Annotated in this window: 59 protein-coding genes, 1 pseudogene and 1 riboswitch (1 of these 61 running past the window's edge); of the genes and pseudogenes, 8 read left to right on the forward strand and 52 right to left on the reverse strand. The window is 69.7% G+C overall.

Translation table 11 applies throughout. The features are described 5' to 3' along the window. Positions 1-148: 148 nt before the first annotated feature. Both ACLQ2S_RS00975 and ACLQ2S_RS00980 read right to left on the reverse strand, forming a co-directional pair. Entirely contained in the window at positions 149-1,009 is an 861-nt protein-coding gene (locus ACLQ2S_RS00975; protein ID WP_155214572.1) for an ABC transporter permease, read from the reverse strand. A gap of 97 nt (positions 1,010-1,106) precedes the next feature. Continuing rightward, positions 1,107-2,132, reverse strand: a complete 1,026-nt coding sequence (locus tag ACLQ2S_RS00980; RefSeq protein WP_155214571.1) for an ABC transporter substrate-binding protein — start codon at positions 2,130-2,132, stop codon at positions 1,107-1,109. Positions 2,133-2,400: 268 nt separating this feature from the next. On the opposite strand from ACLQ2S_RS00980, the gene ACLQ2S_RS00985 reads away from it, so the two are divergent. From ACLQ2S_RS00985 to ACLQ2S_RS01000, 4 genes are all read left to right on the forward strand, one after another. Next, on the forward strand, positions 2,401-3,186 hold the full coding sequence (locus ACLQ2S_RS00985) for an ABC transporter ATP-binding protein (protein WP_155214570.1): 786 nt from the start codon (positions 2,401-2,403) through the stop codon (positions 3,184-3,186). A 2-nt stretch (positions 3,187-3,188) separates the two neighbouring features. After that, positions 3,189-4,139, forward strand: a complete 951-nt coding sequence (locus tag ACLQ2S_RS00990) for an LLM class F420-dependent oxidoreductase (RefSeq protein ID WP_155214569.1) — start codon at positions 3,189-3,191, stop codon at positions 4,137-4,139. Continuing rightward, positions 4,136-4,465, forward strand: coding sequence for a cupin (locus ACLQ2S_RS00995; RefSeq protein WP_155214568.1), 330 nt, complete (start codon positions 4,136-4,138; stop codon positions 4,463-4,465). The genes ACLQ2S_RS00990 and ACLQ2S_RS00995 overlap by 4 nt, the downstream gene beginning before the upstream one ends. Positions 4,466-4,543: 78 nt before the next feature. Further along, the gene (locus tag ACLQ2S_RS01000) at positions 4,544-6,883 is read left to right on the forward strand and encodes a hypothetical protein (protein WP_425700926.1); all 2,340 of its coding nucleotides are present in this window, start codon (positions 4,544-4,546) and stop codon (positions 6,881-6,883) included. Between the two features lie 86 nt (positions 6,884-6,969). On the opposite strand, the gene thiC is transcribed toward ACLQ2S_RS01000, so the two are convergent. The 7 genes from thiC to thiE form a co-directional block, all read right to left on the reverse strand. After that, entirely contained in the window at positions 6,970-8,562 is a 1,593-nt protein-coding gene (gene thiC, locus ACLQ2S_RS01005; RefSeq protein WP_425700927.1) for a phosphomethylpyrimidine synthase ThiC, read from the reverse strand. 14 nt (positions 8,563-8,576) lie between these two features. After that, positions 8,577-9,365, reverse strand: a complete 789-nt coding sequence (gene thiD, locus ACLQ2S_RS01010; protein WP_155214565.1) for a bifunctional hydroxymethylpyrimidine kinase/phosphomethylpyrimidine kinase — start codon at positions 9,363-9,365, stop codon at positions 8,577-8,579. Between the two features lies 1 nt (position 9,366). Continuing rightward, positions 9,367-10,131 carry a thiamine phosphate synthase gene (locus tag ACLQ2S_RS01015; protein WP_425700928.1) on the reverse strand — a complete coding sequence of 255 codons (765 nt, stop codon included), beginning with the start codon at positions 10,129-10,131 and terminating at the stop codon, positions 9,367-9,369. A gap of 17 nt (positions 10,132-10,148) precedes the next feature. Beyond that, a complete protein-coding gene (locus ACLQ2S_RS01020) occupies positions 10,149-10,934 on the reverse strand; it encodes a thiazole synthase (RefSeq protein ID WP_425700929.1) in 786 nt (261 codons plus the stop codon). A 5-nt stretch (positions 10,935-10,939) separates the two neighbouring features. After that, a complete protein-coding gene (gene thiS / locus ACLQ2S_RS01025; protein WP_309222497.1) occupies positions 10,940-11,140 on the reverse strand; it encodes a sulfur carrier protein ThiS in 201 nt (66 codons plus the stop codon). Continuing rightward, the gene (gene thiO / locus ACLQ2S_RS01030; protein ID WP_425700930.1) at positions 11,131-12,306 is read right to left on the reverse strand and encodes a glycine oxidase ThiO; all 1,176 of its coding nucleotides are present in this window, start codon (positions 12,304-12,306) and stop codon (positions 11,131-11,133) included. The genes thiS and thiO overlap by 10 nt, the downstream gene beginning before the upstream one ends. Further along, positions 12,300-12,926, reverse strand: coding sequence for a thiamine phosphate synthase (gene thiE, locus ACLQ2S_RS01035; RefSeq protein WP_425700931.1), 627 nt, complete (start codon positions 12,924-12,926; stop codon positions 12,300-12,302). The genes thiO and thiE overlap by 7 nt, the downstream gene beginning before the upstream one ends. After that, positions 12,921-13,030, reverse strand: a riboswitch (TPP riboswitch). Its footprint overlaps the gene before it by 6 nt. Before the next feature lie 419 nt (positions 13,031-13,449). Between thiE and ACLQ2S_RS01040 the strand changes: the two genes are divergently transcribed. The 3 genes from ACLQ2S_RS01040 to ACLQ2S_RS01050 all read left to right on the forward strand — a co-directional run bounded on the left by ACLQ2S_RS01040 (position 13,450) and on the right by ACLQ2S_RS01050 (position 24,834). Further along, positions 13,450-18,102 carry a ThuA domain-containing protein gene (locus tag ACLQ2S_RS01040; RefSeq protein ID WP_425700932.1) on the forward strand — a complete coding sequence of 1,551 codons (4,653 nt, stop codon included), beginning with the start codon at positions 13,450-13,452 and terminating at the stop codon, positions 18,100-18,102. 289 nt (positions 18,103-18,391) lie between these two features. Continuing rightward, complete coding sequence (locus ACLQ2S_RS01045) at positions 18,392-24,226, forward strand: ThuA domain-containing protein (RefSeq protein WP_309222494.1); 5,835 nt, start codon at positions 18,392-18,394, stop codon at positions 24,224-24,226. 62 nt (positions 24,227-24,288) lie between these two features. Continuing rightward, positions 24,289-24,834: a hypothetical protein gene (locus tag ACLQ2S_RS01050; RefSeq protein ID WP_309222493.1), complete on the forward strand. Its 546-nt coding sequence runs from the start codon at positions 24,289-24,291 to the stop codon at positions 24,832-24,834. 62 nt (positions 24,835-24,896) lie between these two features. Here the strand turns inward: ACLQ2S_RS01050 and ACLQ2S_RS01055 are convergent, their stop codons facing one another. From ACLQ2S_RS01055 to ACLQ2S_RS01065, 3 genes are all read right to left on the reverse strand, one after another. Next, positions 24,897-25,850, reverse strand: a complete 954-nt coding sequence (locus ACLQ2S_RS01055) for an aldo/keto reductase (RefSeq protein WP_155214872.1) — start codon at positions 25,848-25,850, stop codon at positions 24,897-24,899. 73 nt (positions 25,851-25,923) lie between these two features. After that, a complete protein-coding gene (locus tag ACLQ2S_RS01060; RefSeq protein WP_425700933.1) occupies positions 25,924-27,603 on the reverse strand; it encodes an ABC-F family ATP-binding cassette domain-containing protein in 1,680 nt (559 codons plus the stop codon). A 48-nt stretch (positions 27,604-27,651) separates the two neighbouring features. Beyond that, positions 27,652-28,257, reverse strand: coding sequence for a class I SAM-dependent methyltransferase (locus ACLQ2S_RS01065; RefSeq protein WP_309222491.1), 606 nt, complete (start codon positions 28,255-28,257; stop codon positions 27,652-27,654). Between the two features lie 127 nt (positions 28,258-28,384). On the opposite strand from ACLQ2S_RS01065, the gene ACLQ2S_RS01070 reads away from it, so the two are divergent. Further along, positions 28,385-29,488, forward strand: a complete 1,104-nt coding sequence (locus ACLQ2S_RS01070; RefSeq protein ID WP_196222417.1) for a hypothetical protein — start codon at positions 28,385-28,387, stop codon at positions 29,486-29,488. A 9-nt stretch (positions 29,489-29,497) separates the two neighbouring features. Here the strand turns inward: ACLQ2S_RS01070 and truA are convergent, their stop codons facing one another. From truA to ACLQ2S_RS01270, 40 genes and pseudogenes are all read right to left on the reverse strand, one after another. Further along, entirely contained in the window at positions 29,498-30,322 is an 825-nt protein-coding gene (gene truA / locus ACLQ2S_RS01075) for a tRNA pseudouridine(38-40) synthase TruA (RefSeq protein WP_309222490.1), read from the reverse strand. A 119-nt stretch (positions 30,323-30,441) separates the two neighbouring features. Next, positions 30,442-30,996 (reverse strand): 50S ribosomal protein L17, encoded by a 555-nt coding sequence (gene rplQ, locus ACLQ2S_RS01080; RefSeq protein WP_155214560.1) that lies wholly within the window; start codon positions 30,994-30,996, stop codon positions 30,442-30,444. Between the two features lie 34 nt (positions 30,997-31,030). After that, positions 31,031-32,053, reverse strand: a complete 1,023-nt coding sequence (locus tag ACLQ2S_RS01085; RefSeq protein WP_155214559.1) for a DNA-directed RNA polymerase subunit alpha — start codon at positions 32,051-32,053, stop codon at positions 31,031-31,033. 98 nt (positions 32,054-32,151) lie between these two features. Further along, complete coding sequence (gene rpsD, locus ACLQ2S_RS01090; protein WP_155214558.1) at positions 32,152-32,778, reverse strand: 30S ribosomal protein S4; 627 nt, start codon at positions 32,776-32,778, stop codon at positions 32,152-32,154. A gap of 13 nt (positions 32,779-32,791) precedes the next feature. Beyond that, positions 32,792-33,199 (reverse strand): 30S ribosomal protein S11, encoded by a 408-nt coding sequence (gene rpsK, locus ACLQ2S_RS01095; RefSeq protein ID WP_013288613.1) that lies wholly within the window; start codon positions 33,197-33,199, stop codon positions 32,792-32,794. 132 nt (positions 33,200-33,331) lie between these two features. Continuing rightward, entirely contained in the window at positions 33,332-33,712 is a 381-nt protein-coding gene (gene rpsM / locus ACLQ2S_RS01100) for a 30S ribosomal protein S13 (protein ID WP_093403631.1), read from the reverse strand. A gap of 215 nt (positions 33,713-33,927) precedes the next feature. Beyond that, positions 33,928-34,041, reverse strand: a complete 114-nt coding sequence (gene rpmJ / locus ACLQ2S_RS01105; protein WP_203997444.1) for a 50S ribosomal protein L36 — start codon at positions 34,039-34,041, stop codon at positions 33,928-33,930. Positions 34,042-34,131: 90 nt separating this feature from the next. Then, complete coding sequence (infA, locus tag ACLQ2S_RS01110) at positions 34,132-34,353, reverse strand: translation initiation factor IF-1 (protein ID WP_007073013.1); 222 nt, start codon at positions 34,351-34,353, stop codon at positions 34,132-34,134. Positions 34,354-34,760: 407 nt separating this feature from the next. Next, positions 34,761-35,327: pseudogene (locus tag ACLQ2S_RS01115) on the reverse strand (DUF1707 SHOCT-like domain-containing protein); the annotation flags it as partial. 60 nt (positions 35,328-35,387) lie between these two features. Further along, entirely contained in the window at positions 35,388-36,239 is an 852-nt protein-coding gene (gene map, locus ACLQ2S_RS01120; RefSeq protein ID WP_425700934.1) for a type I methionyl aminopeptidase, read from the reverse strand. Positions 36,240-36,327: 88 nt separating this feature from the next. Further along, entirely contained in the window at positions 36,328-36,981 is a 654-nt protein-coding gene (locus tag ACLQ2S_RS01125; protein ID WP_155214555.1) for an adenylate kinase, read from the reverse strand. Next, on the reverse strand, positions 36,982-38,304 hold the full coding sequence (gene secY / locus ACLQ2S_RS01130) for a preprotein translocase subunit SecY (RefSeq protein WP_425700935.1): 1,323 nt from the start codon (positions 38,302-38,304) through the stop codon (positions 36,982-36,984). It abuts the gene before it with no gap. A gap of 231 nt (positions 38,305-38,535) precedes the next feature. Beyond that, positions 38,536-38,979 (reverse strand): 50S ribosomal protein L15, encoded by a 444-nt coding sequence (rplO, locus tag ACLQ2S_RS01135; RefSeq protein WP_425700936.1) that lies wholly within the window; start codon positions 38,977-38,979, stop codon positions 38,536-38,538. Then, positions 38,979-39,161 carry a 50S ribosomal protein L30 gene (gene rpmD / locus ACLQ2S_RS01140; protein WP_018784560.1) on the reverse strand — a complete coding sequence of 61 codons (183 nt, stop codon included), beginning with the start codon at positions 39,159-39,161 and terminating at the stop codon, positions 38,979-38,981. The genes rplO and rpmD overlap by 1 nt, the downstream gene beginning before the upstream one ends. Further along, positions 39,161-39,775: a 30S ribosomal protein S5 gene (rpsE, locus tag ACLQ2S_RS01145; RefSeq protein ID WP_155214552.1), complete on the reverse strand. Its 615-nt coding sequence runs from the start codon at positions 39,773-39,775 to the stop codon at positions 39,161-39,163. The genes rpmD and rpsE overlap by 1 nt, the downstream gene beginning before the upstream one ends. Before the next feature lie 34 nt (positions 39,776-39,809). Next, positions 39,810-40,199 (reverse strand): 50S ribosomal protein L18, encoded by a 390-nt coding sequence (gene rplR / locus ACLQ2S_RS01150; RefSeq protein WP_281572198.1) that lies wholly within the window; start codon positions 40,197-40,199, stop codon positions 39,810-39,812. A gap of 67 nt (positions 40,200-40,266) precedes the next feature. Continuing rightward, positions 40,267-40,809 carry a 50S ribosomal protein L6 gene (gene rplF / locus ACLQ2S_RS01155; protein ID WP_155214551.1) on the reverse strand — a complete coding sequence of 181 codons (543 nt, stop codon included), beginning with the start codon at positions 40,807-40,809 and terminating at the stop codon, positions 40,267-40,269. 16 nt (positions 40,810-40,825) lie between these two features. Continuing rightward, entirely contained in the window at positions 40,826-41,233 is a 408-nt protein-coding gene (gene rpsH / locus ACLQ2S_RS01160) for a 30S ribosomal protein S8 (RefSeq protein ID WP_018784557.1), read from the reverse strand. A 96-nt stretch (positions 41,234-41,329) separates the two neighbouring features. Then, the gene (locus ACLQ2S_RS01165; RefSeq protein ID WP_007073023.1) at positions 41,330-41,515 is read right to left on the reverse strand and encodes a type Z 30S ribosomal protein S14; all 186 of its coding nucleotides are present in this window, start codon (positions 41,513-41,515) and stop codon (positions 41,330-41,332) included. Between the two features lies 1 nt (position 41,516). After that, on the reverse strand, positions 41,517-42,086 hold the full coding sequence (gene rplE / locus ACLQ2S_RS01170) for a 50S ribosomal protein L5 (RefSeq protein WP_155214550.1): 570 nt from the start codon (positions 42,084-42,086) through the stop codon (positions 41,517-41,519). After that, complete coding sequence (gene rplX / locus ACLQ2S_RS01175) at positions 42,086-42,406, reverse strand: 50S ribosomal protein L24 (protein WP_170863408.1); 321 nt, start codon at positions 42,404-42,406, stop codon at positions 42,086-42,088. The genes rplE and rplX overlap by 1 nt, the downstream gene beginning before the upstream one ends. Next, positions 42,403-42,771 carry a 50S ribosomal protein L14 gene (gene rplN / locus ACLQ2S_RS01180; RefSeq protein ID WP_015619002.1) on the reverse strand — a complete coding sequence of 123 codons (369 nt, stop codon included), beginning with the start codon at positions 42,769-42,771 and terminating at the stop codon, positions 42,403-42,405. Before rplN ends, rplX begins: the two co-directional genes overlap by 4 nt. Before the next feature lie 95 nt (positions 42,772-42,866). Beyond that, positions 42,867-43,145 carry a 30S ribosomal protein S17 gene (rpsQ, locus tag ACLQ2S_RS01185; RefSeq protein WP_155214549.1) on the reverse strand — a complete coding sequence of 93 codons (279 nt, stop codon included), beginning with the start codon at positions 43,143-43,145 and terminating at the stop codon, positions 42,867-42,869. Next, positions 43,142-43,378 carry a 50S ribosomal protein L29 gene (gene rpmC, locus ACLQ2S_RS01190; protein WP_076466662.1) on the reverse strand — a complete coding sequence of 79 codons (237 nt, stop codon included), beginning with the start codon at positions 43,376-43,378 and terminating at the stop codon, positions 43,142-43,144. Before rpmC ends, rpsQ begins: the two co-directional genes overlap by 4 nt. After that, the gene (gene rplP, locus ACLQ2S_RS01195; RefSeq protein WP_007465292.1) at positions 43,378-43,803 is read right to left on the reverse strand and encodes a 50S ribosomal protein L16; all 426 of its coding nucleotides are present in this window, start codon (positions 43,801-43,803) and stop codon (positions 43,378-43,380) included. The genes rpmC and rplP overlap by 1 nt, the downstream gene beginning before the upstream one ends. A gap of 3 nt (positions 43,804-43,806) precedes the next feature. After that, entirely contained in the window at positions 43,807-44,673 is an 867-nt protein-coding gene (gene rpsC / locus ACLQ2S_RS01200) for a 30S ribosomal protein S3 (protein WP_155214548.1), read from the reverse strand. Continuing rightward, positions 44,673-45,128 (reverse strand): 50S ribosomal protein L22, encoded by a 456-nt coding sequence (gene rplV / locus ACLQ2S_RS01205; RefSeq protein WP_155214547.1) that lies wholly within the window; start codon positions 45,126-45,128, stop codon positions 44,673-44,675. Before rplV ends, rpsC begins: the two co-directional genes overlap by 1 nt. A 40-nt stretch (positions 45,129-45,168) precedes the next feature. Further along, the gene (gene rpsS / locus ACLQ2S_RS01210) at positions 45,169-45,450 is read right to left on the reverse strand and encodes a 30S ribosomal protein S19 (RefSeq protein WP_120330655.1); all 282 of its coding nucleotides are present in this window, start codon (positions 45,448-45,450) and stop codon (positions 45,169-45,171) included. 12 nt (positions 45,451-45,462) lie between these two features. Then, a complete protein-coding gene (rplB, locus tag ACLQ2S_RS01215; RefSeq protein ID WP_155214546.1) occupies positions 45,463-46,302 on the reverse strand; it encodes a 50S ribosomal protein L2 in 840 nt (279 codons plus the stop codon). A gap of 12 nt (positions 46,303-46,314) precedes the next feature. Beyond that, positions 46,315-46,617 (reverse strand): 50S ribosomal protein L23, encoded by a 303-nt coding sequence (gene rplW, locus ACLQ2S_RS01220; RefSeq protein ID WP_309222489.1) that lies wholly within the window; start codon positions 46,615-46,617, stop codon positions 46,315-46,317. After that, positions 46,614-47,264 carry a 50S ribosomal protein L4 gene (gene rplD / locus ACLQ2S_RS01225; protein ID WP_309222488.1) on the reverse strand — a complete coding sequence of 217 codons (651 nt, stop codon included), beginning with the start codon at positions 47,262-47,264 and terminating at the stop codon, positions 46,614-46,616. Before rplD ends, rplW begins: the two co-directional genes overlap by 4 nt. After that, complete coding sequence (gene rplC, locus ACLQ2S_RS01230) at positions 47,261-47,926, reverse strand: 50S ribosomal protein L3 (protein WP_155214545.1); 666 nt, start codon at positions 47,924-47,926, stop codon at positions 47,261-47,263. Before rplC ends, rplD begins: the two co-directional genes overlap by 4 nt. Positions 47,927-47,937: 11 nt before the next feature. Further along, positions 47,938-48,246: a 30S ribosomal protein S10 gene (gene rpsJ / locus ACLQ2S_RS01235; protein WP_007073037.1), complete on the reverse strand. Its 309-nt coding sequence runs from the start codon at positions 48,244-48,246 to the stop codon at positions 47,938-47,940. A gap of 349 nt (positions 48,247-48,595) precedes the next feature. After that, positions 48,596-49,789 carry an elongation factor Tu gene (tuf, locus tag ACLQ2S_RS01240; protein WP_309222487.1) on the reverse strand — a complete coding sequence of 398 codons (1,194 nt, stop codon included), beginning with the start codon at positions 49,787-49,789 and terminating at the stop codon, positions 48,596-48,598. 222 nt (positions 49,790-50,011) lie between these two features. Further along, positions 50,012-52,108: an elongation factor G gene (gene fusA / locus ACLQ2S_RS01245; protein WP_309222486.1), complete on the reverse strand. Its 2,097-nt coding sequence runs from the start codon at positions 52,106-52,108 to the stop codon at positions 50,012-50,014. 74 nt (positions 52,109-52,182) lie between these two features. Beyond that, positions 52,183-52,653, reverse strand: a complete 471-nt coding sequence (gene rpsG / locus ACLQ2S_RS01250; protein WP_155214544.1) for a 30S ribosomal protein S7 — start codon at positions 52,651-52,653, stop codon at positions 52,183-52,185. Between the two features lies 1 nt (position 52,654). Next, positions 52,655-53,029: a 30S ribosomal protein S12 gene (rpsL, locus tag ACLQ2S_RS01255; protein ID WP_013735958.1), complete on the reverse strand. Its 375-nt coding sequence runs from the start codon at positions 53,027-53,029 to the stop codon at positions 52,655-52,657. A 532-nt stretch (positions 53,030-53,561) separates the two neighbouring features. Then, positions 53,562-53,933, reverse strand: coding sequence for a hypothetical protein (locus tag ACLQ2S_RS01260; RefSeq protein ID WP_425700937.1), 372 nt, complete (start codon positions 53,931-53,933; stop codon positions 53,562-53,564). Positions 53,934-54,388: 455 nt separating this feature from the next. Next, positions 54,389-54,754 carry a hypothetical protein gene (locus ACLQ2S_RS01265; RefSeq protein WP_155214543.1) on the reverse strand — a complete coding sequence of 122 codons (366 nt, stop codon included), beginning with the start codon at positions 54,752-54,754 and terminating at the stop codon, positions 54,389-54,391. Positions 54,755-54,887: 133 nt separating this feature from the next. Next, positions 54,888-56,133: the end of a DNA-directed RNA polymerase subunit beta' gene (locus tag ACLQ2S_RS01270; protein WP_309222587.1), read on the reverse strand. The gene runs 2,642 nt beyond the window's last position; the window shows 1,246 of its 3,888 coding nt (coding positions 2,643-3,888); the start codon falls outside the window, past its right edge; it ends in the stop codon at positions 54,888-54,890.

Raw genomic sequence — 56,133 nt, forward strand, 5'->3', positions numbered from 1 at the left:
GCCGGGGTGGGGGGGTTGGGGCCCCCCCCGCCCCGGGGGGGGGGAAACCGCCGCCCGCCGCGGCGGGGGTGGGGGCCCCACCACACCTGCGAGCAGGGGGCGGGACGACCGACTCCAGCCGGGGGTGATCTCTTGGCGGCTGGTGTGGTCAGCGGGTGGAGGTGGTCTCCCGCAGCCAGGGCAGGCTGCGCCGCTCAAGCAGGACCAGCGCGGTGTAGAGCAGGATGCTGACCAGGGCGACGAGGATGATCGCGGCCCAGGCGGTGGCGGTGTCGCCGATACCGGCGTACTGCTGGATCACGTAGCCGAGGCCGCCCTCACCGGCCTGGAACTCGCCGATGACCGCACCGATCGCGGCCAGCGGCATGGCAACCTTCAGACCCACGAAGATCTGCGGCAGCGCGGCCGGGAAACGGACCTTGCGGAACGCCTGCCAGCGGGAGGCGTTCCAGGAACGCACCAGCTCGGCCAGCTCGGCCGGAGTGGTGGTCAACCCGGTGGCGGTGGACAGCACGATCGGGAAGAAGCAGAGCAGGAAGACCATGGTGAGGATCGGCTTCTGACCCCAGCCGAGCGCCACCACCAGCAGCGGGCCCAGGGTGATCTTCGGTACCGCGTTGACCGCGACCAGCAGCGGGGTGAACATCCGCTCGACCGCCCGGGACGCGGCCAGCGCCAGACCGATCAGCACCCCGGCCACCGCGGAGAGCGCGAAACCGATCAGGATCTCGCCGGTAGTGGCGGCGGTGTGCTCCAGCAGTCTGATCGGGCGGTCGGAGAACGCCGCGAGCACGTCACCGGGCGGCGGCAGGGCGGCCGGGTGGACCAGCTCCATCCTGGCCACCAGCCACCACAGCCCGAGCGCGACCAGTAGCCCGGCAGTCGGCAGCAGCGCGGCGGTCGTACCCGAGCGCAGGTCACCCGCTCGCCACCGTCGGCCACGTACTGCGGCCGGCGGTCGCTCGGGTGCGAGCGTCGCCTCCGGCGGCCGTGGGCGGACGTCGGTCATCGGATCCTCCTGCGATTCAGTGCCTTGGTGGGCGGGGAGCGGAGCACGCCGCACCGCACGATGCGGTGCGGCGTGCTCCGTGCGACAGCGAACGACCTCAGGCCTTCGGCGCGAGGTCGAAGTCGATGATCTGCTCGGGGGTGAGGTCCGACTTGAGGGCGCCGGCACCGCGCAGGATCGCGATGCTCTTGGCCACCCGGCCGCTGTCCAGCGTGCCCAGCGCGGTGCCCGAGTTGTTGGACCGGACGTACCCGGCCATCAGCTGCAGCTCGGCGGCAGCCGCCGCGGGCACGACCGCCTCGGCGTTCTTGGCCAGGATCTCGGCGGCCTCGTCGGGGTTGGCCAGTGCGTACTCCAGACCCTTGAGCAGGGCCTCGGTGAACCGCTTGACCTGCTCCGGCTTCTCGCTGGCGTACTGCTTCGAGGTGATCAGCACGTTGCCGTAGAGGTCCTGCATCACGTTGCTGTAGGGCAGCAGGACGGCCTTCTTCTTGGTCACCGTCTCGATGGTGGGCTGGCCGACGACGAACTGACCGATGCCGTCCACCGAACCGGAGGCCAGCGTGCCCATCAAGGACTGCGCCTCGCCGTTGACCCACTTCACCTTGGTGTAGTCGATGCCGGCCATCCGGGCGTACGTCGGGAAGAGGTTGCGGACCACCGAGCCGGGGGTGTCCGCGAGGGTCTTGCCCTCCAGGTCCTTCGGCGTGGTGATGCCGGTGCCGTCCACGGTGGCGATGGCCGCCATGGTGCGCTGCTGGATAGCGGCGACCGCGACGAAGTCCTTGGCGTCACCGTTGCCGAGCTGGAGCAGCCCACCGGTCAGGTCGATCGGGCCGAACTGCGCCTGACCACCGACGATCGTCTGGATCACAGCGCCGGTACCCTGCCCCGGCTTGATCTCTACGTCGAAACCGGCGTCCTTGAAGTAGCCCTTCTCCTTGGCCACCCACGCGTACGAGTCGCGTCCGAAGTTACCGAACGACGTGAGGTACGTCACTTGCTCAAGGGACGAGCCGACGCTGTCGCCGTCGCTGTCGTCGGAGCCGCTGCTGCACGCGGAGACCAGGGCCAGGGCGGTGGCCATCGTGGCCGCGGCGACCGTACGGGTCAGCCTTCTCATCAGTGCACCTTGTCCTTTCCAACCGGGGCGTCGGGCCGCCGGAAGGGAGTTGTCGGGGCGGCACCGGCAGCCGGATGGAAGCCGACACCGCGTATCGAGGGGGGACTCTCGCGGGCACAGCGTACGAGAACCCCACCTTTGCGACGCCAGGCGTTCCGGGTTGCGGAACGGATACAAAGTGATGTCCACCCCGGACGGTGCGTTTTCAGACCGCGCCCGCTAACCTTTGCCGGTTCCTGATTTTCCACTCAGGGGAGGCACGTCGGCGATGATCCGACTCTCCAAGGTGTCTCGCACCTTCGACGGCCGTGCCGGCCGGGTCGAGGCGCTGCGGGGCATTGATCTCGACGTCGCCGAGGGTGAGTTCGTCGCGGTTCTCGGCCGCTCCGGCTGCGGTAAGTCCACCCTGCTACGGCTGATCTCCGGTCTGATCCCGGTGACCTCCGGCGAGGTCACCGTCGCCGGCAAGCCGGTCACCGGGCCACGCCGGGACATCGCCATGCTGTTCCAGCGGCCGGCCCTGCTCCCCTGGCGTACCGTCCTGGACAATGTCCTGCTACCGGTGGAGATCTTCGGCTGGAAGCGCGCCGCGCATCGCGGCCGGGCCCGGGATCTGCTCGACCTGGCCGGGCTGTCCGGCTTCGAGAAGCGGCTGCCGCACGAGCTTTCCGGTGGCATGCAGCAGCGGGTCTCGTTGTGCCGGTCGCTGATCGGCGACCCCCGGGTCATGCTGATGGACGAACCCTTCTCGGCGCTCGACGCGCTCACCCGGGAGGAACTCTCCGGCGAACTCCAGCGGGTCCACATGCGCAACGGCGCGACGGTCGTCTTCGTCACCCACTCCATCGACGAGGCGGTGCTGCTCGCCGACCGGGTGATGGTGCTCAGTCCGCGACCCGGCCGGGTCCGGAAGGTCGTCGAGGTGACCATTCCCCGCCCCCGCACCCTGGGCCGCAACGCCCACCTGGCGGAGGTCGCCCAGGTCAGTGCGGACCTGCACGAACTGCTGATGGAACGCGACGAACCGGCTGGAGCCGGCACGAAAGGACACTGAGCATGCGGGTGGCTGTCTTCACGGAGCCGCACCGGGGTGCCACCTACGACGACCAGCTCCGCTTCGCCCAGCTCGCCGAGCAGGGCGGCTTCGACGCCTTCCTCCGGGCCGACCACTACCAGGCCATGGGGGACGACCCGGCCCCACCCGGACCGACCGACGCCTGGCTGACCCTGGCAGCGCTCGCCCGGGAGACCAGCCGGATCCGGTTGGGCACGCTGGTCACCTCGGCGACGTTCCGGCTTCCCGGCCCACTGGCGGTGATGGTGGCCCAGGTCGACCAGATGAGCGGTGGCCGGGTGGAACTGGGCATCGGTGCCGGCTGGTACGCCCGGGAACACGTCTCGTACGGCATCCCGTTCCCCGGAATCAGTGAACGCTTCGACCGCCTCACCGAACAACTCGATGTGATCACCGGTCTGTGGCGCACCCCGCCTGGCGGGACCTTCACCTACGCCGGTGACCACTACCAGCTCACCGACTGTCCGGCCCTACCCAGACCGGTGCAGACCCCGGGCCCTCCGGTGATCATCGGCGGTCGGGGACCGAAGCGCACCCCGGAACTCGCCGCCCGGTACGCCGACGAGTTCAACGTTCCCTTCACCAGCGTCGCGCAGACCCGCGAGGCGTACGAGCGGGTGCGGGACGCCTGTGAGCGGGTCGGCCGATCCGCCGACGGACGCCCCCCGTTGACGCTCTCCGCCGGCATCGTGGTCGCCATCGGACGCACCGACAGCGAGGCCCAGCGGCGGGCAGCACCGCTGCACGTCAAGAGTGCCCTGCCACCCGAGGACTCGGTGATCGGCTCGGCGCAGCAACTGGTCGACCGGATCGGTGAGTTCGCGGCGATCGGCGCCGACCGGGTGCATCTGCGACTGATCGAGCTGGCCGACCTGGACCACCTGGAGCTGATCGCCAGCGAGGTGCTTCCCCAACTGGATGGAAACCGATGACCGCCACACCGCCCGACCGTCCCACCCTCGACCACGAACCCGCCCTCGGCCCGGTGGGGCAGGAGATCGTCCTGGAGAACGACCGGGTCCGGGTCTGGCACATCCGGCTGGAGCCGGGTGAGAGCCAGCCGCTGCACCGTCACGATCACCCCTATCTCGTGGTGGCCGTCCAGGGCGCGAAGAACGTCATCCAGACCGTCGACGGCGTACGCATCGATGCCGACGAGCCGACCGGTGGCGTGGTCTACCGCGATCCGGGTGCGGTGCACATGCTCACCAACGTCGGCGACACGACATACCTGGCCCGGCTGGTCGAGCTCAAGTAGACCCGCCGCGACCAGGTCGTACGTTCGGTCACGGCGTGCCGGTGGCGATCGGTGGCGACGGACCGTAACGTGCCCGTCATGGCCCATCGGACATCGAGCCGACTACTGTTCACCGCGTTCGGCCTCAGCCTGCTGGCCGGCGCCGGTCAACTCGGCCTCGCCTTCGGCTTCGGCATCGTCCGGCTCACCGGCACCTTCACCGGCGCGAGCATCAACCAGTGGCCGGCGCAGCTCGTCTGGGCCGGCTGGTTCGCCACGAACGCCGCCGTGATCGGTGCCGTGCTGACCGAGCGACTGGCCCGTCACGGTGGGCAACTGACCGGCACCACCCGGCAGGTGGCCGTCGCCGCCGGCTCCGCCCTGGGTGCCACGGTCGTGGCACCGCTGTGCATGCAACCCGCCCGCAGCGCGGAACTCATCTCGGTCGACCCGGTGTGGGCCGTGGCCATCTGTGCCGGCCTCGGCGCGGTGGTCGGTGCCGGTGCCGCGCTGGCCGTGCTGGTCCGGCCGCCGATGGCCTGGAACATGGCAGCGGTGGCCGCCGTGGTCTGGCTGCTCGCCCTCTGCTCGGTGCTGCCGTCGCTCGGCGCGAGCGGACCGCTGACCCCGGTACGCCTCGGCGTGTTGGAGCCCGCCTGGCTCGCCGCCGACACCGCGCAGCGACTGGCGCTGTTGATCCTGCCGCTGGTGACCCTGCTGGCCGGTGCGGCGACTGCGGCGGTGGCCCGGTGGCGTGGACATCCCCCGTTGGTCAGCGGCCCCAGCGGGGTCGCCGGACCGGTGCTGGTGGCGTTCGCCTACCTGGCCGCCGGCCCGGGTGACTCAGGCGACCGGTACCAGTTGACGCCCTACTACGGGGCACTGATCGCGGTGCTGGTCGGTGCGCTCGGTTCGGCCGCCGTGGCGCTACTGCCCGCGACGGTCACCGCCCGGTTCGGCCACCGGGTCACACCCACCAGCAGTACGGCCATCGAACCGACCGCCATCCTCCAACCGCTGCCGACCAGCCCCGCGCTGCCCTCCTCGGCCAGTGCCGCGACCGATGACTCCGGCACCCCGGCCGACGCCTCCGTGTCCCCTGCGGGCTCGACCGGCGCGTCGGTCTCCCCGGCGGGCGCGATCGTCAGCGGCACCGCGATCGGCCGCACGACCGGCGAGACCCGCACCGCCGACGGTCCGCAGGCCGTCCCCTCGGACGGTTCACCGCCGCACTGGCACTGGCCGATCGCGTCCACTGCCCCGTCCGCCACCACCACGCCGACCACGACGACCACTGCCGCCACCATCACGCCGACCACGGCGACCACTGCCGCCTCGACCGGGCCGTCCACCAGCGACGCGGACACCCACAGCCCGGCGGCGGTGACCGCAGCGCCGCAGGCGGCAGCGGCGGCCGACACCGCCGACGTCGAGCGCCCGCGAGAGGTCGACGTACCCTTCGTCGACACCGAAGCCACCGGCGACGAGCCGACCGACGGTACCGACACCGAACGCGACCAGGCTGGAACCCGTGCCCAGCACGACCAGGCTGACGACCGCACCGAGCACGGCCAGACCAACGACCACGCGCAGCACGGTCAGGCGGACAGCCGCGCCGAGCGCGGCCGGACCGACGACGGTGCCGAGCGGGCGGGCGACCTCGCGGCGCGAACCGACGCGCACGACGCGCAGGGGCCGGCCGGGTCGACGGTCGGCGGGCAGTCGGCGGCGGAGACCGACGGGCAACCCGGTCCGGCCATCGATCCGACGCCGGTTGGTGACGGCAGCGACCTCCCCCGGCCCACCCCCGCCACGATGGAGTCCGGCACCCCCGCCGGCCGGACCCCGACGCCTCGACGCGCCCGCAAGCCTCGGACACCGGATCCGTCTGCGGTCCCGCCACCCGCCGCACCGCCGATCGGCGAGCCAACGGACGAGGCCGACCGCGAGACGGCGAAGCCGGTCGTACCCGAGGTGACGCCGCGGCCCCGGCAACGGTTCGTACTGCCGGATCTCGGTCGGGCGAAGCCCCGTCCCGAAGCACCGACGTCTGAGCCCGTCGCAGCGACGTCTGAGCCGGGCGCACCGGTCCCGCTCGGTATCTCAGCGGCGCTCCCGGAGACCCCCGAGGTCTCCATCGAGCCTGCGGCCACCGCCCGGGACCTCACCGCCGCCTTCACGAAGCCTCCCGCCGTCCGGGCCGAGGACGTCCAGCCGGACGGTGAACCGGAGAAGGGCCGACGCGGGCTGTTCCGGCGGGGCCGACCGCGCTCCGGAGAGCACGCCGCGACCGAGGACGACGAACCACTACCGGCCCAGGACGAGGAGTACGTCGACTGGGTCGCCGGCCTGAGCCGACCGCTGGACGACGACGAACCCACGCCGCCGAAGGGGCCGCGCCGGTCACTGCGGTCGACCGGGCGGCACCACCGGCGCTGAGACCCGTACGCCCCCGCCGATCTCACCTTCGGGCACGTTGATGATCACGGCAGGGGTGCCGGGGCGTCGGCAGGCCGCCCGACCGGTCAGGCCAGCGGCAGGTAGACCCGCCCGCCGGCGGCGACGAACTCGTCGGACTTGTCCTTCATGCCCCGGGCGGCGTACTCCTTGAGATCCTGGGTGATCTTCATGGAGCAGAACTTCGGCCCACACATCGAGCAGAAGTGCGCGGTCTTCGCCGGCTCGGCGGGCAGCGTAGCGTCGTGGTAGGACCGCGCGGTCTCCGGGTCGAGCGAGAGGTTGAACTGGTCCTCCCACCGGAACTCGAACCGCGCCTTGGAGAGCGCGTCGTCCCAGGCCTGCGCCCCCGGGTGCCCCTTCGCCAGGTCGGCCGCGTGCGCCGCGATCTTGTACGCGATCACACCGGCCTTCACGTCGTCCCGGTCCGGCAGCCCGAGGTGCTCCTTCGGGGTGACGTAACAGAGCATCGCCGTGCCGAACATGCCGATCATCGCGGCTCCGATGGCCGAGGTGATGTGGTCGTACGCGGGCGCGATATCGGTGGCCAGCGGGCCGAGCGTGTAGAAGGGGGCCTCGTGGCACCACTCCTGCTGGAGATCGACGTTCTCCTTGATCTTGTGCATCGGCACATGCCCGGGGCCCTCGATCATCACCTGCACGTCGTACTCCCAGGCGATCTTCGTCAGCTCGCCGAGGGTCCGCAGTTCCGCGAACTGCGCCTCGTCGTTGGCGTCTGCGATCGAGCCGGGACGCAGACCATCGCCGAGGGAGAACGTCACGTCGTAGCGGGCCAGGATCTCGCACAGCTCCCGGAAGTTGGTGTAGAGGAAGTTCTCCTCGTGATGCGCCAGGCACCAGGCGGCCATGATCGAGCCGCCCCGCGACACGATGCCGGTCACCCGGTCCACCGCCAACGGCACGTACGGCAGCAGCACACCGGCGTGCACCGTCATGTAGTCGACGCCCTGCTCGGCCTGTTCGACGACGGTGTCCCGGAACACCTCCCAGCTCAACTTCACCGGGTCACCGCCGACCTTCTCCAGCGCCTGGTAGATCGGCACCGTGCCGATCGGCACCGGGGAGTTACGCACGATCGCCTCGCGCGTCTCGTGGATCCGCTTGCCGGTGGACAGGTCCATCACGGTGTCCGCGCCCCACCGGGTGGCCCAGGTCAGCTTCTCCACCTCCTCGGCCACCGAGGAGGTCACCGCCGAGGTGCCGATGTTCGCGTTCACCTTGACCAGGAACGCCTTGCCGATGATCGCCGGCTCGCACTCCGGGTGGTTGACGTTGAGCGGCAACACGGCCCGCCCGGCGGCGATCTCGTCCCGGACGAACTCCGGGGCCATCCCCTCCCGGATCGCCACGAACTCCATCTCCGGCGTGACCACACCCGCTCGCGCGTACGCGAGCTGCGTCGGCCGCTTACCGTCCGATCCCGCCAGCGGCGTACCGGCACCGCGCGCCGGAGCCACGTCGCCCCGCTCGGCGATCCACGGCCCCCGCAACGGCGGCAGCCCGACCTGCGGGTCAGAGCCCGGACCGGAGGTGTCGTAGAGCCGTACCGGTGGGTTGTCCCCGGTCAGTTCCACCTCCGCGAACGGCACCTGGATGTCCGGTCGGGATCCCTCGACGTACACCTTGCGACGTGCCTGCATGACAGCCTCCCTGATCAGGCGGACCAGCCGAAGTGGTCCATCGGTCCGCGTCCCGCGCCCAGCTCCCAGTCCCGCGCGCCGGTCAGCGCCCGGGTCACGTACTTCTTCGCGGCCTCGACGGCCACCGGCACCGGATCGCCCAACGCCAGCCGCACCGTCACCGCCGCCGAGAACGAACAGCCGGTGCCGTGCGTGTGCCGGGTCGGCACCCGCGGGGCCCGCAGCACCGTCGTCCCGTCGGGGCCGTGCAGCACATCCACCGCCTCCGGACCCGCGTCCACGTCGCCGCCGGTGACGATCACCCATTCCGGTCCCCCGGCCGCCAGGGCCCGCGCCGCCGTGGTCATCTCATCCACGTCGGTCACCGGGGCCCCGGTGAGGGCTGCGGCCTCCGCGCTGTTCGGTGTCGCCACCCGGGCGTACGGCAGCAGCCGCTCCACCGCCTCCACCACGCCGAGCCGGTGCCCGCTGGTCGCCACCAGCACCGGGTCGACGACCAGTTGCGGCAGCCGACCGGCCGCCGCCGCGTCGGCGATCGCGCCCGCCACGGCCGGAGTACCCAGCATCCCGGTCTTGACCGCCTGCACCGCGAAGTCCGACAACACACTGTCGAGCTGATCGGAGACCATCTGCGGCGGCAGCGGCAGCACCGCGTCCACGCCCCGGGTGTTCTGCGCGGTGACCGCCGTGAGCACGCTCGTGCCGTACGCGCCGAGCGCCGCGAAGACCTTCAGGTCGGCCTGGATGCCAGCGCCAGCACCGGAGTCGGAACCGGCGACGGTGAGCACGGTGGTGGGGGTCATGTCACGTCCTTGCAGCGGGTTGTGGTTGCGGTGTTGGGCACAGCCACGTCCGGGTCGGGTGCCGACCGGACGTGTCGGGTGGGGACGTCAGGGGGGCGTGGTGGGGTGGGCCGCCTGCGGTGGTGTGGAAGGCGGCGGTCAGGGTGGTGGCTGTTTGGTGGGGGTCTTCGGCGCGCATGATGGTGCCGAGGACGGCCACTCCGGCGGCTCCGGCCTGGACGCAGGCGCGTACCTGGTCGGGGGTTTCGATGCCGCCGAGAGCCAGGGCCGGCACCGGGCTTTGCGCGATCAGCTCGGCCAGCCCTCCGGGGAGCAGCGGCGGGCCGTAGCCCGGCTTGGTCCGGGTGGGAAAGACCGGCGAGAGGGTGACGTAGTCCTCGGTGGTGAGGCGACCCAGCTCCGCCGCGTCATGGCAGGAGCGGCCGACCAGGTCGGCGGCGGGCGGCGGGTACGGTCCGGCGGCCGGCAGGTGCAGGGCGACCGGCGGGCGGTCCGCCCCGCCGGGATCGGCGTCCAGCAGCGGGTCCGGGCCGGCGACGATCAGGGTTCCACCAGCCTCGTCCAGGATCGACCGCAGCTCGGCGGCGAGGGCCAGGCGCTCGACGCGCGGCAGATCCTTCTCCCGCAGCACCACCCAGCGCACTCCCCCGGCCACGGCCGCCGCCACCACTCGACGCAGCCCGCCCCTTGCCACCCGCCGGTCCGTCAGCACGACGACACCGGAGATCGGCGGGATCCTGCGGGACAGTTCGGCGCCAAGCGCCACGGGATCGGTCCGCGCGGTCACAGGTCGGGACGGCCTTCGTCGGGAGTGGAGGCGAGGGCGTGGAAGCGGCGGGGAATGCGACCGGCGGCGTGGGCGAGGCGGCCGGCGGCGATCGCGTACCGCATCGCGGTGGCCATTGCCACCGGGTCGGCCGCCCGGGTCACCGCGCTGGCCAGCAGCACCGCGTCGCAGCCCAGCTCCATGGCGAGCGCAGCGTCGGAGGCGGTGCCGATACCCGCGTCCAGGATCACCGGCACGGCGACGTCCTGCCGGATGAGCCGGATGTGGTGCGGATTGTTGATCCCCAGGCCGGAGCCGATCGGCGCACCGGCCGGCATCACCGCCGCGCAACCGACGTCGGCCAGACGGCGGGCCAGCACCGGATCGTCGGAGGTGTACGGCAGTACGGTGAACCCTTCGTCGACCAGTTCCTCGGCGGCGCGCAGCAGTTCCACCCCGTCGGGCAGCAGCGTCCGCTCGTCGCCGATCACCTCCAGCTTGATCCAGTCGGTCTCGAACGCGTCCCGGGCCAGCCGGGCCACCTTCACCGCCTCACTCGCCGTGTAGCAGCCAGCGGTGTTGGGCAGCAGCCGTACGCCGCATCGATCGAGCAGGTCCAGCAGGCCGCCCGAGCCACCCGGCACACTTTCCACCCGGCGCAGCGCCAGGGTGACCAGTTCGGTGCCCGAGGCCCGGATCGCCTGCTCCAGCACGTGCAGGTTGGCCGCACCACCGGTGCCGAGGATCAGTCGGGAGTCGAACCGCACACCGCCCAGCTCGAAGCCGGTCGCCTCGTTGTCCATCCGGCTCACCCGCCCTGGGCGGCGCTGAGCACCTCGACCCGGTCCCCGCCCCGCAGCACCGTCGCCGGCCAGCCCGCGCGCGGCACCACCTCGCCGTTGACCGCCACCGCCACACCGCGCTGCTGGCCGGTGACGTCTCGGACCAGGTCGGCCACCGTCAAGCCGTCCGGCAGGCTACGCCCGGCACCGTTAACCGTCAGTTCCACGTGTCAACCTCCGTCACTGGCTGGAAGGTGCTGCTGGTAGCGGTCACGCCCACGCCGCCCGGCAGGTCGTCGAACCGGTCCGGCCGGAAGGGCGCGAGCAGTGGCTCCGGCCCGCCACCTCCGGTGACCAGATCGGTGATCAGATCCGCGGTGACCGGGGTGAGCACGATCCCGTGCCGGTGGTGACCGGCGGCGACCAGCACGCCCGGGTGCCCCGGCAACGGGCCCAGGATCGGGGCGTTGTCCGGGGTGCCCGGACGCAGCCCCGCCGTCGTCTCCACCAGGTCGTACTCGGCGATCTCGGGCAGCAGATCCACCGCAGCCCGGAGCAGCCGCAACACCGCCCCGGCGGAAACCTCCAGGTCGGAGCGTTCCTCGACGGTCGCACCGACGACCACCTCGCCGCCCTCGCGCGGCACCAGGTAGACGTGCTCGCCATCGGCGTACCCCCGGATCACGTGCCGGAAGCCCGGCGGCGCGCCGTCGGGCGCGCGCAGCCGCAGCACCTGCCCCTTCACCGGGCGGACCGGCAGGCCGGTCAACGCCGCCGCACCGCAACCCGCGGCGACCACCGTCACTCCGGCCGTGATCTCCGACAGCCGGCGCACCGGCTCGGCGACCAGCACCGCTCCCGCCCGCTCCGCCGCCAGCCGCAGCGCCGGCACCAGCCGACGCGGATCGACCTGGTGGTCGGTGGCGGCGAGCGCGCCGCCGCGCACCCGGGGCGCCAGCGCGGGCTCGCGTTCGCGCAGCTGCGACGGGCGCAGCGGCGTCACCGGCAACCCCAGGCCCTGCTGGTACGCCCAGAGTCGGCGCGCCTCCGCGAGGTCGTCGGCGGTGAGCCCGACCATCAGCGTGCCCTCGGTCCGGTAGCCGATGTCGACGCCGGTCGCCTCGGTCAGTTCGGCGGCGAACCCGGGCCAGCGGCTGGCCGACTCGGTGAGCAGGCCGGTCAGCTCCCGCTCACCGAAGTACGCCTCGGCGACCGGCGCCAGCATTCCGGCGGCCACCTGCGAGGCACCCGATCCGGGTGCCGGGTCGTGCACGACCACCCGCAGCCCACGGGTGGCGCATCGCCAGGCGATGGCCCACCCGATCGGTCCGCCCCCGACGACTGCCACATCGGGTTGTGTCGGGCCGGTGTCGACGGACTCCCCGGTCACCATGTCAGCGCCCGGACCAGCTCGACGGCGGCGCGGGCGGGGTCGGCGGCTTGCGAGAGCGCACCGACCACCGCCACCCCGTACGCGCCGGCAGCCCGCAACTCGGCCACGTGCGCCGCCGTCACCCCACCGATGGCGATCACCGGGACGTCGACCGCCTCGACCACCGCCCGCACACCTGCCACGCCGATGGGCGGTGGCAGTCCGTCCTTTGTGGCGGTGGCCCGACACGGGCCCACGCCCAGGTAGCTCGCCCCGGCGGTGACCGCCGCGAGCGCGGTTGCCGGCTCCCGCGCGGTGGCGCCGAGCACGGCAGCCGGGCCGAGCACCTCGCGGGCCGCCGCCACGGGCAGGTCGTCGGCGCCGACGTGACCGCCGGCAGCCCCGGTGGCCAGCGCCATGTGCAGCCGGTCGTTGACCAGGCAGGGCACCTCGTACGGCGTGCAGAGAGCCAGCACCTGCCGGGTCAGCTCGTACGCCTGCCGGTCGGTCGCGGTGTCCTCGACGCGGACCTGCACCACGAGGTGGTCATGGGCCACCGGCAGCACGGCGCGGAGCACGGCGAGCGGATCGCGCCCGGGTCGGGTGTCGGTGATCAGATGCAGTCGTCCCAGGGACGGCACGGCAACACTCCTCCCTGCGCCGGCATTACCCGGATCAGGTTCGACGGTCGGGGGCTCACAACCCCCCTCTCAGCCCGGTGCACCGGGCTCCCGTGGGTTCGTTGGGTGTCACCGTACGACGTTTCACCGGCTCAGCCAAGCCCGTCCCACGCCGCGGCCTGGGCCGGAGCTGCACGTTCCGTGCTGGCGCACCGCGAGCCGATGGACGGGCGCAGCGCGAGTCGATGGACAGGACAGCGCTATCCCGGCGGACCGACGAACCGCGATCCGGTACGCCGAATTTCGGGCGGACCGGAGATCCGAGTAGCCCCGATATGCAGTGACTCGCACCGATAAGCAATGCGACCGTTACCAAACCGTTACGAGCATTCGCCTTGCCCGAAACTAATTCACGAACGCAAATAGAGTGATCGGTAGGGCTTGTCGCCACCCAGACCTCACTCGACAGGTATGGGCGCTCGGACCGACGCGGAGTGACCACCCCCGTCCACTCCGACCCGTCCCACCGACAGAGGAGATCTTCGTGCCCCGACCCAGTCAGGGGCGAGCAACGCTCGCCCCGTTGACCGTGGCGCTACTCGCCCTCGTACTCGTCCTGGCCGCCGCACCGGCCCCGATCGCCGCCGCCCCGAACGCCAACCCGGTCGCCGCGGCCGAGCCGTACTCCGTCCTGGTCTTCTCCAAGACCGCCGGATTCCGGCACGACTCGATCCCCGCCGGCATCACCGCGATCCAGCAGCTCGGCGCGGCGAACGGATTCAGCGTCACCACCACCGAGGACGGTGGCGCGTTCACCGACGCCAACCTCGCCCAGTTCAAGGCGGTCATCTGGTTGTCGACCACCGGTGACGTGCTCAACTCCAGCCAGCAGGCGGCCTTCGAACGCTACATCCGCGCCGGTGGCGGATACGTCGGCATCCACGCCGCGTCCGACACCGAGTACGACTGGGCCTGGTACGGCCAACTGGTCGGCGCCTACTTCAACAGCCACCCGGCCAACCAGACGGCGACCGTGAAGGTCGAGGACTACTCGCACGAGTCCACCCGGCACCTGCCGGAGCGGTGGTCCCGGTTCGACGAGTGGTACAACTTCCGCACCAACCCCCGCGCCCGCCAGGTGCAGGTGCTCGCCTCGCTCGACGAGCGCAGCTACAGCCCGGGCAGCGGCGCGATGGGGCACGACCACCCGATCGTCTGGTGCCAGAACTTCGACGGCGGTCGGTCCTGGTACACCGGCGGCGGCCACACCCAGGAGTCGTTCAGCAACGCCGAGTTCCGGCAACACCTGCTCGGCGGCATCCAGACCGCGGCCGGGGTGGTGCACGCCGACTGCGGCGCCGGCCGGGCCGCCAGCTTCGAGAAGGTGACGCTGGACAGCAACACCAGCAACCCGATGGAGCTGGACATCGCACCCGACGGTCGGGTCTTCTACATCGAACGCGACGGCCGGGTCCAGATCATCAAGCCGGACACCGGCCAGACCGTCACCGCGCTGCGGCTGAGCGTCTTCGCGGGTAACGAGGACGGTCTGCTGGGCATCCGGCTCGACCCGAACTTCGCCAGCAACGGATGGGTCTGGCTCTACTACGCGCCGAGCGCGGGCGGTTCCCGTAACTACCTGTCCCGGTTCACCGCCACCGGTGACACGATCAACCCGTCCAGCGAGCGGGTCGTGCTGGAGGTGCCCACGCAGCGCAACACCTGCTGCCACATGGGCGGGACGATGACCTTCGACTCGGCCGGCAACCTCTACCTGGCCACCGGAGACAACACCAGCCCGTTCGAGTCCGGTGGCTACACCCCGATCGACGAGCGCTCCGGCCGCGCCGACTACGACGCGCAGCGCACCGCCGCCAACACCAACGACCTGCGCGGAAAGGTCCTCCGCATCCGGCCGCAGGCCGACGGCACGTACACCATTCCGGCCGGGAACCTCTTCCCGCCGGGAACCGCGCGCACCCGGCCGGAGATCTACGCCATGGGCCTGCGCAACCCGTTCCGGATCGGCATCGACCCGGTCACCGACGTGCTCTACGTCGCCGACTACGGGCCGGACGCCACCACCGCGAACTCCAACCGGGGCCCGGAGGGCCTGGTCGAGTGGAACATCGTCGACAAGCCCGGCAACTTCGGCTGGCCGTACTGCCACGGCAACAACCAGGCGTACAACGACTACCAGTTCCCGTCCGGCCCGAGCGGGGCTAAGTTCAACTGCTCCGCGCCGGTGAACAACTCCCCCAACAACACCGGTCTGACCAACCTGCCGGCGGCCATCCCGGCCACGGTCGACTACGGCTACAGCGGCAACAGCCGCTTCCCGGAGATCGGCGGCGGCGGAGCACCGATGGCCGGCCCCGTCTACCGGTACGACCCGAACATCTCCTCCAGCCGCCAGTGGCCTGCGTACTTCGACGGCAAGTCGATCTTCGGCGAGTGGAACCAGTCGCGGATGTACACCATGCAGGTCAGCAAGGACGGCAAGACGCTCGTCGACATCAACCGGATCCTCGACCAGATGAGCTTCGTCCGGCCGATGGACTTCGAGTTCGGCCCCGACGGCGCGCTGTACCTGATCGAGTGGGGCAGCGGCTTCGGCGGCAACAACGACAACTCCGGCGTCTACCGGATCGACTACACCGCCGGTGCCCGAGCGCCGATCGCGGTCGCCTCGGCGAACCCGAACTCCGGGGCTCCGCCGCTGACGGTCAGCTTCTCCAGCGCCGGCTCGCGCGACCCCGACGGCGGCACGCTCAGCTACGCCTGGACGTTCGGTGACGGCGGCACCTCCACCCAGGCCAACCCGACCCACACGTACACCCGGTCCGGCAGCTACACGGCGCAGTTGCGGGTGACCAACTCGGCCGGGCGCACCGCGCTGGCGAACGTGCCGATCACCGTCGGCAACACGGCACCGACGGTCACCATCGAGTTCCCGCCGGACGGTGGCTTCTTCGCCTGGGGTGACCAGGTGGCCTACACCATCAGCGTGACCGACCCGGAGGACGGCACGATCGACTGCGACGACGTCGAACTCCAGGTGCTCCTCGGCCACGACGAACACGCCCATCCGCTGGAGCGGCACACCGGCTGCACCGGCACGGTGCAGACCCAACTCGCCGACGGCCACGGGGCGGACGCCAACGTCTTCACCGTGCTGGAGGCGATCTACACCGACCGGGGTGGGTCCGACGGGGCCGAGCCGCAGACCGGCCGGGCGCTGAAGATCCTCCAGCCCAAGCGCAAGGAGGCCGAGTACTACTCGAACACCGGCCGGATCCCCGGCAGCACCGGTGGCGGCGACGCGGGCGTGGTCAAGGAGACCACCGGTGACACCGCCGGCGGTGGGCAGAACATCGGATTCATCGAGGACGGCGACTGGTGGTCGGTCGAGCCGGCCAGCCTGACCGGCGTCACCTCGATCCGATTCCGGGTCGCCTCGGCCACCTCCGGCGGCCGGATCGAGGTCCGCGCCGGAGCCGCCGACGGGCCGCTGATCACCTCGGCCACGGTGGCCGGCACCGGGGGCTGGCAGACGTACACCGACGTCACCGCCCAGGTCCCCAACGGTGCCGCGGCGGAGGGCGCGCTGTACTTCGTCGCCCGGGATCCGGGCGGCGGCTCCGGAACCCTGTTCAACGTCAACTGGATGGACTTCGTCGGCCCCGGGGTGAGCGGCAACGCGCCACCGGCGGTCACCGCCACGGCCACCCCGACCAGCGGGACGGCACCGCTGGAGGTGTCCTTCACCGGCACGGCGACCGATCCGGACGGGGACACTCCCCTGACGTACGCCTGGAACTTCGGTGACGGTGGCTCCGCGACCACGCTCGCCGCCACCCACACGTACACCACCCCCGGCAACTACACCGCCACCCTGACGGTCACCGACAGCCGGGGCGCGCGGGGACAGGCCAGCGTGCAGATCCGGGTCGACGGGGAGGACGTTCCCTGCCAGACCGAGCAGGGCCCACTGCGGTCCGACGAGTTCACCGGCACCTCGCTGGATCGCGGGCGGTGGACGAGCGTGGTGCGGGAGGACCAGTCGTACTCGGTCTCCGACGGTTCGCTGCGCCTGCCCACCTCGGCGGGTGACCTGTACGGCACCCGCAACGACGCCACCAACCTGGTGCTCCAGCCCGCGCCCAGCGGGGCATGGCAGGCGACCACCCGGGTCACGCTGGCGGCCCAGGCCGACTACCAGCAGGCCGGCCTGCTGGTGTACGGCGACGACGACAACTACGCCAAGCTGGACCTGCTCTACGGCGGCGGCCGCCGGGTCGAGTTCATCAGGGAGAGCGCCGGGACGCCGCGCAACGAGAGCTCGGACTCGACCTCGGCTCCCACCGGTGACACCATCCATCTGCGACTGACCAGCGACGGGACGAACCTGACCGCCGCCTACTCGACCGACGGACAGACCTTCACCTCGGTCGGCCGGTCGGCCGCCCTGGCCGGGATCACCAACCCCCGGATCGGGCTCTTCGCCCTCAACGGCGGCACCACCGCCCCGGTGCTGACCGCGACGTTCGACTGGTTCCGGATCACCCCGGAGAACAGCACCACCGCGGTCTCTCCGTCGGACGAGTTCACCGGGAGCAGCCTGGAGATCTGCCGGTGGAACGCGATCGTCCGGGAGGACGCCACCGGCTACCGGGTGACCGACGGCGCGCTGCGCATCGACGTGCCGAACGGTGACATCTACGGCACCACCAACACCGGGCCGACCAACTTCATCCTCCAGAACGCCCCGGCCGGAAACTGGACGATACAGACCCGGGTCGACGGCAGCCTGCTCAACGAGCAGTACCAGCAGGCGGGTCTGCTGGTGTACGCCGACGACGACAACTACCTCAAGTTCGACTACGTCACGGACAACGCGGCGGGCCAGACGATCTCGCGGCGGATCGAGTTCCGCAGCGAGGTCGGCGGGGTCGTGCAGAGTACGCAGCCGCAGGCGACCGGCCTGACCCAGGGCATCTGGCACCTACGGCTGTCGCGCAGCGGCAACAGCTACGCCGCCGCGTACTCGGCCGACGGCACGACCTGGACGACCTTGGGGACGTTGACCAGCACCGCGGTCGGCTCGACTCCGAAGGTGGGCCTGTTCACTCTCGGTGCCAACCAGACCGTGTCGAAGACAGCTGCGTTCGACTACTTCCGGCTGACCCCGGGATAGTCGGCGACACCGACCCATCGATGCCGGCCCGTACCTTCCACCCGGAGGTGCGGGCCGGCGCTCGTAGTGGTTTGCACGGACTGTGCAGAAATGTCGCCCGCATTTACCGAAACGTTATCTATCGAAGTCTTGCCATAAATCGTTTCGACAGAATTAATTTGTTCAGCGACTCGACATAATGCTGGATCGGACGCCCTTCGGCAAGGCGGTCCGGACCAGCTCCACCCGGGACGGTCTTCGGCGAGCCGGCCCCCGCGACTCACGTCGAGTAAGGACAGAGGAGACCGGAGTGCCCCGACCACGCCGTGCCCGCGTACCCATCACCGCCACACTTCTCACCCTCGGCCTCGCCGCGACCGGCCTCGTCGGCGTTCCCGCCGCACAGGCCGCGCCGAGCGTCGAGGCGGTCGCGCAACGCGCGCCCGCCCAGCAGGCCGAGCCCGCAGCCGCAGCCGACGACTTCTCGGTCTTGGTCTTCTCCAAGACCGCCGGCTTCCGCCACGACTCCATTCCCACCGGCATCGCCACCATCCAGGAACTCGGTGCCGAGCACGGTTTCACCGTCGACACCACCGAGGACGGTGACGCATTCACCGACGCGAACCTCGCCCAGTACCAGGCGGTCATCTGGCTCTCCACCACCGGTGACGTGCTCAACGCCGACCAGCAGGCCGCGTTCGAGCGCTACATCCAGGCCGGTGGCGGCTACGCCGGCATCCACGCCGCCTCCGACACCGAGTACAGCTGGTCCTGGTACGGCGAACTGGTGGGCGCGTACTTCAACAGCCACCCGGCGAACCAGACCGCCACGGTCAAGGTCGAAGACCCGGCCCACCCCTCCACGGCGCACCTGCCGGACCAGTGGTCCCGGTACGACGAGTGGTACAACTACCGCACCAACCCGCGCGGCACGGTGCACGTGCTGGCCACCCTCGACGAGAACAGCTACAACCCCGGATCCGGCGCGATGGGGCACGACCACCCGATCGCCTGGTGCCAGGACTACGACGGCGGCCGGGCCTGGTACACCGGCGGCGGCCACACCCAGGAGTCCTTCGCTGATCCGGACTTCCGCGCCCACCTGCTCGGCGGCATCCGCACCGCCGCCGGGGTCGAGGACGCCGACTGCGGGGCGTCGCTGACCGCCAGCTTCGAGAAGGTGACGCTGGACAGCAACACCAGCAACCCGATGGAGCTGGACATCGCACCCGACGGCCGGGTCTTCTACATCGAACGCGACGGCCGGGTCCAGATCATCAAGCCGGACACCGGCCAGACCGTCACCGCCCTCAGCCTCGACGTCTTCACCGGCAACGAGGACGGTCTGCTGGGCATCCGGCTCGACCCGAACTTCGCCAGCAACGGGTGGGTCTACCTCTACTACGCCCCGAACGACGGGATCGCGCGCAACCTGCTGTCCCGGTTCACCGTCACCGGCGACTCGATCGACCCGGCCAGCGAGCAGGAGGTGCTGCGGGTCGACACGCAGCGCAACACCTGCTGCCACGCGGGCGGCTCGTTGGTCTTCGACTCGGCCGGCAACCTCTACCTGGCCACCGGAGACAACACCAACCCGTTCTCGTCGGACGCGTACACCCCGATCGACGAGCGGCCCGGTCGCGCCGACTACGACGCGCAGCGCAGCTCCGGCAACACCAACGACCTGCGCGGCAAGGTGATCCGGATCCACCCGGAGGACGACGGGACGTACACCATCCCGGAGGGCAACCTGTTCCCGCCGGGCACCGAGAAGACCCGTCCCGAGATCTACGCGATGGGCTTCCGTAACCCGTTCCGGATCGGTATCGACCTCGCCACGGACGTGCTCTACGTGGCCGACTACGGGCCGGACGCGAACTCCGCCAACCCGAACCGGGGCCCGGAGGGCCTGGTCGAGTGGAACATCGTCGACAAGCCCGGCAACTTCGGCTGGCCGTACTGCCACGGCAACAACCGGGCGTACAACGACTACCAGTTCCCGTCCGGGCCGAGTGGGGCCCCGTTCGACTGCGCGAACCTGGTCAACGACTCGCCGAACAACACCGGTCTGACCAACCTGCCGCCCGCCATCGCGGCCACCGTCGACTACGGCTACGCCGCGAACCCGCGGTTCCCCGAGATCGGCGGCGGTGGCGCGCCGATGGGCGGCCCGGTCTACCGGTACGACGCCGACCTCGTCTCCGACCGCAAGTGGCCGGCGTACTACGACGGCAAGGCGCTGCTCGGTGAGTGGAACCAGTCGCGGATGTACACCATGCAGGTCAGCCAGGACGGCAAGTCCCTGGTGGACATCAACCGTCTGCTGGACGGCATGAGCTTCATCCGGCCGATGGACTTCGAGTTCGGCCCCGACGGCGCGCTGTACCTGATCGAGTGGGGCAGCGGCTTCGGCGGCAACAACGACAACTCCGGCGTCTACCGGATCGACTACATCGCCGGTGACCGGGCTCCGATCGCCGTGGCCAGCGCCGATCCCACCTCCGGTCCGGCACCGCTGACCGTGAACTTCTCCAGCGCCGGGTCCCGCGACCCGGACGGCGGCGATCTCACCTACGCCTGGACGTTCGGTGACGGGAACACCTCCGACGAGGCCAACCCGACCCACACGTACGCCTCGGCGGGCAACTACAACGCCCAGCTCACCGTGACCAACCCGAAGGGCCGCACCGCGGTGGCGAACGTGCCGGTCACGGTCGGCAACACCGCACCGACGGTCACCATCGAGTTCCCGCCGGACGGTGGCTTCTTCGACTGGGGTGACCAGGTCAAGTACACCATCAAGGTGACCGACCCCGAGGACGGCGAGATCGACTGCGCCGACGTGGAACTCCAGGTCCTCCTCGGCCACGACGAGCACGCCCACCCGCTGGAGCAGCACACCGGCTGCGAGGGCGTGGTGCAGACCCAGCTCGCCGCCGGACACGGTGCCGAGGCGAACGTCTTCACCGTGCTGGAGGCGACCTACACCGACAAGGGCGGCTCCGGTGGGGCCAACCCGCTCACCGGTCGGGCCCTGGAGATCCTCCAGCCCAAGCGCAAGCAGGCCGAGTACTACTCCAACACCGGCCGGATCCCCGGCAGCACCGGCGGCGGCGACGCGGGTGTGGTCAAGGAGACCTCAAGTGACACCGCCGGCGGTGGACAGAACATCGGATTCATCGAGGACGGCGACTGGTGGTCGTTCGAGCCGGCGGACCTGACCGGCATCGAGTCGATCCGGTTCCGGGCGGCTTCGGCCGGCTCCGGCGGACGGATCGAGGTCCGCGCCGGTGCGCCCGACGGTCCGCTGGTCACCTCCGTCGACGTACCGGGCACCGGAGACTGGCAGACGTACACCGACGTCACCGCAGAGGTGCCGGCGGACGCCGACTCGAACGGCAAGCTGTTCTTCGTCGCCCGTGACCCGGAAGGCGGCACGGCGAGCCTGTTCAACGTCAACTGGGTCGACTTCGTCGGCAAGGGCGTCACCGACAACGCCCCGCCGGTCGTCACCGCCACCGCCACGCCGACCAGCGGCACCGCGCCGCTCACCGTCGCGTTCAGCGGTACCGCCACCGACCCCGAGGGCGACACCCCGCTGACGTACGAGTGGGACTTCGGTGACGGTGGTACGGCCGACACGCTCCAGGCCGAGCACACGTACGCCGCGCCCGGCAACTTCACCGCCACCCTGACGGTGACCGACAGCCGGGGTGCCCGGGCGTACGCCGCCGTGTCGGTCCGGGTCGAATCGCCGAACACCTCCTGCCTCGGGGCACGTTCGGACGACTTCGACGGCGACACGCTCAACCGGGACCGCTGGACCAATGTGGTGCGGGAGAACCAGCTCCTCTCCGTCTCCGACGGTGCGCTGCGACTCCCCACCGGGGTCGGTGACCTCTACGGCAGCCGCAACGACGCCACCAACCTGGTGCTCCAGCCCGCACCGTCGGGTGCCTGGCAGGTGACCACGAAGGTGACCGTCCCGGTGACGGCGACCTACCAGCAGGCCGGTCTGATCGTCTACGGCGACGACGACAACTACGCCAAGGTCGATCTGCTCTACAACGGCAGCCGGCGGGTGGAGTTCCTCCGGGAGACTGCCGGCACGCCGCGCAACGACAGTGCCGACAGTGTGGCCGCACCGGACGGTGACACCGTCTACCTGCGGATCAGCAGCGACGGCACCAACCTGACCGCGGAGATGTCGGCTGACGGGCAGACCTACAGCCCGGTCGGGCGGTCCGCCGAGCTGGACGGCATCGAGAACCCGCAGATCGGCCTGTTCGCGCTCAACGGCGGCACCGACGCGCCGGTGGTGGAGGCCGCGTTCGACTGGTTCCAGGTGATCCCGGACGAGCCGGCCGGGCCGGTCGACCCGTCCGACGAGTTCGACGGCATCTCGCTGGACAAGTGCCGGTGGAACGCGATCCTGCGGGAGGACCTGAGCGCCTACCGGGTCAGCGGCGGGAAGCTGCACATCGACGTGCCCAACGGTGACATCTACGGCACCAACAACACCGATCCGACGAACTTCATCCTGCAGAACGCCCCTGAGGGCGACTGGACCATGGAGACGAAGATCGACGGAAGTCTGCTGGACGAGCAGTACCAGCAGGCGGGCCTGATCGTGTACGGCGACGACGACAACTACATCAAGTTCGACTTCGTCGTCGACAACCAGGTCGGCCAGCCGGTGTCCCGCCGGATCGAGCTGCGTAGCGAGATCGACGGGACGATCCAGGATCCACAGCCGGGTGCGGAGAACCTGACCTCGGCCGAGTGGTACCTGCGGCTGGCGCGCACCGGTGACACGTTCACCGGGTCGTACTCGGCCGACGGCGAGACCTGGACCGCGTTGACCGAGCTGACCAACGCGGCCGTCGGGGCCACCCCGAAGGTGGGCGTGTTCACCCTCAGCGGCAACCAGACCGAATCGAAGCCGGCCTCGTTCGAGTACTTCCGGTTCTCCGCGGAGGACGGACCGAGCGACACCGTGCCCCCGGTGACCACCGCTGAGGTCTCCGGTACGCCGGTCGACGGCTGGCACACCGGGCCGGTGACCGTGACGCTCTCCGCCACCGACTCCGACGGCGGCAGCGGGGTGGCCCGCACCGAGTACCAGGTCGGTGAGGCCACCGAGTGGACCACCTACACCGAGCCGGTGCAGGTGGTCGGGGACGGCGATCACGAGGTGCGGTTCCGGTCGGTGGACGAGGCCGGCAACGTGGAGGAGACGAAGACGGTCACCGTCCGGATCGACACCACGGCACCGGTCAGCACCGCCTCGTTCGCTCCGGCGAACGACGAGGGCTGGCACGACGGCACCATTCCGGTGGTGCTCACCTCGACCGACGCCGGTGCCGGGGTGGAGCTGCTGGAGTGGTCGCTCGACGACGGCGACTGGACGCCGTACACCGAGCCGGTGGAGATCAGCGGTGACGGCATCCACGAGCTGCTGTACCGGGCCACCGACAAGCTCGGCCACGTCGAGACGTTGAAGTCGGCGGTGGTCCGCATCGACGGCACGAAGCCGACCCTGCTGGTCTCCGGCCTCGCCGACGGCCAGCTCTACGGTGACAGCCAGGACGTACGCGTGTCCTGGCAGGCGGTCGACCCGACCTCCGGTATCGCCACCGTGGTCGGCACGCTCAACGACCGCCCGTACGCCAGCGGCACCCTCCAGGCGATGTACGAGCTGCCGTTGGGTCTGCACGAGTTGACAGTGGTCGCGACCGACAAGGCGGGTAACGCCACCACCGCGTCGGTCCGGTTCTTCGTCACCACCTCGTTCCGGGACATGCAGAACCTGCTGGACCGGTTCAAGGCCACGGGACGCCTGTCGAACAAGGCGTACGACCAGTTGTCGAAGCAGTTGGAGAAGGTCCGCAAGGAGGAGGCCAAGGGCAACGACGACAAGGCCATCAAGGAACTGCGCAAGTTCCGCGACCTTGCCGGCGACGCCACTCAGATCGGCGAGGCGGAGATCCGGGAGGTGCTTATCCGGGACGCCGACGCGATGATCGTCCGGCTCGGCGGCACCGCCAGCACGGCTGGGGTCAAGGCCAACGACGGCAAGTCCGTCAAGGGGGCCGGTCGCCTCGGTGCGGATCCCACCCGGCTCGCGCCCGGTCGTCACCTGTGATCCATGGGCCCCGTCCGGTCTCGACCGGGCGGGGCCCCTGCACGACGAAGTGAGGAGGCACCGTGACGCGGGTCCGTACGGTGACCACCAGCCTGCTCGCCGCGCTGCTCCTGGCGGTCCTCGCCGGGAGCCCGGCGGCGGCGCACGGCAACAAGCTCACCGTGACCGTGGCGGGTGACGGTGCGAGCGGGGTGACCATCCAGGCGACCTACGCCGACGGGCACTACCTGGACGAGGTCGTCCGGCTGGTCGTCACCGCCACCGGCGAGCAGGGTCGCACGGTCGGCCCGGTGCAGCTGGACCCCTCCGCCGAGGGGCAGGGCTTCTACACCACCGGCCCGATCCTCTCCCCCGGCACCTGGCAGGTGCGGGTGCAGGCGTCCGGCCCGTACTCCGGCACCGGCACCGCCACGGTGCAGGCACGGGTGCCGCAGACTCCGTCGTTGGCCCCCGTGTCGGAGCACCGGTCCGGCGGATCGGCGCAGGGCCGCTCGACCGCCGACGGCGCGGCGCCCGGTTGGTGGTGGGCGGTCGGGATCGGTGTCGCCACGCTCGTGGTGGTGGCGCTGGTCGCACCGCTGCTGAGCCGGCGTCGCGAGCGACCCTAGGACGTGGGTGCGAAGCGGCCCGGCACGCGTCGCGTGCCGGGCCGCTTCGTGTGGGGCCGCGACTATCGGCGGTCGAGCACCTCGCGCAGCGCCTTGAGGTCGGCGTCGCTGGGCTGCCAGGAACCGGCCTCCGCGTTGGCGCGCACCTGCTCGGGCGTGGTCGCTCCGGCGATCACCGAGGTCACCGCCGGCTGGGCCGCCAGCCCACCGATGGCCACCTGCAACATGGTCACGTCGCGCTCGGCGGCGTACGCCTCGATGGCCTCGATGGTGTCCCAGTCCGCCGCGGCGAGGCGCTGGGCGTACCGACCACCACCGGCCAGGCGGCTGCCGGCCGGCGGTGCCTCACCCCGCTTGTACTTGCCGGTCAGCAACCCGTTCGCCAACGGGAAGAACGGCAGCATGCCCAGCCCGAACCGGTCGCAGGCCGGCAGCACCTCGATCTCGGCGTCCCGGTTGAGCAGGCTGTAGTGGTTCTGCGCGCTGACGAACCTGGTGAAGCCCCGGTCCTTCGCCGTCCAGTCGGCGTCGGCGATCTGCCAACCGGCGAAGTTGGAGTTGCCGAGATAGCGCACCTTGCCGGCGTGGACCAGATCGTCGAGGACGGAGAGCGTCTCGTCGATCGGGGTGCCGGGGTCCGGCTCGTGGAACTGGTACAGGTCGATGTAGTCGGTGTCCAGCCGCCGCAGCGACGCCTCGACCGCCCGGATCACGTACCGCCGCGAGCCGCGTACCCCGAAGTCGCGTCCGTTGCCACCGGCCATCGACATGCCGAACTTGGTCGCCAGCACCACCTCGTCCCGACGGCCCTTGAGGGCCGCCCCGAGCTGTTCCTCCGACGCACCGTGCGGCTCTCCGTAGATGTCGGCGGTGTCGAAGAAGTTGATCCCGACGTCGAGGGCCGCGTCGACCACCGCGCGGGTGCCGTCGGCGTCGAGTTTGCGGCCGAAGTTGTTGCAGCCGATGCCCACGACGGACACCACGAGCCCGGAGTCGCCCAACCGGCGATAGGTCATCTCACTCACGAGATCACCATATGTCGCCTCGCCGGGTGGTCGCAGGGACGCACGGCAGGAGCCGATGCGGTGGTCAAGCCACGTCCCAGACCGGCTCGTCGGTCTCGACCACCTCGCCGTCGCCACGGAACAGCAGGAACCGGTCGAAGGTGCGGGTGAACCAACGGTCGTGGGTGACCGCCACCACCGTGCCGGCGAAGGCGGCGAGCCCGGCTTCCAGCGCCTCGGCCGAGGCCAGGTCGAGGTTGTCGGTGGGCTCGTCGAGCAGCAGCAGGGTCGCGCCCGACAACTCCAGCAGCAGCACCAGGAAGCGGGCCTGCTGTCCACCGGAGAGGGTGCCGAAGCGCTGGTCGCCCTGTCCGGCCAACTCGTACCGGTTGAGTGCCGCCATGGCCGTGTGCCGGTCCATCCCGTCCCGATGCTCGTCACCCCGCCAGAGGATCTCGGCAAGGGTCTTCGCCATCAGCTCGGGCCGGTCGTGGGTCTGCGAGAAGTGCCCGGGACGCACGCGCGCACCGAGCCGCGCCACCCCGTCATGCGCCACGGGCGTCAGCGCTGCCCCGTTGTCTACCGGACCGTTCGCCGGGTCCGGGTCCGTCCCTCCCCGGGCCAGCAGGCGCAGGAAATGGGACTTGCCGGTGCCGTTGGCACCGAGCACGGCCAGGCGGTCGCCGTACCACAGCTCCAGATCGAAGGGGTAGGTCAGGCCGTCCAGCTCCAGCTGCTCGCAGACCACCGCACGCTTGCCGGTCCGGCCACCGGCCAGGCGCATCCGGATGTCCTGCTCCTTCGGCGGTACGGGCGGCGGCCCGGCCTCCTCGAACTTACGCAGCTTGGTCTGCGCCGACTGGTAGCGCGAGGCCATGTCGGAGTTGTACGCGGCCTTCTGCTTGTACATCAGCATCTGCTCGCGCAGCTTCTGGTGCTCCTCGTCCCACCGCTTGCGCAGCTCGTCGAGGCGCGCGTGCCGGGCCACCCGCGCCTCGTGCCAGCTCGCGAAGCCACCCGGATGCACCCAGGCGCTGCCGCCCTCCACGGCGACCACCCGGTCGGCGGTGTGCGACAACAACTCCCGGTCGTGGGAGACGTAGAGCACCGACTTGCCGGATTCGCGCAGCCGCGCCTCCAGCCACCGTTTGCCGGGCACGTCGAGGAAGTTGTCCGGCTCGTCGAGCAGCAGCACCTCGTCGGGGCCGCGCAGCAGCAACTCCAGGGCGAAACGCTTCTGCTGACCGCCGGAGAGGGTGCGTACGGGTCGCTGCCGGGCAGTCTCCCAGGGCAGGTCGAGGACGATGGTGGCGACGGTGTCGAAAAGCACCTCCGCGTCGTATCCGCCGGTCTCGCCCCAGGCGGCCAACGCGTCGGCGTACGCCAGCTGGGCCTTTCCGGCGGCGGTGCTGTACTTGCCGCGCAGCTCGGCCGCACGCATGGCCGCCTCGGTCTCGGCGAGTCGGCGACCGGCCTCGCGCAGGGGCGGTGGGGCGAGCGACAGGGCCAGGTCGGCGAGGGTCGACTCGTCGCCGATCATGCCGATGAACTGGCGCATGACACCCAACCCGCCGGTACGCGCGATGGTGCCGGTGCGCACCGGCAGGTCCCCGGCGACCATCCGTAGCAACGTCGTCTTGCCCGCACCGTTCGGCCCGACCAGGGCCACCTTGGCGCCTTCACCGACCCGGAACGACACATCGGCGAAGAGTTCCCGGCCGTCGGGCAGGACATGCCCGACCGCCGCCACGTCCACGTATCCCACGCCGGCATCCTGCCGGAGCCGGAATCGACAGGCCAACCGATTACCCGGTCAGCGGGTGACGCGCAACACCCGGAATCCCTTCTGGCTGGCCTGGCGAGCGACCTGCCACCCCTGCTCGACCAACCAGTTCTGCAACGAGTCACCGCCGAGGTGGCGGGCCACCACGAGCCAGGCGACGCCGTCCGCGGCCAGCCGGGGCAACCAGTGCAGCAGCATCCGGTGCAGTTCGTCCTTGCCGATCCGGATCGGTGGGTTGGACCAGATCTGCGCGAAGCGGAGGTCGGCGGGCACTTCCTCGGGCGCAGCCACCCGCAGCCGGTCGGAGAGTCCGAGCCGGGCGGCGTTGCCGGCCGTGAGGCTTCGAGCCCGCTCGTTCACGTCCACCGCCCAGGTGGTGGCGGCGGGGGCGACGGTGGCGAGCACACAGGCGATCGGGCCGAACCCGCAGCCGAGGTCGAGCAGGTCGCCGGTGGTCGTGGCGTCGGGCAACTCCGCCTTGCGCAGCAGCACCGCGGTGCCGGGGTCAAGGCGGCTGGCGGAGAAGACCCCGGAGGCCGAGGCCAGGGTGTAGTCCCGCCCCGCGACGGCGAACTGCACCTCGCGCGCCTGGGCGGGCGCGTTCGGCTCGGTGGTGAAGTAGTGGTCCCCGGTCACGCGGGCCATTCTCGCACCGGCCCGGAGGTACACCCAGCGGCGGCAGCCGCAGTCGACCCGACACGTCCGTACGCCGCGTTTTTCCAAAATACCTACTAAAGGGATAAACATCCCTACTCTGGACGACATGGTGTATCGGTACGACTCCGATGAGGACGCACACGTCCCGTACCGGGACGACGAGCCCGAGGGCATCGCGCCCCCGCCCGGCCCGCCGCCGCCGGCGGGTCCGTCCCCGTCGCGCTTCCCCGCCCCGTCCCTGACCCGGCCGAACCAGATCATGCTGCCGTCGTCGACGCCGCCGACCGGGGCGTACTCCACCGCGCGGCAGGAGCCGGCACCACGGTACGACCCGGCACCGGCCACCCTCGACGAACCGCTGTCGGTCGGCGTGGCGGAGGCACCGGTCGATGGCGGCACCACCACGGTCGTGCCGCCGCCCCGGCGTGGTGGCGGTCGGGCCTGGCAGGTGCTGATCGGCGGCGCCGCGGCGCTGGTGCTGCTCGCTCTCTGCGGACTCACCGCCGCCACCCTGATGGACGGTCGGACCCTGATCGGTCAACAGGCCGCCCCCAGCGACCCGGCGGACACCGCCCGCGATACCCCGCCCACCACGGCGAGCGACCTCGACTCCCGGGACACCGACCAGGCACCGCTCACCGCCCGCGAGGTCTTCCCCGCCAGCACGATCGCCGTCGGTGACGGCGAGAACGGCTACGAGGTGCTGCGCACCCAGTCCAGCGCCAGTTGCGCCGTGGCCGCCACCGGAGAGGTCGGGGAACTGCTGGTGCGGCTCGGCTGCAACCAGGTCGTCCGCGCCACCCTCCGCACACCCGACGGCGACCACCTGGTCACCACGGGCCTGTTCAACCTCACCGACCGGTCCAGCGCCGAACGCGCCCGAGACCGGATCCGCCAACTGCTCGACGAGCGGCAGGGGCGCTTCCGGGGCATGTCGGCGGGAGACGACACCGAGGTCGTCGCCACTGCCCCGGCTCGCGTCGGCTGGCAGGTACGCGGCCACTACATCGCCTACGCGGTGGTCGTCCGCACCGACGGCGCGACCATCCGCTCCGGCGACACCACCGTCCGCGAGATCCTCTTCGACATGCTCGAACAGCACCTCAGTCAGGGTGTGTTGGAGCGGCGCGCCGACGGCGGGACGGCGAGTCAACCGACCGAAGAGCCCTCCGACGGCACCGGTGACCAGGGCGGGTCCGACGAGGACTGACCGCCGAGGCTACGTCGCCACCCGCAGCCGCCGGGTCGCCTCGGCCCGGCGCGCGTACTCGGCAGGGTCGTCCGGGTAACCCACCGCCACCAGGGTCAGCCCGTGCGCGGGTGCCACGGTCACCTCGCTGGCCCGCTCCCGGCGGGTCAGCAGGTCGGCCGGCCAGTCCACCGGTCGACGACCGTCACCGGCGACCAGCATGGCACCGACCAGGCTGCGGACCATCGCCTGGCAGAACGCGTCGGCCTGCACGGTCGCGACGAGAGTGCCGTCGGCGTCGCGCCGCCAGTCCAGCCTGGTCACCTCCCGCAGCGTGGTGGCGTTCTCCTTGCGTCGGCAGTACGCGGCGAAGTCGTGCTCCCCCACCAGCCCGGCCGCCGCAGCGTTGAGCCGGTCGAGGTCGAGTTCGCGGGGCCAGGCCAGGATCACGTGCCGACGCAGCGGGTCGCATCCCCACGCGGCATCGGTCACCCGGTACTCGTAGCGGCGGAAGGTCGCCGAGAACCGGGCGTCGAAGGTGGCCGGCACCGCATTGATCGCTCGCACCCGCACATCGGTCGGGAGCAGGCGGGCCAGCCGACGCAGCAACCGTCCCTCGTGCGCCTTCCAGACGTCGGTGAGCATGTCCAGGTGACAGACCTGCCCGGTGGCGTGCACCCCCGCGTCGGTGCGCCCGGCGACGGTCAGTCCCGTCGCGGCACCCTCGCCGAGCACCAGGTCCAGCGTCTCGACCAGCACCCCCGCGACCGTCCGCCGGTCCGGCTGGGCGGCCCATCCGGAGAAGGCCGTCCCGTCGTACGCGACGTCCAGCCGCAACCGGGTCCGCTCGTCCACCTCGTACCTCCTGGTTGGTCTGCGCCGATCCCCCCGGCGCGACCGAGGATCTCACCATCGCCCCTGAACGGGGTCGGGCCCGGCACCCCTGAGGGTGCCGGGCCCGACGACAGCCTGGATCAGGCCTTGCCTTCCTCGGTGGCCAGGTCGCTGTCCTTGCGGGCAGCGGCGGTGTCACCGGAGGCCGACTGCGGCGCCTCGGCGTCCTGGTCGGCCGACCGCGGGGCCTCCTCGGCCGGGGCCAGCGCCTCGACCTTGTCCTGCTGGGCGGCCTTGCGACCGGCGGTCTTCTTGTTCGCCTTCGGCTCGGCGACCTGAAGCTCCTCGACCAGCTCGATGATCGCCATCGGAGCGGCGTCACCCTTACGCGGACCGGTCTTCACGATCCGGGTGTAGCCGCCGTTGCGGTTGGCGTACCGCGGCGCGATCTGGTCGAACAGGGCGTAGACCACGTCCTTGTCCTTGACCACGGTCAGCACGCGCCGACGCGACGCGAGGTCGCCCCGCTTGGCCTTGGTGATCAGCTGCTCGGCGAGCGGACGCAGCCGCCGGGCCTTGGTCTCGGTGGTCTTGATCTTGCCGTGCTGGAACAGCGAGGTGGCCAGGTTGGCCAGCATCAGCCGCTCGTGCGCGGGGCTGCCGCCGAGGCGGGGGCCCTTGGTGGGCGTGGGCATGCTTGGTGCTCCTCAGGTGTGGCGGCAGCGCGGACTAGAGCTGCTCGGTCTCGCGGTAGTCGTCGGTGTCGTAGTCAGCCTCGCCGAAGGTGTCCACGACGTGCGCCGGGTCGAAGTTCGGGGCCGAGTCCTTCAGCCCGAGACCCATCCCGGCGAGCTTCATCTTGACCTCGTCGATCGACTTCTGGCCGAAGTTGCGGATGTCGAGGAGGTCGGCCTCGGTACGCCCGATCAGCTCACCAACGGAGTTGATGCCCTCGCGCTTGAGGCAGTTGTAGGAGCGAACGGTCAGGTCCAGCTCCTCGATCGGCAGGGCCAGGTCCGCAGCCAGCTGCGCGTCCTGCGGCGACGGGCCGATGTCGATGCCCTCGGCGGTCTCGTCCAGCTCACGGGCCAGCCCGAACAGCTCCACCAGCGTCGAACCGGCCGAGGCCAGGGCGGTACGCGGCCCCATCGACGGCTTGGTCTCGACGTCGATGATCAGCCGGTCGAAGTCCGTCCGCTGCTCGACACGGGTCGCCTCGACCCGGTAGGTCACCTTGAGCACGGGCGAGTAGATCGAGTCGACCGGGATCCGGCCGATCTCCGCGCCCGCCTGCTTGTTCTGCGCCGCCGTGACGTAGCCGCGCCCCCGCTCGACGGTCAGCTCCATGTCGAGCCGACCCTTGCCGTTGAGGGTGGCGAGCTTCAGGTCCGGGTTGTGCACCGAGACCCCGGCCGGAGGCTGGATGTCACCGGCGGTCACATCGCCCGGGCCCTGCTTGCGCAGGTACATGCTGACCGGCTCGTCGTGCTCGGAGCTGACGCAGAGCTCCTTGATGTTCATGACGAGCTCGACCACGTCCTCCTTGACCCCGGGGATCGTGGTGAACTCGTGCAGCACACCGTCGATCTTGATCGAGGTGACCGCCGCACCCGGGATGGACGACAGCAGCGTACGCCGCAGCGAGTTGCCCAGGGTGTAGCCGAAGCCCGGCTCCAGCGGCTCGATGGTGAACCGGGACCGCGTCTCGTTGAGCGACTCCTCCGACAGAGTCGGTCGCTGGCTGATGAGCATGTCTTCTCTTCTCTTCCGGGACGCCCGCTATATGACGCCCACGACACAAACTGTTCCGGTGGCCCGCCCCGAGCGGGGCGGGCCACCGCAACGAGCCCTTACTTGGAGTAGAGCTCGACGATCAGCTGCTCCTGGACCTGGGTGTCGATCACCTGTCGGGCCGGGAGCGAGTGCACCAGGATCTTCATCTGGCTGGGGATGGCCTCCAGCCACGCCGGAACGGTCTTGGAGCCGGCCTCGGCCTGAGCCACGATGAACGGGGTGAGCTCCTTGCTCTTGCCCCGGACCTCGATGATGTCGTGCTCCTTGACGCGGAACGACGGGATGTCGACCTTCTTGCCGTTCACCGTGAAGTGACCGTGCTTGACCAGCTGACGGGCCATGTCCCGGGACTTGGCGTAGCCAGCCCGGTAGACCACGTTGTCCAGCCGCGACTCGAGGATCTGCAGCAGCACCTCGCCGGTCTTGGCCTTCTTGCTGACGGCTTCCTCGTAGTAGCCGCGGAACTGCTTCTCCAGCACGCCGTAGACGCGGCGGGCCTTCTGCTTCTCACGGAGCTGGAGCAGGTACTCCGTCTCCTTCGTGCGGCCGCGGCCGTGCTGCCCGGGCGGGAACGGCCGGGACTCGAACGGGCACTTCGGACCATCGCACTTGCTGCCCTTGAGGAACAGCTTCATCTTCTCCCGCCGGCAGCGGCGGCAGTCGGCACCGGTGTAACGAGCCATCTCTCTCTACCTCTCAGACCCGACGACGCTTCGGCGGACGGCACCCGTTGTGCGGCTGCGGGGTGACGTCGGAGATCTGCCCGACCTCAAGGCCCACGGCCTGCAGCGAACGGATGGCGGTCTCCCGGCCGGAGCCGGGGCCCTTGACGAACACGTCGACCTTGCGCATGCCGTGCTCCATGGCCCGACGCGCGGCGGCCTCGGCGGCCAGCTGCGCGGCGAACGGAGTCGACTTGCGGGAGCCCTTGAAGCCAACCTGGCCGGACGAGGCCCAGGAGATGACGGCACCAGTCGGATCGGTGATCGAGACGATGGTGTTGTTGAAGGTGCTCTTGATGTGCGCCTGCCCGTGGGCGACGTTCTTACGTTCCTTGCGCCGGACCTTCTTGACAGCGGCTCCGGCACGAGCCTTCGGTGGCATAAGTCTTGTGCGCTCCTGTTTCGGTTCTCGATCGGGTCCTGGCCCGTCGCCTGTTGAATCGGTAGGCACCGGTTCCGGTTGGAACCCGGCCTACCACGGCGGAGAACGACCAGAATTCCGGTTGAGGAACTACTACTTCTTGCCGGGCTTCTTCTTGCCGGCGACGGTCCGCTTCGGGCCCTTGCGGGTCCGGGCGTTGGTCTTGGTCCGCTGGCCTCGCACGGGCAGACCCCGACGGTGCCGGATGCCGGCGTAGCAGCCGATCTCGACCTTGCGGCGGATATCAGCGGCGACCTCGCGGCGCAGGTCACCTTCAACCTTGTAGTTGGCCTCGATGTGGTTCCGGAGCTGGACCAGCTCCTCGTCCGTGAGGTCCCGGACGCGCTTGTCCGGCGAGATGCCGGTGGCGCTGAGCGTCTCCAGGGCGCGGGTGCGACCCACGCCGAAGATGTAGGTGAGCGCGATCTCCATCCGCTTTTCGCGGGGGAGGTCGACGCCGACTAGACGTGCCATGTGCGGGCGTACTCCTCGTGGTGTGCTGGCGAAGGTGTGGACCCGTCCCACCCCGCTACCGGCCGTCCCTGTCCTTCCGACGCCGATGACGCCGGCGACCGGGATCGGTCGCTGCCCGAGCGGGCCCCGGCCTTCGACCGGGGGTCAACCACGATTGGAGTACGCGCTGCGCACCGCTCGCGGCTGGGACGAGCATGTGTGTTGTGTGGGCTGGTTCAGCCCTGGCGCTGCTTGTGGCGCGGGTCGACGCAGATGACGATGACCCGGCCGTGCCGGCGGATCACCTGGCACTTGTTGCAGATCCGCTTGACGCTCGGCTTGACCTTCACGGTTGCCTTACTTCCCATCTGGCCCGAGGTCGCATGGCGCGACACCGGACATCGAAGACGGACACGGGACGTTCCCGGCCGTCGTCAGGCTTACTTGTAGCGGTAGACGATGCGCCCGCGGGTCAGGTCGTACGGCGAAAGCTCGACGACGACTCGATCCTCCGGCAGGATGCGGATGTAGTGCTGCCGCATCTTGCCGCTGATGTGAGCCAGCACCTTGTGGCCGTTGGCGAGCTCCACCCGGAACATAGCGTTCGGCAGGGGCTCGATGACCCGACCTTCGATCTCGATGGCTCCGTCTTTTTTCGGCATGTCCTCCGCTGTCCTGACGTCGGTTGCTCCGGACGGCCCACAACGTCTTACACGGGATGCTTGACCAAGATCAGACTTCCCGCGCCAGCCGCGGCTCCGCGTCCCACCGAAGCGCTGGTGGGCATGGCGGAGTGGACGCTGTGCGCCGATCAGAAAGTGTACGCCCGCCTGCATGCCGTCGCCAAACCGACCGGCCAGCCCGACCCGGACCGGCTGCGGAAACGGGACGATCAGCCCACATCACCCCGGTCGGAGCGGCGCGCCTCGCCCGCCGGAGCCCCGGCCACCTCGCCGGTCCCGGTGCCGTCCGCCGTGTCGTCGCCGGTGGCGGCATCGGTTGCCGGACGCCCGTCCCCGCAGACGCCGTCGCTCACCGCCAGCGCGGCACGTTCGCCGGCCGCTGCCCCACCGGAGCCGGCGGCATCGGGCTGCCGCTGACTCAGCATCCTGCGCTCCCGCTTGAGCGCCCGCTTCTGCGCCCGCCGCTGGCGGCGACGCTCCCGCTGTGCGGCCCACCGTTCCGGCTCGCCGCTGGCCAGCCCGGTGACGGTACGCACCAGCAGCACCGCACCCCACGGACCCGCCACCCAGCCCGGCCAGAAGTAGAGCGCCACACCGGCGGCCATCGAGGTGACGGCCCACACCGTCACCACGATCCCGACCGCTTGCAGCCAGGGCCCCCAGATCATGGCCAGCCACTGTGCGGTCGGCCCCCGTCCGGCCCGGGTCGGCACCGGCGCGTCCGGTACTGCGGGCGTCGGCGCCACCGACGTCGGCGCCACCGCACCTGCGGGCGCCGGCAGATCGCTGACGAGGGTGTCCAGTTCGGCGTAGGTGCGAGCGGCGTAGGCCCGCTGCAACCGCTCGTCGTACTCGTGCAGGTCTAGTCGGCCCTCGTCGAGAGCCACCCGGAGACGTTCGGCGACCGTCTGCCGGTCGGAGTCCGCTGCCCGCATGGCGCCCTGCTCGTCCATGTCGGCAAGCATGCCACCGCGTTGCCAGTGCCGCGATCGGCCGGGTCGCGGAGTGAGCCGCTACGCGGTCGGCGTGCCGCTCGGCTGGCGGGCGGTGACCAGGTCACCCAGGCGGGCGCGGCCACCGTCGTGGGCGGTCAGCACCCACACCCCGTCCGGCAGCAGGGCCATGGTGTGCTCGACGTGGGCGGCCCGCGAGCCGTCGCGGGTGACGACCGTCCAACCGTCGGCGAGTTCCGCCGTACGCGGCGAACCCATGGTGATCATCGGCTCGATGGCCAGCGCCATCCCGGGCACCAGTCGGGGCCCCTTGCCCGGCCGTCCGTGGTTGAGCACGTGCGGGTCCTGATGCATCTCGGTGCCGATGCCGTGGCCGCCGTAGCCGTCCACGATGCCGTACCGCCCCGCCTTGCGTACCGCGCGCTCGACCGCGTGCGAGATGTCGGTCAGCCGACCCCTACCGTTGGCCGCGCCGCGAGCTGCTGCGGCGATCCCAGCCCACATCGCGTCCTCGGCCACCTCGGCCATCCGCAGCAACGCCGGATCGACCTCGCCCACGCCGACCGTGATCGCCGCGTCGCCGTGCCATCCGTCCAGCACCGCGCCGCAGTCGATCGAGATCAGGTCTCCCTCAGCGAGAACCTGCTTCGGCGACGGGATGGCGTGCACGATCTGCTCGTTGACCGAGGAGCAGATCGACGCGGGAAACCCGTGGTAGCCCTTGAAGGACGGGACCGCTCCCGCGTCCCGGATCGTCGACTCGGCGATCTCGTCCAGATCGGCGGTGCTCACCCCGGGGGCCACCGCCTCCCGCATCCGGCGAAGCGCCTCCGCGACCACGAGGCCAGCGGCACGCATCTTCTCGATCTGCTCAGGAGTCTTCAGCTGGATGTCCAGCTGGGGACGACGCATGGAGGCGCTACCTTTCGTTGCCGAAACAGCGGGGTACGACCGGCGTACCCCGCTGTCAGGACTCTATCCGGCTGGCAGCCGGGCGACCTCAGGCCCCGTACGACCGCAGGGCGTCGATGGCGCGGACCGTGACGTCCTCCACCGGACCCGTGGCGTCGATGCCGACCAGCTTGCCCTGCGCGCCGTAGTAGTCGACCAGCGGCGCGGTCTTCTCGGCGTACTCCCGCAGTCGGGCGGCGATGGTCTCCGGCTTGTCGTCGTCGCGCTGGAACAGCTCCGCGCCACAGCGGTCGCAGATGCCTTCCCGGCTGGTCGGGTCGAACTCGACGTGCCAGATCTTGCCGCAGCCCCGGCAGGTACGCCGACCGGAGAGCCGCCGGATCACCTCGTCGTCGTCGACCACCAGTTCGAGGACGACGTCCAACGAGGTCCCCAGGTCCGCGAGGAGCTTGTCCAGCGCGGCGGCCTGCGGGGTGGTACGCGGGAACCCGTCGAGGAGGAACCCTTCGGCGGCGTCCGGCTCCGCGAGCCGGTCCCGCACCATGTTGATGGTGACCTCATCCGGCACGAGCTTGCCGGCATCCATGTAGCGCTTGGCCTCGACGCCGAGCGGCGTGCCCTGAGACACGTTGGCTCGGAAGATGTCGCCAGTCGAGATCTTCGGCACGGACAGATGCGCGGCGATGAACTCAGCCTGTGTGCCTTTGCCCGCACCCGGCGGGCCAACCAGAACCAGTCTCATCTACCGCAGGAACCCTTCGTAGTTCCGCTGCATCAGCTGGCTCTCGATCTGCTTGCTCGTCTCCAGAGCCACGCCGACCATGATCAGCACAGCGGTACCACCGAACGGGAAGTTGAGGTACTGCTGACGGTCCAGCCAGATGAAGAAGAAGTTCGGCAGGATCGAGATGGTCGCGAGGTACAGCGCGCCCGGCAGGGTGATGCGGCTGAGGATGAAGTCCAGGTAGTCGGCGGTCGGCTTACCGGGGCGGATACCCGGCACGAAGCCGCCGTACTTCTTCATGTTGTCTGCGACCTCGGTCGGGTTGAACGTGATCGAGACGTAGAAGTAGGTGAAGAAGATGATCAGCAGGAAGTAGACCGTGATGTAGATCGGGCTGGTCGGGTCGACCAGGTTGTTCTGGATCCACGTCTGGGTCTTGCCCGGGTCGTTCTGGTCGAAGAACTGCAACGCCAGCTGCGGCAGGTAGAGCAGTGACGAACCGAAGATGACCGGGATCACACCAGCCTGGTTGACCTTCAGCGGGATGTAGGTCGACGTGCCGCCGTACATCCGCCGGCCGATCATGCGCTTGGCGTACTGCACCGGGATCCGGCGCTGTGACTGCTCGATGAAGGTGACCGCGGTGATGACCACCAGGACCAACGCGATGACGAGCAGGAACTTCCACCAGCCCTGGCTCTCCTTGATCCGCCAGCCCTCGCTGGGCAGGCGGGCCGCGATGGAGGTGAAGATCAGGACCGACATGCCGTTACCGACGCCCCGGTCGGTGATCAGCTCACCGAGCCACATGACCATGCCGGTGCCGGCGGTCATCGTCATCACCAGGATGGACAGGGTCAGCCAGTCCGGAACACCGGTGCCGGTCGGGATGATCTCCTCGTTGCACTGGTTGTTGAACAGCTGCCCGGAGCGGGCCAGCGCCACGAAGGCCGAGGCCTGCAGGATACCCAGCCCCAGCGTCAGGTAGCGGGTGTACTGGGTGATCTTCGCCTGACCGGCCTGGCCCTCCTTGCGGAGCTGCTCAAGCCGGGGGATCACCACTGTCAGCAGCTGCAGGATGATCGACGCGGTGATGTAGGGCATGATGCCCAGCGCGAAGACCGACAGCTGGAGCAGCGCGCCGCCGGAGAAGAGGTCGAGCAGGTTCAGTACGCCGGTCGAGCCCTCGATGGCTTCCAGGCACTTCTGAACGTTGCCGTACGAGACACCTGGGCTGGGCACCGTGGCGCCGAGCCGATAGATCGCGACGATGCCGACTGTGAACAGCAGCTTCTTGCGCAGGTCAGGCGTACGGAACGCACTGAGAAAGGCGGACAGCAACTTCTTCCTCCTGCGCGAGGCGGGCCGCCGGTCGTCCCTGGCGGTTCGGGGTGGGCTCCGGGCAAGTGCCCGATTCCATGGCTGGGAAGGGACTCTAACAGCCCGATCCCGGTACGGGCAGATCTGCCCGGCTACATAAACCAGATCCGATATTACCGGGCGCACAGTGCCCGTTGTAGACCACGGCGCCCGCCAGCTGAGATCAACTGGCGGGCGCCATGAAAAACAGCACTACAGCTCGGTGACCGAGCCGCCGGCGGCCGTGATCTTCTCCTTGGCCGAGGCGCTGAACGCGTGCGCCGACAGCTGGAGAGCCACCCCGCCGAGGTCCCCGGTGCCGAGAACCTTCACCGGCTGTCCCTTGCGGACCGCGCCGGCCTCGACCAGTTCGGTCGGGCCGACCTGGCCACCGTTGGGGAACAGCTCGGCCAGGCGGTCCAGGTTGACAACCTGGTACACCACCTTGAACTTGTTCTTGAAGCCCTTCAGCTTCGGCAGGCGCATGTGGATGGGCATCTGCCCACCCTCGAACGCCGCCGAGATGTTCTTCCGGGCCTTCGAACCCTTGGTACCGCGACCGGCGGTCTTGCCCTTGGAGCCCTCACCGCGACCCACGCGGGTCTTCGCGGTCTTGGCACCCGGCGCCGGACGCAGGTGATGGACCTTGATCGTCATTACTCGACCTCCTCGACCTTCACGAGGTGGTTGACCGTGAAGATCATGCCGCGAATCTCGGGCCGGTCCTCCTTGACCACCACGTCATTGATCCGCTTGAGACCGAGCGAACGCAGCGACTCGCGCTGGTTGCGCTTGGTCCCGATCTCGGAACGGACCTGGGTGACCTTGAGACGTGCCATCAGGACGCCACCTCCGCCCGCGAGGCCAGCATGGCCGCCGGAGCGACGTCCTCCACTGGCAGGCCCCGCCGCGATGCCACGGCCTCCGGGGACTCCAGCCCCTTCAGCGCGGCCACGGTGGCGTGCACGATGTTGATCGGGTTCGACGAGCCCAGGCTCTTGGAGAGCACGTCGTGGATGCCCGCGCACTCCAGCACGGCACGGACCGGACCACCGGCGATGACACCCGTACCGGCCGAGGCCGGCTTGAGCAGCACCACACCGGCGGCTTCCTCGCCCATGACCGGGTGCGGGATCGAGGAACCGATCCGCGGCACCTTGAAGAAGTGCTTCTTGGCCTCCTCGACGCCCTTGGCGATCGCCGCGGGCACCTCCTTGGCCTTTCCGTAGCCCACGCCCACGGTGCCGTCGCCGTCGCCCACGACCACCAGGGCGGTGAAGCTGAAGCGACGACCGCCCTTCACGACCTTGGCGACACGGTTGATCTCGACGACCCGCTCGAGGTGCGGGGTCTTCTCGGCGGGCGCGTTTCCGCGGCCGCCCTCACGGCGGTTGTCGCGGCGACCACCCTCGTTGCCACCGGACCCGCCGCCACGGCGCTGTTGACCTGGCATCAGCAGCCTTCCTTCTCTCTCGTGACGGGGATTGTCAGAACTCGAGCCCGGCTTCGCGGGCGGCGTCGGCAAGCGCGGCGACCCGCCCCGCGTACCGGTTGCCACCGCGGTCGAAGACGACCTTGGAGATGCCAGCGGCCTTGGCCCGCTCGGCCAGCAGGGCGCCGACCTTGCCGGCGAGGGCGCTCTTGTCGCCCTCCGTGCCGCGCAGCGAGGCGTCCAGGGTCGAGGCCGACGCCAGGGTGTGACCCTTGGTGTCGTCCACGATCTGGGCGACGATGTGCCGCAGCGAACGGGTCACGACCAGGCGCGGACGCTCGGCGGTGCCGCTGACGTTCTTGCGCACTCGGAAGTGCCGCCGCGCCCGCCCGACGGCACGCTTGGCGGCGACGCCGCGGCGGCGCTTGAGCAGCGTGGCGCTCACTTCTTACCTGCCTTTCTCACAGCCTCACGGCCGGCGGAGGACCTCGCCTCAGTGCTGATGCGCGCGGTCACTTCTTGCCCGCCTTTCCGGCCTTGCGTCGGATGACCTCGCCCTGGTACTTCACGCCCTTGCCCTTGTAGGGCTCCGGCGGGCGAATCTTCCGGATGTTGGCGGCGACCTCACCGACGAGCTGCTTGTCGATGCCGGCCACGTGGAACAGCGTGGGCCGCTCCACCGTGAAGGTGATGCCGTCCGGGGCCTGCACCAGCACCGGGTGCGAGAACCCGAGCGCGAACTCCAGGTCCTTGCCCTTGGCGGTGACCCGATAACCGGTGCCGGCGATCTCCAGGCTCTTGCGGTAGCCCTCGGTGACCCCGACGATCATGTTGGCGACCAGGGTACGGCTCAGGCCGTGCAGCTCCTTGGCCTTGCGCTCGTCGTTCGGGCGGTTGACGTTCAGTTGCCCGTCCTCGGCCCGCTCGATGGTGATCGGCTCGGCCAGGGTGTGCGACAGCTCGCCCTTGGGGCCCTTGACCTTGATGGTCCGGCCGTCGATCGTCACGTCGACTCCGGATGGCACCGGGATCGACTTACGTCCAATACGCGACATTTCTACCTGTCTCCCGTTACCAGACGAAGGCGAGGACTTCCCCGCCAACGCTCCGCTTGCGGGCCTGCCGGTCGGTGAGCAGTCCCTGGGACGTCGAAATGATCGCCACGCCCAGCCCGCCGAGCACCCTGGGGAGCCCGTCCGACTTGGCGTACACCCGCAGACCGGGCTTGGAGACGCGCTTGATACCGGCCAGGCTCCGCTCCCGGTTCTGGCCGTACTTCAGCTCGACGACCAGTCGCTTGCCGACGGCACCCTCCTCGGGCTCCTCGACCGACCAGGTGGCGATGTAACCCTCGGACTTGAGGACCTCGGCGATGTTCGCCTTGATCTTCGAGTACGGCATCGTCACCCGGTCGTGGTACGCCTGGTTGGCGTTACGCAGACGCGTGAGCATGTCTGCGATCGGGTCGGTCATCGTCATGAAAACTCGTCAACCTTTCTCGCCGGGGTTCCCGCGACACGCGCAGGCCTACGGCGAAGAGACAGTCCAGCTGACGCGCCGGAGCGCGTCGGGCTATTACCAGGAAGCCTTGGACACGCCGGGCAGCTCACCGCGGTGGGCCATCTCCCGGATGCACACCCGGCAGAGCCCGAACTTGCGGTAGACCGCCTTGGGACGCCCGCACCGCTGGCAGCGGGTGTACGCGCGAACCGAGAACTTCGGCTTCGCGGCCGCCTTCAGGATCAGCGCCTTCTTGGCCATCTCAGTTCTCCTTGAACGGGAAGCCCAGGAGCTTCAGCAGCGCCCGGCCCTCGTCGTCGGTCGTGGCGGTCGTGACCACCGTGATGTCCATGCCCCGCTGGCGGTCGATCTTGTCCTGATCGATCTCGTGGAACACCGACTGCTCGGTCAGACCGAACGTGTAGTTGCCGTGCCCGTCGAGCTTGCGCCCGTCGAGGCCGCGGAAGTCACGGATACGCGGCAGCGCGATGGACAGCAGCCGGTCCAGGAACTCCCACATCCGGTCGCCGCGCAGGGTCACCTTCGCGCCGATCGGCATGCCCTCCCGCAGCTTGAACTGCGCGATGGACTTCGTCGCCCGCCGGACCTGCGGCTTCTGGCCGGTGATGGTGGCCAGGTCGCGGACCGCACCGTCGATGAGCTTGGCGTCCCGGGCGGCCTCGCCCACACCCATGTTCACGACGATCTTGACCAGTCGCGGCACCTGCATGGGGTTGCCGTACTGGTACTGCTCCCGCAGCTGAGCGATGATCTCGTTGCGGTACCGCTCCTTGAGGCGCGGCATCGTCTTGGTTTCGGTAGCCGTGGTCATCACAGGTCCTTACCGGTGCTACGCGCGATGCGAACCTTCTGGCCGTTCTCGTCGATCCGGTAACCGACACGGGTCGGCTTGCCGTCGGAGTCCACGACCATCACGTTCGAGACGTGGATCGGGGCTTCCTGGGTGACGATGCCACCGGTCTTGGCGCCACGCTGGGTGGTGCTGATGCGGGTGTGCTTCTTGATCCGGTTCACGCCCTCGACCAGGACCTTGTCCTGCCGCGGGTAGGCCGCGATGACCTTGCCCTTGGCACCCTTGTCCTTGCCGGCGATGACGACGACCGTGTCGCCCTTCTTGACCTTCACGGTCACAACACCTCCGGCGCGAGAGAGATGATCTTCATGAACCGCTTGTCCCGCAGCTCGCGACCAACCGGGCCGAAGATACGGGTACCGCGCGGGTCCCCACCGTCCTTGATGATGACGGCGGCGTTCTCGTCGAAGCGGATGTACGAGCCGTCCGGACGCCGCTTCTCCTTGGCGGTGCGGACGATGACGGCCTTGACCACGTCGCCCTTCTTCACACCGGCACCCGGGATCGCGTCCTTGACGGTGGCCACGATGACGTCGCCGATGCTCGCGTAGCGCCGACCGGAGCCGCCGAGCACCCGGATGCACAGGATCTCCCGGGCACCCGTGTTGTCGGCGACGCGCAGTCGCGACTCCTGCTGAATCACGTCTATCTCCTATGTCTGCCGGTTCTCCGGCCGCCGGAGCGGCCGGAGCCTGGCGGAACCTGCGCCCGACCATCTGGGCCGAGCTCGAGCCTTCGCTACTTGGCCTTCTCGAGGATCTCCACGAGCCGCCACCGCTTGGTGGCGGAGAGCGGCCGGGTCTCCATGATCAGGACGCGGTCGCCGATGCCGGCAGAGTTCTGCTCGTCGTGGACCTTGAGCTTGCTGGTCCGGCGCATGATCTTGCCGTACAGCGCGTGCTTCACCCGGTCCTCGACCTCGACCACGATGGTCTTTTCCATCTTGTCGCTGACCACGAGGCCCTCACGGACCTTGCGCCGGCCCCGTGGCTTGGTGGCGGTCGTGTTCTCGCTCATCCTGCAGTCACCTCAGTCGGCGCGGCCGAGAGCCCCAGCTCACGCTCACGCATGATCGTGTAGATCCGGGCGATCTCCCGACGGATGACCTGCAGCCGCCGGTTGTTGTCCAGCTGCCCGGTTGCGGCCTGCACGCGGAGGTTGAACAGCTCCGCCTTGGCCTCGCGCAGCTTCGTGACCAGCTCCTCCTCGGAGAGCTCACGCAGCTCGGAGGCCTTAACGCCCGCTGCCATCAGGATTCACCCACTTCGCGCGTAACAATGCGGCACTTCATCGGGAGCTTGTGGATCGCGCGACGCATCGCCTCTCGCGCGATCTGCTCGTTCGGGAAGGACATCTCGAAGAGAACCCGCCCGGGCTTGACGTTGGCGACCCACCACTCGGGCGAGCCCTTACCGGAGCCCATCCGGGTTTCGGCCGGCTTCTTGGTGAGGGCCTGGTCCGGGAAAATAGTGATCCAGACCTTGCCGCCACGCTTGATGTGGCGGGTCATCGCGATACGCGCCGACTCGATCTGCCGGTTGGTCACGTACGCCGGCTCCAGAGCCTGGATCCCGAACTCGCCGAACACCACCCGGTTGCCGCCCTTGGACGCGCCGCTGCGGTCCGGGTGGTGCGGCTTGCGGAAGCCCTTCGGGGGCTTGCGCGGCATCAGCATCTGTCAGCCCTCCTGCTGCGTTTCTGCCGGAGCCGAGGCAGCAGCCGCGACAGCGGAGCTGTCGACCGGCTCGCCACTCGGCGTCTCGGCCTGCTGCGCGACGGTCGTCGCGGCAGCCCGGCCGGCCTCGGTGCCACCGGAGGTCGTGCCGGACGAACCCGACCGACCACGGCGCGGCCGCTCAGGCCGGTCACCGCGCTCCCGGCGCGGGCGCGACGGAGCCTCGGTCGGGGTCTCCCGACCCGGCACCGCGTCACCCTTGTAGATCCAGACCTTCACGCCGATGCGGCCGAAGGTGGTACGGGCCTCGAAGAAGCCGTACTCGATGTTCGCGCGCAGCGTGTGCAGCGGAACCCGACCCTCGCGGTAGAACTCCGTGCGGCTCATCTCGGCGCCGCCGAGGCGACCCGAGACCTGCACCCGGATGCCCTTGCACATCGGGTTCTTCATCGCCGACTGCATCGCCTTGCGCATCGCGCGACGGAAGCTGACCCGGCTGGAGAGCTGCTCGGCGACGCCCTGGGCGACCAGCTGCGCATCCGACTCGGGGTTCTTCACCTCGATGATGTTCAGCTGCACCTGCTTGCCGGTGAGCTTCTCCAGCTCGCCGCGGATCCGGTCGGCCTCCGCACCCTTACGGCCGATGACGATGCCCGGCCGGGCGGTGTGGATGTCGACGCGGACCCGGTCGCGGGTGCGCTCGATGTCGACCTTGGAAATGCCGGCGCGCTCCAGGCCCTTGGACATCATCCGGCGGATCTTGACGTCCTCGCCGATGTAGTCCTTGTAGAGCTTGTCCGCGAACCAGCGGGACTTCCAGTCGGTCGAGATGCCGAGCCGGAACCCGTGCGGGTGGACCTTCTGACCCATTACTCGGCACCCTCCGTGTTGCTCTGCGTCTCAGCCGGCGCGGTCTGCTTCGCCGGAGCCGCCTTGTTCGCCGACTTCTTCGGCGCGGCCGGCGCGACCGCCTCGACCGCCACGGTGATGTGGCAGGTGCGCTTACGGATCCGGTACGCCCGGCCCTGCGCCCGTGGCTGGAACCGCTTCATCGTCGGGCCCTCGTCCACGAACGCCTCGCTGACGAGCAGCGCGTCGGGGTCCAGCCGCTCGTTGTTCTCCGCGTTGGCGATCGCGCTCGCGAGCACCTTGTACACCTGCTCGCTCGCAGCCTGCGGCGCGAACTGCAGCACCGTGAGCGCCTCCTTCGCGGGCAGGCCGCGGACGAGGTTGACCACCCGGCGCGCCTTCATCGGCGAGATGCGCACGTACCGCGCAACCGCCCGCGCGCCCGGAAGCACCGGAGCGTCGCCCTTTCCTGGCATCGCTGTAACCCCTTGATCCTCTATCCGTATGCCCGCGGCGTCAGCGCCGGCGGCTCTTCCGGTCGTCCTTCTCGTGACCCTTGAACGTGCGGGTCAGCGCGAACTCGCCGAGCTTGTGCCCGACCATCGCCTCGGTCACGAACACCGGGACGTGCTTGCGTCCGTCGTGCACGGCGATCGTGTGCCCGAGCATCTCCGGGATGATCGTCGAGCGCCGCGACCAGGTCTTGATGACGTTCTTGGTGCCCTTCTCGTTCTGCGTCTCCACCTTCTTGAGCAGGTGGTCGTCGACGAACGGGCCCTTCTTCAGGCTGCGAGGCATGTCTTATCTCCCTCAGCCGCGCTTACGCGTGGCGTAGCGGCGGCGGACGATCAGCCGGTCACTCGGCTGGCCCTTACGACGGGTACGGCCCTCGGGCTTACCCTTCGGGTTCACCGGGTGGCGACCACCGGAGGTCTTGCCCTCACCACCACCGTGCGGGTGGTCGACCGGGTTCATGGCGACACCACGGACGGTCGGGCGCTTGCCCTTCCACCGCATCCGGCCGGCCTTACCCCAGTTGATGTTCGACTGGTCGGCGTTGCCGATCTCACCGATGCTGGCCCGGCAGCGCACGTCCACCCGCCGGATCTCACCGGACGGCATACGCAGGGTCGCGTACGCGCCCTCCCGGCCGAGCAGCTGGATGCCGACGCCGGCCGAGCGGGCCAGCTTGGCGCCGCCACCCGGACGCAGCTCCACGTTGTGGATGGTGATACCGACCGGGATGTTGCGCAGCGGCAGGTTGTTGCCCGGCTTGATGTCGGCGCTCGGACCGGACTCGACCCGGTCGCCCTGCTTCAGGTCCTTCGGCGCGATGATGTAACGCTTCTCGCCGTCGGCGTAGTGCAGCAGCGCGATCCGCGCGGTGCGGTTCGGGTCGTACTCGATGTGCGCTACCTTGGCCGGCACACCGTCCTTGTCGACCCGCTTGAAGTCGATGATCCGGTACTGACGCTTGTGACCGCCGCCGTGGTGCCGGGCGGTGATCCGGCCGTGCACGTTCCGGCCGCCCTTCTTGGGCAGCGGAGCCAGCAGCGACTTCTCGGGCGTCGACCGGGTGATCTCGGCGAAGTCGGCGACACTCGAGCCACGCCGGCCCGGCGTCGTCGGCTTGTACTTACGGATAGCCATTGTCTACACCCCTCAGCTGACCGGGCCGCCGAAGGCCTCGATGCGGTCGCCCTCAGCCAGCTTCACCATCGCCCGCTTGGTGTCCTTGCGCTTGCCGAACCCGGTACGGGTCCGCTTGCGCTTGCCCTCGCGGTTGAGCGTGTTGACCGTCAGGACACGGACGTTGAAGATCTGCTCGATAGCGATCTTGATCGCGGTCTTGTTCGCGTCCGGGTGCACCAGGAAGGTGTACCAGTTGCGGTTCAGCTCGCTGTAGCTCTTCTCCGAGACGACCGGCGCGATGATGATGTCGCGCGGATCGGCGATCGTGCTCACTTGCCACCCTCCTCGGTGGTCTCGGCCGGCACGCCCAGGAACTCGTCCAGGGCCTCCTTGGTGAAGACCACGTCGTCGGCCACCAGCACGTCGTACGTGTTGAGCTGGCCGGCCTCGATCAGGTGCACCCGCGGCTCGTTGCGCAGCGACACCCAGTTCAGCTCGTCGGTGCTGCTCAGCACGACCAGGACCCGGCGGGCGGTGGTCAGCTTCGCGAGCGTGGCCAGGGCCGCCTTGGTCGACGGCTTCTCGCCGGTGACGAACGCCTCGACGACGTGCACCTGCCCGGCGCGCGCCCGGTCCGACAGGGCACCGCGCAGCGCGGCGGCCTTCATCTTCTTCGGGGTGCGCTGGCTGTAGTCGCGCGGCACCGGGCCGTGGACCACGCCACCGCCGGCGAACTGCGGCGCGCGGATCGAGCCCTGCCGGGCACGACCGGTGCCCTTCTGCTTGTACGGCTTCTTGCCGCCGCCGGAGACCTCGCCACGGGTCTTGGTCTTGTGGGTGCCCTGCCGAGCAGCGGCGAGCTGCGCCACGACGACCTGGTGCATCAGCGCGATGTTGGCCTGCGCGTCGAAGATGTCGGCGGGCAGCTCGACCGAGCCGGTCTTGGTGCCCTCTGGGTTGAGGACGTCAACGGTGGTCACTTGCCCACACCGCCCTTCTTCGCCTTGGCCTTGGCCGCGGTGCGGACCAGGACCAGCGCGCCCTTGGGGCCAGGGATGGCGCCACGGACGAGCAGGAGGTTGTTCTCGGTGTCGACCGCCTGGACGGTCAGGTTCTGCACGGTGTAGCGCACGCCGCCCATGCGGCCGGCCATCCGGGTGCCCTTGAAGACACGACCCGGGGTGGCGCAGGCGCCGATGGAGCCCGGCGAGCGGTGCTTGCGCTCGACACCGTGGCTGGCGCGCAGACCGTGGAAGCCGTGCCGCTTCATCGGGCCGGCGTAGCCCTTGCCCTTGGTCTTGCCGGTCACGTCGATCGAGACACCGGCCGGGAACTCCTCGACCGTGATCTCCTGACCGAGCGAGTAGTCCGCGGCGTCGGTGGTGCGCAGCTCGACGATGTGCCGGCGCGGCGCCACATCGGCCTTGGCGTAGTGCCCGCGCAGCGGCTTCTTGGCCTTCCGCGGGTCGATCGTGCCGTACGCCAGCTGGACCGCGGAGTAACCGTCCTTGTCGGCGTCACGAACCTGGGTGATGACGCACGGGCCGGCCTGAACCACGGTCACCGGAACAACGCGGTTGTTGTCCCAGACCTGGGTCATGCCGAGCTTCGCGCCCAGGATCCCCTTAACTTGCCTGTCCATGTGTCCGGTCCCTACAGCTTGATCTCGATGTCGACGCCAGCCGGCAGGTCGAGGCGCATGAGCGAGTCGACCGTCTTCGGGGTCGGGTCGATGATGTCGATCAGCCGCTTGTGCGTACGCATCTCGAAGTGCTCGCGCGAGTCCTTGTACTTGTGCGGCGAGCGGATGACGCAGAAACGGTTGATCTCCGTGGGCAGCGGCACCGGGCCCGCGACCTGCGCCCCGGTACGCGTCACCGTCTCGACGATCTTCCGAGCCGAGGAGTCGACGACCTCGTGGTCATAGGCCTTGAGCCGGATGCGGATCTTCTGTCCCGCCATGGTGGCTTCTGTTCCTTCTCTCGATGCCGCTGTGTTGCGGGTGCCTGTACCGGCTGGCACAGGCCCTCTTCGCCCACCCCCGCGGTCGGGCGTGTCGCGCCCTGGGGCCAGGCTCCGCCCCGGGATACCGGAGCGATCCTGACCGCGGTGGGTCCAGACGCCGATCGCACTGAGGCGATCGGAACGCCGTGCGAGGGTGGTTGGCGGGCTGACCGCCAACCACCCCACGCCCGACTGCTCTGCCTACCCGGAGGTTCGGCGGAAGCCGAACACGGGCGGCGAACTGTCGTTACGCAACCTGACTAGTATGCCGCACGACCGGCGGCGGGTCTAATCGGGGTTACCCAGCTCACTTGATGATCTTGGTGACGCGACCAGCGCCGACCGTACGGCCACCCTCCCGGATCGCGAACTTGAGGTTGTCCTCCATCGCGATGGGCTGGATCAGCTTCACGGTCATCGTGGTGTTGTCGCCCGGCATGACCATCTCGGTGCCCTCGGGGAGGGTGACGACACCGGTGACGTCCGTGGTCCGGAAGTAGAACTGCGGACGGTAGTTCTGGAAGAACGGGGTGTGCCGGCCGCCCTCCTCCTTGGAGAGGATGTAGACCGTCGCCTCGAACTCCGTGTGCGGGGTCGTGGTGCCCGGCTTGACGACCACCATGCCGCGCTCGACGTCCTCGCGCTTGATGCCGCGCAGCAGCAGACCGACGTTCTCACCCGCACGGGCCTCGTCGAGCAGCTTGCGGAACATCTCGATGCCGGTGCAGACCGTCTTCTGCGACTTCTCGCGGATACCGACGATCTCCACCTCCTCGTTCGGCTTGAGCACGCCACGCTCGGCGCGGCCGGTGACGACGGTGCCACGACCGGTGATCGTGAAGACGTCCTCGATCGGCATCAGGAACGGCTTCTCGATCTCGCGCTCCGGCTGCGGGATCGCGGTGTCGACGGCGTTCATGAGCTCCATCAGGCGACCGGTCCACTCCGGGTCACCCTCAAGGGCCTTCAGCGCCGAGACGCGCACGACCGGCAGGTCGTCGCCCGGGTACTCCTGCGACGAGAGCAGCTCGCGGACCTCAAGCTCGACGAGCTCCAGCAGCTCCTCGTCGTCGACCATGTCGCTCTTGTTCAGCGCCACGACGATGTACGGCACGCCGACCTGGCGGGCCAGCAGCACGTGCTCGCGGGTCTGCGGCATCGGGCCGTCGGTCGCGGCGACCACCAGGATCGCGCCGTCCATCTGGGCGGCACCGGTGATCATGTTCTTGATGTAGTCGGCGTGACCGGGGCAGTCGACGTGCGCGTAGTGCCGCGCCTCGGTCTGGTACTCGACGTGCGCGATCGAGATCGTGATGCCGCGGGCCTTCTCCTCCGGCGCCTTGTCGATCTCGTCGAACGGCGTGTACGGGTTCAGGTCCGGGTACTGGTCGTGCAGGACCTTGGTGATGGCCGCCGTCAGCGTCGTCTTACCGTGGTCGATGTGACCAATGGTGCCGATGTTGACGTGCGGCTTAGTCCGCTCGAACTTCGCCTTCGCCACTGGTGTCCTCCTGTGGACTTCTTGGTTCGTTCGCCCCGGCGCGCCAAGTCGGCGCTTAGGACTCTGTCGACAGCCTTTCCGGCCTGACGGCCGGGAAGCTTTTGTGGGTTCTGCGGCGATGAAGCCTACAGGCCCGGAATTCACCCAATCCGACCGAGGTGGTCGCGGTCGGGAAAACCTCCCGCGACCACCCTCGGATCATCCGATCACGTCAGGTGAGAGTCACTCACCCGTCGCCTTGGCGATGATCTCCTTCGCGACCGAGGCCGGAACCTCCGCGTAGGAGTCGAACTGCATGCTGTAGCTAGCCCGGCCCTGGGTCTTCGACCGCAGGTCGCCGACGTAGCCGAACATCTCCGACAGCGGCACCAGAGCGCGGACGACGCGGGCGCCGCTGCGCTCCTCCATCGCCTGGATGATGCCACGGCGGGAGTTGAGGTCGCCGATGACGTCACCCATGTTCTCCTCAGGAGTGGTGACCTCAACGGCCATCATCGGCTCGAGCAGTGCCGGGTCGGCCTTGCGGGCCGCCTCCTTCATTGCCATCGAGCCGGCGATCTTGAATGCCATTTCCGACGAGTCGACCTCGTGGTACTGGCCGTCCACCAGGGTGAGCTTGATGCCCACCAGCGGGAAGCCGGCGAGGATGCCGTACTGCATGGCGTCCTGCGCGCCCGCGTCCACCGAGGGGATGAACTCCCGAGGGACACGGCCACCGGTGACGGCGTTGGCGAACTCGTAGGTCGGGGCGTCGTTGCCGAGCGGCAGCGGCTCCAGGCTGATGATGACCCGGGCGTACTGGCCGGAACCACCGGTCTGCTTCTTGTGCGTGTACTCGACCTTCTCCACCGCGCGGCGGATGGTCTCGCGGTACGCCACCTGCGGCTTACCGATGTTCGCCTCGACGTTGAACTCGCGGCGCATCCGGTCGACCAGGATGTCCAGGTGCAGCTCGCCCATGCCGGAGATGACCGTCTGGCCGGTCTGGTCGTCCAGCTTGACGCGGAAGGTCGGGTCCTCCTCGGCCAGCCGCTGGATGGCGGTGCTGAGCTTCTCCTGGTCGGCCTTGGTCTTCGGCTCGATGGCCACCTCGATGACCGGCTCCGGGAAGGTCATCGACTCCAGGATGACCGGGTTCGCCGGGTCGGCGAGCGTGTCACCCGTGGTGGTCTGCTTCAGACCCTGCACCGCGATGATGTCGCCAGCCTGGGCCGAGCTGCGCTCTTCCCGCTTGTTGGCGTGCATCTGGTAGATCTTGCCGATCCGCTCCTTGCGGTCCTTGGTGGAGTTGACCACCTGGGAACCGGACTCGAGCGTGCCGGAGTAGATCCGCACGTAGGTGAGCTTGCCGAGGTGCTTGTCCGTCTGGATCTTGAAGGCCAGGCCGGAGAACGGCTCGGACACCGACGGCTTGCGCTGCATCGGGGTCTCACCGTCGGTGGCCGTACCCTCGATCGCCGGGATGTCCAGCGGCGACGGCAGGTACGCGACAACCGCGTCCAGCATCGGCTGGATGCCCTTGTTCTTGAAGGCGGTGCCGGTGAGGACCGGGTTGGCCTTGCCGGCGATGGTGGCCCGACGGATGGCGGCCTTGATCTCCTCGACGGAAATCTCCTCGCCCTCCAGGTACTTCTCCATCACCGCGTCGTCGACGTCGGCCAGGGTCTCCATCAGCTTCTCGCGCCACTCGGCCGCGGAGTCGGCCAGGTCGGCCGGGATCTCCTCGACCGTGTAGTCCTCACCCTTCTGGGTCTCGCCCCGCCAGGTGAGGGCGCGCATCTCGACCAGGTCGACCACGCCGATGAAGTCACTCTCGGCGCCGATCGGGATCTGAAGCACCAGCGGGGTGGCGTTCAGCCGGTCGATCATCATCTGCACGCAGCGGAAGAAGTCGGCACCCGTGCGGTCGAGCTTGTTGACGAAACACATCCGGGGGACGTTGTACTTGTCCGCCTGACGCCAGACGTTCTCCGTCTGCGGCTCCACGCCGGCCACACCGTCGTAAACCGCGACGGCACCGTCCAGGACTCGAAGCGACCGCTCCACCTCGACCGTGAAGTCGACGTGACCGGGCGTGTCGATGATCTGGATCGTGTGGCCCTTCCACTCGCACTTCGTGGCGGCGGAAGTGATGGTGATACCGCGCTCCTGCTCCTGCTCCATCCAGTCCATGACGGCACCGCCGTCGTGAACCTCACCGATCTTGTACGTGATGCCGGTGTAGAACAGGATCCGCTCGGTGGTAGTGGTCTTACCGGCATCGATGTGCGCCATGATGCCGATGTTGCGTACGTTGGCGAGCGCGTCTGCGGCGGCCACTTCAATCCCTACTTATCGTCGTCTCGACACAACTGGTGGCGGTCCCGGCGCCCGCTGGCACCGGGACCAGGGTGTTACCAGCGGTAGTGCGCGAAGGCCTTGTTCGACTCGGCCATCTTGTGCGTGTCCTCGCGCCGCTTGACCGCAGCGCCGAGGCCGTTGCTCGCGTCCAGCAGCTCGTTCATCAGCCGCTCGACCATGGTCTTCTCACGCCGGGCGCGGGCGTAGGTGACCAGCCAGCGCAGGCCGAGCGTGGTGGCCCGAGCCGGCCGGACCTCGACCGGAACCTGGTAGGTCGCGCCACCGACACGGCGGCTGCGGACCTCAAGGGTCGGCTTGACGTTGTCCATGGCGCGCTTGAGGGTGACGACCGGGTCGGTGCCGGACTTCTCCCGGCAGCCCTCCAGGGCGGCGTAGACGACGCGCTCGGCGAGCTGACGCTTGCCGCGCAGCAGGATCTTGTTCACCAGCTGCGTGACCAGCGGCGAGTTGTACACCGGGTCAGCGACCAGCGGCCGCCGCGGAGCAGGTCCCTTACGCGGCATCTCAGCTCTTCTCCTTCTTCGCGCCGTAGCGGCTGCGCGCCTGCTTGCGGTTACGGACACCCTGGGTGTCGAGCGAACCGCGGACGATCTTGTAACGCACACCGGGGAGGTCCTTCACCCGGCCACCACGCACGAGCACGATCGAGTGCTCCTGCAGGTTGTGCCCGACACCGGGGATGTAGGCGGTCACCTCGACCTGGCTGCTGAGCTTGACACGAGCGACCTTGCGCAGCGCCGAGTTCGGCTTCTTCGGGGTGGTGGTGTACACCCGGGTGCACACGCCCCGCCGCTGCGGGGAGCCCTTGAGCGCCGGGGTCTTGGTCTTGGTCGTCTTCGCCTGACGGCCCTTTCGGACCAACTGCTGAATGGTGGGCACCGGGTTTCTCCGCTCCCTTCGGCCGCTGTCGCGGCCGCGCCGTCTGCCGTAGCCGACCTCGTGGTCGGCTCTCCTACATTCCGGCCAGGGCCACCTCGCGGAGGTCCCGGCACCCGCGGTCGGGCGTGTCGCCCAACTCACGGTCCCCGTCCGACGCTCACGCGCAGGCCCGGGGGTTTATCACCGGCACACGGATCGCCGCAGGCCGGATCTTCTGGCTCAGTCGTGTTGCCGTCCGGCTACCGGATCAACCGGCTCCAGCGCACGCACGAGTCGCCCGGGCGGGCCCGGGCACAAGGGGAAAGAGTACCTACCACAGCCGCGCAGGTCAAAACGGAAGACCTGCCGAACGTCGCACCACCTGTCGGCTGGCCTCTGTCACACCGCCCGACCGTGATCGGTACCTAGGGGGACAAGTGTACCGGCTCCGCCGGAAACCGGCCCACGAGCCCTCAGGCTGGGCAGTGCGTGGGGTGAAGCAGAGCAGAGAGGATGCGGGCTGTGCGGCCCGACACCCAGACCGCTGACCCGCCTAGGTCACCGCCAACAGCAACGCCAGCCCCACACCCACCAGGCACAACAGCAGCCCGGTGCCGCCGCAGCTGACGCCCGCGATAGCCAGCCCACGGCCGGTGAAGCGGACCCCCGGCGGAGGCGCCGGGCGCCGGATCTGCCGCAGGCCGAGCAGTCCGGTCACGACGGCACCGGCGCCGGTGAGGCCGCCCAGCGCGGCGAAGGCACCCGCCGCCCAGGCTCCGTTCGCCCCTCCCCCGACGGCACCGACACAGATCACCAGGATCGAGACGAGGATCGAGGTGATCCCGGCGATCAGCGAGCCGACGGCCAGGCCCGAGGTGACCGGCGGCACGTCGAGGTGCACCACCGCGAACGGGGTGCCGGACACCGGCTCGATCCGCTTCGGCGGCCGGGGACGGTCCCCCGGCGGAGGCGGCGGCCCCCAGCCCGAGCCGCCACCCGGCCAACCCGGAGCCGGTGGCCCCGGAGCCGGTGAGCCGAAGCCCACCGGAGCAGGCGGTCGCGGCCCCGGCGGTGGTCCGAACGTAGGTGGCCCCGGCGGTGGCCCGTACGTGGGCGGATTCGGTGGCTGTCCGAAGGACGGGCCGGAGGCTGGCGACGGCTGGTCCGACGACGCGTCGGGTCGGGCCCATCCCGCCGGATCGGCATCGGGGCGCCCGGAAGTGGGCTGAGCGGCTTCGCCGCCCTCGGGGCGCGCCGGTTCCGTCACGGGATCCTCCTTGTCGGGCAGCGTCCCCGCACCGCGCGACGGACACCGGTCAGGCTACCGTCGCCAGTCAGCCCCTCGGTGCCGGGCGCGAGGACCCATCGGGCCGCGCCAGGTCAGTCGATCTCGGGCGCGAAGTCGTGCCCGTACGGTGCCTCGGCGAGCCGGACCACCCCGATCACCAACGCCACCACCAGGCTGACCGCGACCAGCACCAGCCCTGTCCAGGCCAACTGCTCGCCACGACGCAGCCAGGCCGCCCCGGTCAGGAAGCCCGCCGAGGCGTACGCCTCCCGACGCGCCTGCCGGGCCAGGACCAGGGCCACCGTGGCCGGAACCACACCACCGATCAGCAGCCCGGTGAGAGCCGCCATCAGGCCGAGGGCGAAGACGGCCCGGGACTTGGTCGCCCGGACCGGATCCGGGTCGAGCGGATGGCGCGGTGCCGACTCGGTCGGCACCGATCCGGGTGCGATCGTCATGACCACATGATGCCCCCGTCGACGGCTGTCCGCGTCGTACCCACGGCAGGACGGCGGCTGCGTCGAGGGTCGGCCCGGAACACGAGGAGGCCCCGGCATGTACACGCCGGGGCCTCCCATGTCACTGCGCGATCTAGCGGTACGACCCGAAGTCGAAGTCGTCCAGCGGGACCGCCTGGCCACTGGCCGGCCCGAAGCCGTAGTCGGTCTCCGGGTAGCCGGTCATCGAGTAGACCTTGGCCTTCGCCTCCTCGGTCGGCTCGACCCGGACGTTGCGGTACTTGCTGATGCCGGTACCGGCCGGGATGAGCTTACCGATGATCACGTTCTCCTTGAGACCGATCAGTGAGTCACTGCGAGCGTGGATCGCCGCGTCGGTCAGCACCCGGGTGGTCTCCTGGAAGGAGGCCGCCGAGAGCCAGGAGTCGGTGGCCAGCGAGGCCTTGGTGATACCCATCAACACCGGGCGACCTGCGGCGGGCTCGCCGCCCTCGCCGACGAGCCGTCGGTTCTCCGACTCGAACAGCGCCCGGTCGACCAGCACGCCCGGCAGGAACTCGGTCGAGCCGGAGTCGATGACCGTCACCCGCTTGAGCATCTGGCGGATGATGATCTCGATGTGCTTGTCGTGGATGAGCACACCCTGCGAGCGGTAGACCTCCTGGACCTCCTGGGTCAGGTGGACCTGGACCGCCCGGGGGCCGAGGATGCGCAGCAGCTCGTGCGGGTCGATGGTGCCCTCGGTGAGCTTCTCGCCGACCTCGACGTGGTCGCCGTCGTGGGCCCGCAGCCGAACCCGCTTCGAGATCTTGTCGTAGACGATCTCGTCGCTGCCGTCGTCCGGGATCACCACGATCTTGCGCGACCGCTCGCCGTCCTCGATGCGGATCCGGCCCGGGGTGTCGGCGATGGGCGCCTTACCCTTCGGGATCCGGGCCTCGAAGATCTCCTGGACACGCGGCAGACCCTGGGTGATGTCCTCACCGGCGACACCACCGGTGTGGAAGGTACGCATCGTCAGCTGCGTACCCGGCTCACCGATGGACTGGGCGGCGATGATGCCGACCGCCTCGCCGACGTCGACGATCTTGCCGGTCGGCAGCGAACGGCCGTAGCACGCACCGCAGACGCCCAGCTTCGACTCACAGGTGAGCACACTGCGCACCCGGACGGTCTCGACCCCGGCGGCAACGATCTTGTCGACCAGGATCGAGTTGATGTCCGCGCCCCGCTCGGCGACGACGGTGCCGTCCGGCCCCTTGATGTCGTCGGCCAGGGTACGGGCGTGCACGCTGGTCTCGGCGTGCTCGTGCACCACCAGCCGGCCGTCGAGCTGCTGACCGACCTGCATCGGGATGGCCCGGTCGGTGCCGCAGTCC

The sequence above is a fragment of the Micromonospora sp. DT48 genome (assembly GCF_049844495.1).
In the GTDB taxonomy this organism is placed as follows: Bacteria; Actinomycetota; Actinomycetes; order Mycobacteriales; family Micromonosporaceae; genus Micromonospora.

What these genes read in the sequence shown, in the direction of transcription:
- ACLQ2S_RS00975 (WP_155214572.1), bottom strand. Translation starts at nt 1,009, where the DNA reads ATGACCGACGTCCGCCCACGGCCGCCGGAGGCGACGCTCGCACCCGAG.
- ACLQ2S_RS00980 (WP_155214571.1), bottom strand. Translation starts at nt 2,132, where the DNA reads ATGAGAAGGCTGACCCGTACGGTCGCCGCGGCCACGATGGCCACCGCC.
- ACLQ2S_RS00985 (WP_155214570.1), top strand. Translation starts at nt 2,401, where the DNA reads ATGATCCGACTCTCCAAGGTGTCTCGCACCTTCGACGGCCGTGCCGGC.
- ACLQ2S_RS00990 (WP_155214569.1), top strand. Translation starts at nt 3,189, where the DNA reads ATGCGGGTGGCTGTCTTCACGGAGCCGCACCGGGGTGCCACCTACGAC.
- ACLQ2S_RS00995 (WP_155214568.1), top strand. Translation starts at nt 4,136, where the DNA reads ATGACCGCCACACCGCCCGACCGTCCCACCCTCGACCACGAACCCGCC.
- ACLQ2S_RS01000 (WP_425700926.1), top strand. Translation starts at nt 4,544, where the DNA reads ATGGCCCATCGGACATCGAGCCGACTACTGTTCACCGCGTTCGGCCTC.
- thiC (WP_425700927.1), bottom strand. Translation starts at nt 8,562, where the DNA reads ATGCAGGCACGTCGCAAGGTGTACGTCGAGGGATCCCGACCGGACATC.
- thiD (WP_155214565.1), bottom strand. Translation starts at nt 9,365, where the DNA reads ATGACCCCCACCACCGTGCTCACCGTCGCCGGTTCCGACTCCGGTGCT.
- ACLQ2S_RS01020 (WP_425700929.1), bottom strand. Translation starts at nt 10,934, where the DNA reads ATGGACAACGAGGCGACCGGCTTCGAGCTGGGCGGTGTGCGGTTCGAC.
- thiO (WP_425700930.1), bottom strand. Translation starts at nt 12,306, where the DNA reads ATGGTGACCGGGGAGTCCGTCGACACCGGCCCGACACAACCCGATGTG.
- ACLQ2S_RS01055 (WP_155214872.1), bottom strand. Translation starts at nt 25,850, where the DNA reads ATGACCTATCGCCGGTTGGGCGACTCCGGGCTCGTGGTGTCCGTCGTG.
- ACLQ2S_RS01070 (WP_196222417.1), top strand. Translation starts at nt 28,385, where the DNA reads ATGGTGTATCGGTACGACTCCGATGAGGACGCACACGTCCCGTACCGG.
- rplQ (WP_155214560.1), bottom strand. Translation starts at nt 30,996, where the DNA reads ATGCCCACGCCCACCAAGGGCCCCCGCCTCGGCGGCAGCCCCGCGCAC.
- ACLQ2S_RS01085 (WP_155214559.1), bottom strand. Translation starts at nt 32,053, where the DNA reads ATGCTCATCAGCCAGCGACCGACTCTGTCGGAGGAGTCGCTCAACGAG.
- rpsD (WP_155214558.1), bottom strand. Translation starts at nt 32,778, where the DNA reads ATGGCTCGTTACACCGGTGCCGACTGCCGCCGCTGCCGGCGGGAGAAG.
- rpsK (WP_013288613.1), bottom strand. Translation starts at nt 33,199, where the DNA reads ATGCCACCGAAGGCTCGTGCCGGAGCCGCTGTCAAGAAGGTCCGGCGC.
- rpsM (WP_093403631.1), bottom strand. Translation starts at nt 33,712, where the DNA reads ATGGCACGTCTAGTCGGCGTCGACCTCCCCCGCGAAAAGCGGATGGAG.
- infA (WP_007073013.1), bottom strand. Translation starts at nt 34,353, where the DNA reads ATGCCGAAAAAAGACGGAGCCATCGAGATCGAAGGTCGGGTCATCGAG.
- map (WP_425700934.1), bottom strand. Translation starts at nt 36,239, where the DNA reads ATGCGTCGTCCCCAGCTGGACATCCAGCTGAAGACTCCTGAGCAGATC.
- ACLQ2S_RS01125 (WP_155214555.1), bottom strand. Translation starts at nt 36,981, where the DNA reads ATGAGACTGGTTCTGGTTGGCCCGCCGGGTGCGGGCAAAGGCACACAG.
- rplO (WP_425700936.1), bottom strand. Translation starts at nt 38,979, where the DNA reads ATGACGATCAAGGTCCATCACCTGCGTCCGGCGCCGGGTGCCAAGACC.
- rpmD (WP_018784560.1), bottom strand. Translation starts at nt 39,161, where the DNA reads ATGGCACGTCTCAAGGTCACCCAGGTCCGTTCCGAGATCGGGACCAAG.
- rpsE (WP_155214552.1), bottom strand. Translation starts at nt 39,775, where the DNA reads ATGCCAGGTCAACAGCGCCGTGGCGGCGGGTCCGGTGGCAACGAGGGT.
- rplF (WP_155214551.1), bottom strand. Translation starts at nt 40,809, where the DNA reads ATGTCGCGTATTGGACGTAAGTCGATCCCGGTGCCATCCGGAGTCGAC.
- rpsH (WP_018784557.1), bottom strand. Translation starts at nt 41,233, where the DNA reads ATGACGATGACCGACCCGATCGCAGACATGCTCACGCGTCTGCGTAAC.
- ACLQ2S_RS01165 (WP_007073023.1), bottom strand. Translation starts at nt 41,515, where the DNA reads ATGGCCAAGAAGGCGCTGATCCTGAAGGCGGCCGCGAAGCCGAAGTTC.
- rplE (WP_155214550.1), bottom strand. Translation starts at nt 42,086, where the DNA reads ATGACCACGGCTACCGAAACCAAGACGATGCCGCGCCTCAAGGAGCGG.
- rpsQ (WP_155214549.1), bottom strand. Translation starts at nt 43,145, where the DNA reads ATGAGCGAGAACACGACCGCCACCAAGCCACGGGGCCGGCGCAAGGTC.
- rpmC (WP_076466662.1), bottom strand. Translation starts at nt 43,378, where the DNA reads ATGGCAGCGGGCGTTAAGGCCTCCGAGCTGCGTGAGCTCTCCGAGGAG.
- rplP (WP_007465292.1), bottom strand. Translation starts at nt 43,803, where the DNA reads ATGCTGATGCCGCGCAAGCCCCCGAAGGGCTTCCGCAAGCCGCACCAC.
- rpsC (WP_155214548.1), bottom strand. Translation starts at nt 44,673, where the DNA reads ATGGGTCAGAAGGTCCACCCGCACGGGTTCCGGCTCGGCATCTCGACC.
- rplV (WP_155214547.1), bottom strand. Translation starts at nt 45,128, where the DNA reads ATGCCAGGAAAGGGCGACGCTCCGGTGCTTCCGGGCGCGCGGGCGGTT.
- rpsS (WP_120330655.1), bottom strand. Translation starts at nt 45,450, where the DNA reads ATGCCTCGCAGCCTGAAGAAGGGCCCGTTCGTCGACGACCACCTGCTC.
- rplB (WP_155214546.1), bottom strand. Translation starts at nt 46,302, where the DNA reads ATGGCTATCCGTAAGTACAAGCCGACGACGCCGGGCCGGCGTGGCTCG.
- rplC (WP_155214545.1), bottom strand. Translation starts at nt 47,926, where the DNA reads ATGGACAGGCAAGTTAAGGGGATCCTGGGCGCGAAGCTCGGCATGACC.
- rpsJ (WP_007073037.1), bottom strand. Translation starts at nt 48,246, where the DNA reads ATGGCGGGACAGAAGATCCGCATCCGGCTCAAGGCCTATGACCACGAG.
- rpsG (WP_155214544.1), bottom strand. Translation starts at nt 52,653, where the DNA reads ATGCCGCGTAAGGGACCTGCTCCGCGGCGGCCGCTGGTCGCTGACCCG.
- ACLQ2S_RS01265 (WP_155214543.1), bottom strand. Translation starts at nt 54,754, where the DNA reads ATGACGATCGCACCCGGATCGGTGCCGACCGAGTCGGCACCGCGCCAT.